Here is a 55,934-nt window from a genome sequence, read left to right as displayed (position 1 = left end):
GAAGCGGAGCCGGAGCGCCGCGCCCGCCTGCTGGACATCGCGGAGAAGATGCACAACGGCTTCCGCGCCATGGGCTTCGACACGGGTGTGTCGGTGACGCCGGTGGTGCCGGTGCACATCGGCGACCAGGTGAAGTGCTTCCGATTCTGGCGCGCGCTGCATGAGGCCGGCGTCTTCGCCAACCCGGTGATTCCGCCGGCGGTGGAGCCGGGCCACGCGCTCATCCGCACCTCGTACATGGCCACGCACACGGACGCGCAACTGGACCGCGTGCTCGACACCTTCGAGACCATTGGCCGGAAGCTGGGCGTGATTCCGGAGACGCGCCCCTCCATCTACGAGCCGGTGCAGATTGCCCGCCCGGGCACCCGCATCCTGTCCAACCGCGCGAGCGAGAAGTGGGCCGCGGGCTCGAACGGCCTGCTGGCGGACAAGGGCGGCATCACCCTGGACCAGCTGTCGCGCATGTCGTCGCGCGAGGTGGCCGGACGCCTGTTCGACGCGGTGGAGCAGCTCACGTGGCGCGCGGCCAACCTCCAGCCGGAGGACCTGCGGAAGCTGGGCAACGCGCCGATGAAGCTGTGGGAGAAGCGAGGCGAGCTGCCGGGCTTGTTGCTGGAGAAGGGCGCTCACTTCTTCATGCGCAACGGCGCCCACTCCGACCGGAACTGAACCGCCCATGGCCCTCCACGCCGAGCCGACCCGCGCGTCCTCGTCCATGCCCTCGGATGTGCAGGTGACCCCTGTCCGCGGCGAAGCGGAGCGGATGCAGTTCATCCGCCTCCCCTACGCCCTCTACAGGAGCGACCCGCACTGGGTTCCTCCGCTGGAGATGGAGCGCCGGGACTTCCTGGACCCGAAGAAGAACCCCTTCTTCGAGTACGGCGAGCTGGAGCTGTTCCTCGCCCGGCGCGGCCCGGACGTCGTGGGCCGCATCGCCGCCATCCGCAATCCGCGGCACATGGAGATTCACGGTACGAAGGAGGGCTTCTTCGGTCTCTTCGAGTGCGTGAATGACGCGGGCGTCGCCCGGACCCTGCTGGAGTCCGCCGCGACCTGGCTGCGTCTGCGGGGCATGGACGCCATGCTGGGGCCCGCCAACCTGTCCTCCAACCAGGACTGGGGCCTGCTCATCGACGGCTTCGATACGCCGCCCGCGGTGATGATGCCGCACAACCCGCCCTACTACGCGGCGCTGCTGGAGGCCTGTGGCCTGACGAAGGCCAAGGACCTGTACGCCTACGAGCTGTCATCGTCCGCGCAGCCGCCGGAGAAGGTGGTGCGAATCGCGGAGAAGATTCGCGTGCGCGACGGCGTCGTCGTGCGTCCGGTCAACATGAAGGACCTGGACGCCGAGGTGAAGCGCATCCGCGACATCTACAACTCGGCGTGGGAGAAGAACTGGGGCTTCGTGCCCTTCACCGACGCGGAGTTCGACCACCTGGCCAAGGAGCTCAAGACGGTCGTCCGACCGGAGCTCGCGCTCATGGCGGAGGTCCAGGGCGAGCCGGTGGCATTCTCCCTGACAGTGCCGGATGCCAACCAGGCCATCCGCGCGGCCAACGGGCGGCTCACCACGTTCGGCCTGCCCATCGGCCTGGTGAAGCTGGCGCTGGCCTCACGCCGCATCAACCGGCTGCGCCTCATCATCCTCGGCATCAAGGAGGGCTACCGGCGCCGCGGCCTGGACGCCATCCTGTACCTGGACACCCTGCGCACGGCGAAGCGGCTGGGCTACGTGGGCGGGGAGATCTCCTGGACGCTCGAGGACAACCACCTGGTCAACCGCGCCATCGAGTCCATGGGCGCCCAGCGCTCCAAGACGTACCGCGTCTACACGCGCGCGCTCTGACCACAGCCCGACTCCGAGGAGTCTTCCTTGCGATTCCTGCTCACTGGCGGCACCGGGTTCATTGGCCAGCGGCTCGCGCGCCGCATCGTGGAGCGTGGCGACACGCTGACCCTCATGGTGCGCGCCAGCTCGCGCCGTGGGCCCCTGGAGGAACTGGGCGCCCGCTTCGTGGTGGCGGACCTGACGACAGGCGCGGGACTGGCCGAAGCCGTGCGCGACGTGGACTGCGTGCTGCACCTTGCAGGCGTCACCAAGTCCCGCGAGCCCGAGGGCTACATCGAGGGCAACGCGAAGGGTACCCGCCGCCTGGTGGAGGCCATGGCCGCCCTGCCCCACCCTCCCCGGCTGGTGTACTGCTCGTCGCTGGCCGCCGCCGGCCCGTCCACGCCGGAGCGCCCGCGCCGCGAGGAGGACCCGCCCGCGCCCGTGTCCATCTACGGCCGCAGCAAGCTGGGCGGCGAGGAGGCGGTGCGGGCGTTCGCGGACCGGGTTCCGTCCGTCATCGTCCGGCCGCCCATCGTCTACGGGCCCGGTGACGTGGAGTTCCTCCCGTCGCTGCTGCCCATGGCGAAGCTGGGGCTGGCGCTGAAGAGCGGCTTCGGGCCCAAGCGCTACTCGCTCATCCACGTGGATGACCTCTGCACCGCCCTGCTCGCGGCCGTGGATCGCGGCCCCACGGTGTCGAAGGAAGACCCGGCGCGCGGCGTGTACGCCGTATCCGACGGCGTGGAGCACTCCTGGGAGGATGTCTGCACGGCCATGGCCGGGGCGCTCGGCAAGGGCCGGCCCGCCGTGCTGCCCGTGCCGCAGACGGTCAGCTACATGGTGGGGCTGGGCTCGGAAGCCGTGGCCCGCCTGCGCGGCACGGTGCCCATCCTCAACCGGGACAAGGTGCGGGAGATGCGGTGCCCCGCGTGGACATGCTCCACCGAGCGCGCGAGTCGGGAGCTGGGCTTCCTGCCCACCATCCCCCTGGCCCAGGGCCTGGCCGGCACCTTGGCCGCATACCGCGAGGCGGGCGGGCGCTGAAAAGACGAAGGCCGAGGCACCCTCGAGGGCACCTCGGCCTGGACACGTGACGCGGACCGCGCTGGGCGTCAGGGGACCGCGGTCTGCCCCGCGCTCTTCTCCGCCGACGCCGCGTTCTCCGTCTCCAACTGCGTCCGCTTGCTCTTCAGCGTGGACAGCAGGCCGTCGAAGCCCTTGTCGGCGAGCAGCTTGCGGAACTGCCCCTTGTACGTGTCCACCAGGGACACTTCGTCGGTGATGACGTCGTAGATGCGCCACGCCCCGGTCGCCGACGTGCGGTACAGGCGGTACTCGACGGGGATCGCGTCCTTCTTCACCGTCACCGTGGTGCCCACGGAGGCCTCGTTACCGTCGATGCCCTCCTCGCCGTACTTCACCTGGGCTTGCGCCTGCCCCAGGGCCTTCTGGGCATAGGACGCGCGCAGCAGGCCCGTCATCGTCTCGGTGAACTCCTTGCGCTGGGCGGGCTTGAGGCCGGCCCAGGTCTTGTCACCCAGCGCACGCTTCGCCAGCTCCTCGAAGTCGACGAACTTCTCCACGACGCTGGCCAGCGACTGCGCGGTGGCACCGGGCGCGTTGGCGGCCTTCTGCACGTCCGCATTCCCGGATTGGACAACCGTCAGTGGGCCGGGCGCTGCGGCAAGCAAGGTGGCGGCAAGCAGGGAAGCAATCATTCAATGGGCTCCGAGTGATGAAGGGACGGCAGGAAAGACTGTAGTGAGCGCATGGTTATTCACCCGGAGCCAGCGGCGCCCCGGTTACCCGCGCGAGGGCGGCCATACCTACCCGAACGTCGTGCCAGCTCTTGCCTTTGTCACCTGAAGCCTGGGCATAGGCCGTGAAAGCGTCCACCAGGTCACGTGTGTCACCGGTCCCCAGGTCGAACGCGGTGAAGGCGGCCGTCACCCACCGGCGGGCACTCCGCTCCGCCTCGCCAAAGGCCCGGGCGCGACTCCAGGCGGCCACCAGCTCGCCGTGCACCTTGGAGACCTCCAGGCGGATGCCCGCGCGAATCTGCTTCTCCTGCGCGCGCAGCTTGTCCAGCTCCGCACGGGCCTGCTCGAGCTGGGCGTCCTTGATGGGAATGTCGAACGTCCCCCGCATCACCAGGCCCACGCCCCCGGTGCGGTCGTTGAACGGATCAAACGCGAAGGGCGTGCGCTGCCGCGTGGTGCTGGTGGTGAAGCGCACATCATAGAAGCCGGCCAGACCCAGGTCCGGGTAGTAGCTGCGCTCGCGGATGAAGACCTCCTGCTCGCGAGCGGCGATGCCGGCGGCGACGGCCGTCAATTCCGGACGGGACTGCTCCGCGCGCACCAGGGCCTGCTCCAGGCTGGGCACCGGCACGTCCTCTTCGAGCTCCAGGTCTTCTTCCACCACCGTCACGGTGTCTTCGGGCCCTACGTTCGCCAGCAGGCCGATGGCGGCGAGCGCGAACTGACGCCCCTGCAAGGCCTCCGCCTTGCGCGCTTCGACAATCTGCCGGAAGAAGCGGACCTTGTACGAATCCACCGCGGACACCTGGGCGGAGTCCTCCTTGAGCAGCCGATCGATGCGCTGGCCAGCGTCCTCCAACCGCTTCGAGACCTCTTCAATCTGCTGAAGCCCGTTCCGCGCCAGCTGGTAGCCGAAGTACGCCTGCGCGGCCTGGAAGCCGACCTCGTTGCGCGTGCGCTCGCGGAGCGCGGCCCCCAGCACCGGCCCCTGCGCGCCCGCCTTCTCCAGCGCCGTCAGCTTGCCGAAGGTGTAGAGCGGCAGCACCGCGTTGCCGGTGGAGAACATCGTCACGCCGACGCGGCCGAAGTTCAGGTCGCCTTTATACGTGGCCTCCGTGGTGGGCGGTCCACCCAGGCCGTCGTTGCGGGCCTCGGGCGTGGGGCCTCCCGCGCCCACGGTGATTTCGAACTTGGGGAACCAGGCCCACCGCGCCTGTTGGTAGAGCGCCTGGAACTTGCGCAGCTCCGCCGTCGCCTCCTCCACCCGGGAGTCCGCTTCGCGAGCCCGCGTCACCAGCTGCGCCAGCGTCAGCGGCTCCCGCCGCGCGGGTTTCTCCTCCGAGTCCGGCGCAGCCGTCACGCCCTCCTTCACCTGCTCCGCCTCGGCGGAGGGTTCCAGGGCTGGCGCGGGTGAAATGGCCTGCCCCCGCCGGGAGGAACCCGGCGTCTCCTCAATCGAGCTGGGAGCAATGCCCGGCGGACTCGGCGGCAGCTCCCGCCCCCCGGTTCCCACGCGCGGCGTGGGCCGCGTCCCTCCTGGTTCCCCAGTGCCAGGCACCGTCGTCGGCGCGTCGGAACCCGGCGTCCCCAGGTCCGGCGTCGCCGGCGCTGGCGTAGCGCCGGGCGTGGAGGGGGCCGGCGTGCTTCCGGTGCCGGTTGAAGGGCTGCTCCCCGTCCCGACCGAACCGGGGGTGAGCTGCGCTCCGGCTACGCCCGCCGCGAGCATCAGCGCCACTGTCACGCCATGATCCAGGTGTCTGCGCATCAACCCGCCTTGTGTTGCTCCCCATAGCCGAGAACCCCACGGCGGCGCAGCATGTCCGTTCGGCAGCGGGCCGTCACCGGTGTTGTGCGTCCCATGGCACCGGCCGGAGATTGTGGGCGGCCGCGCCGAAGGGCACGGGGGATGTGCACTGTCGTGGAACCCGTGACACTCGCGCGCGAAAAGGAGTTGGTAGGACGTGGCGCATGCAGCAGATTGCGCCCTGTTCCCGAGACAGAGGATCCCCACACATGCCCCATACCGATCGCGTCAAGCAGATCCTGTCGTGGTACCCGTCCGACAACCCCGGCACGCTGACCAACCTGGCCCGGCTGCTGAACAGCGGCACGCTGGCCGGCACGGGCAAGCTCGTCATCCTCCCGGTGGATCAGGGCTTCGAGCACGGCCCGGCCCGCTCCTTCGGTCCGAACCCCGCCGGCTATGACCCGGACTACCACATCAACCTGGCCATCGAGTCGGGCTGCAACGCCTATGCAGCGCCGCTGGGCTTCCTGGAGGCGGTGGCCGGCAGGTACGCGGGTGAGATTCCCCTCATCCTCAAGGTCAACAACTCCGACACCCTGGCCAAGGTGCCCAACCCCATGTCCGCGGTGACGAGCTCCGTGAAGGACGCCGTCCGCCTGGGCTGCACCGCCGTCGGCTACACCATCTACCCGGGCTCCGGGGCGCGCAACGAGCAGTACGAGGACCTCCGCGACATCATCGCCGAGGCCAAGTCCTACGGCCTGCCCACCGTTCTCTGGGCCTACCCCCGCGGCAACCTGTCCAAGGAGGGTGAGACGGGCATCGACGTGGTGGCGTACGCGGCGCAGATCAGCGCCCAGCTCGGCGCCCACGTCATCAAGGTGAAGCCGCCGCAGGACCACATCGAGCAGGCCGAGGCGAAGAAGGCCTTCGAGAAGGCCGGCATCCCCACCAAGACGCTGGCGGACCGCGTCCGCGAGGTCGTCCGCTCCGCCTTCAACGGCAAGCGCATCGTCATCTTCTCCGGCGGCGAGGCCAAGGGCACCGACGCCCTGCTGGAGGAGATCAAGCAGATCAACGCCGGCGGCGGCTTCGGCTCCATCATGGGCCGCAACGCCTTCCAGCGTCCGCACGACGAGTCCATCAAGCTCCTCAAGGACGTGATGGCCATCTTCGCCGGCAAGGCGTAATCGGCTCGGCGGCGAACGCCGGAGTCAGCGCAAAAAGGCCCGCCAAGTTTCCCTGGCGGGCCTTTTCATTTCAGAGTGGAGCTAATCGGGATCGAACCGATGACCTCTTGAATGCCATTCAAGCGCTCTCCCAGCTGAGCTATAGCCCCGTCTTTTGCTGCAGGTGCCGCCTACCGCCTCAAAACAAAAGGCCCGCCAAGTTTCCCTGGCGGGCCTTTTCATTTCAGAGTGGAGCTAATCGGGATCGAACCGATGACCTCTTGAATGCCATTCAAGCGCTCTCCCAGCTGAGCTATAGCCCCGTCTTTTGCTGCTGAGCCGCTTTGGGGAGCGGCCCGACCGGCGAAGTGGGTGCCTTCTACCGTTTCTTCGCTCCAGGCACCAGAACTCTTTGAGGCCTCGGAGCGTTTTTTTGTTCGTTCAACCGCTGCGCCACTTCTTCCCCTTCCCGGAGGAGGTCGGTGAGCTCACGTGCGTGGGCCTCAACCGCCTGCTCCGCTGCTTCCACCGCCTTGAGCGCGACGCCGAACCCCGCCGGAAGGTCCAGCCGCCCCTTCTGGACCTGACGCCAGACGGCTTCGCCCAGTTCCTTGAGCGCCTTCTCCTTTTGATCCTTCAACACGGTGGTGCGAGCGTTCGCCCGGGCCAGGTCCGTGTTGCGCTCCACGGCCTCGCGAAGCTGGGCCAACCGGTCCTGCGCCGCCTGGAAGGCCTCGTTGATCTGCTTCACCACCTCGGACTGCTTCGAGTCGGCCGCCAAATCAGTCACACTCCTTGAGAAATCAACGATTGCGTAGCGTGCGCTCTCGGAGCCTGTCAACCCGGCCCCGCCCCTGTCCTCCGCAGCCGGGCCGCGAAGAATCCTCCTCCGGGAACCTTGGGAGGCAACGCCTTCAAATAGGGCCCCTGCGCGGCGAGCGCCGCCCGTTCCGCGCCAAGTACGTCCTCGACCGGCTCCAGCGTGAAGTCCGGATGCTTCGCGAGGAAGGCCTCCACCACCGCCTCGTCCTCCTCCGGCATCACCGAGCAGGTCGCATAGACGATGAGTGCACCCGGCTTCGCCTGGCATGACACCTCATCCAGCAACTCTGACTGCGTGGCCTGGTACTTGGCGATTTCCTGAGCGGTGAGCTTCCACTTCTGATCCGGCTCGCGCGCCAGCGAGCCCGTGCCGCTGCACGGCGCATCGATCAGAAGGACGTCCGCGTCGGACAGCGGAAGCGGATGCGGAAAGGCGACCTGCCGGAGAGAGAAGTGGCGCACGCGCTCACGCGCCTCGGCCAGCCGACGCCGCGAACGGTCCCCGGCCAGCACCTTGCCCCGGGGCCCGACGAAGTCCGCCAACGCCAGCGTCTTGCCGCCCGCGCCGGCGCACACGTCCGCCACGGTGAAGCCCTCCAGCGAGCCATCCCGGGGACGGCACATCTCGGAGATGAGCTGGCTGCCCACGTCCTGCACCTGGAGCCGGCCGGACTTCATCATCCGCGTCTCGAAGACGCGGTGGCTGGAGTCCGTCACCCGCACAGCATCCGGCGCCGCGGCCACCGGTTCGGCGTTGACGCCCTCTTCCTTCAGCGCCGCCAGCACCGCGTCCCGGGTCCCCGGGGGCCGCGCGCGGAAGTGCAGCGACGGCTCCTCATCGAGCGACGCCAGCAGCCCTTCCAACACATCCTCCGGGTACACCTGGGCTAGGCGCTGCACCAACCAGTTGGGGAACGAGTAGCGAATGGCCAGCCGCTCCAGCTGGGACTCCGGGAGCGGAGCCTCCGGCAGCGGCTGTTCCACCACGCGCTGGAGCAGGTCGTCCTTGATGGTGCGCGGACGCACGGGCCCGGGCAGCCGAACCTCGGGACCGATGCGGGCCCAACCCTCACCACAGAAGATGCGGCGCCAGAGGGCGTAGCGCACCAGCGCCTGGTCCTCCGTCAGCCCCACTTTGCCCATGGTGTGGCCCAGCAACCGGGCCGCCAGGTCCAGCAAGCGCTGGTGCCGGGACAGTTCGCGCACAGCCATGGCGGCGAAGCGCCGCTCCTGGCCGCCCAGGCCATTGGCCTCGCGCAAGGCGTTGGCGAGCGCGGCCTTCAAAGGCTCGCCGCGAAGCACCGCGATGTGAGCTTCGAGTGCCGCCGTCGCACCACGACGGGACGGACGACCCAGGCGGTCCGGGTCTACGGGCGTTGCCGGCCAGACGGAATCCACGTGCCTCAGCCCTGCCCTTTCAGTCCCACGGCCACGACCAGGCAGCCTTCCGGGCTGCGCATCCGAGGCGCCTGCCCGGCCCCCAGGAAGAAATATCCGGGCGCCGAGTACGACGCGTCATCCACTTCGAGTACACCTTCGACCACCTGAATCCCCACACCCGCGGGTGTCGGGTGGAACGTCCAGCCGAAGTCGCCGCCGGCCGCCACGGACACCCACATTGCCCTCAGCGCGTCTTCCCGCGCGATCTGAACGTGGGCGCCCCGCGGCGACCAAGCGCTCGCGAGAGGCCGCTGCCCCTGGGTGGCCAGCCGCTCCACGTCCTGACGCAGCGCAATGAAGCGCTCCACCAGGGCGTAGATGTCGTCGATCTGGAACGGCTTGAGGAGCATGGCGTCCGCCACCTGGGGCTGGACGGCCTGGATCACCTCGTCCGGCGTCGCAGCGCTGACAATGGCCACCGCCTGATGGCGCTTCCGGGCAGCCTCGACGACCGTCCGGCCGCCCAGCTCCCCTCCGGAGATGCGCAGATCACTGATGACCAGGACGAAGCGCTCGGCCTCGAGGGCCGCGACCGCTTCCTCCCCGGTGCTGACCGCGTGGACCTGCGCGAGCTCGGAGATGAGCTCGCCCATGCCTTCCCGCAGGCTCGCGTCATCCTCGACCAGCAACACCCTCATTAACGGGGGACCTCCGCCGCCCCTACCTGCTGGAGCCTGTCCTTTACCAGGACCGGGCGCTTCCAGCGGAAGACCACCTCGCCGGTCCTGCCCTTCGGATGATGGCCCTCCCCGGACTCGAACCGGGACGCGGGGTCAGCCGCAGCGGATTTTGAGTCCGCCTCGTCTACCAATTTCGACAGAGGGCCCCCTGCTGTCGCGACGAGCAGACGTATACCGCGACTTGGTACCAAGTGCATCCGAAGATTGCGGTGATCCACGCACATCGCTAAGAGGGGCCCCCCATGTACAACCTTCTCATCTCCCTCGGTGTGGGAATTGCCGTCGCGCTCCTGGTGAAGGTGGCCGGCTTCTCCATCTGGGCGGGGCTCGTCCCCGGAATCCTGGCCCTCGTCGGCACCTACATCGTGCTCGCTCGCCGGGTGGCCAGCCGCGTCCAGTCGCTGATGACGGTGGTCCAGAAGGACCTCCAGTCCCAGCCCACCAGCCAGAAGGACGCCCAGTCGCGGGTGGACCGGGCGGTGAAGACGCTGGAACAGGGGCTCGTCTACGACAAGTGGCAGTTCCTGGTCGGTCCGGAGCTTCACTCCCAGATCGGCATGCTGAAGTACATGGTGAAGGACCATGAGGGCGCCAAGGCCGCCTTCGGCAAGGGCAGCGGCCGCAACTACATGGCCAAGGCCATGGAAGGCGCCCTGCACTTCCAGCGCAAGGACTTCGACGCCATGAAGAAGGCGTTCGAGTCCGCCACGAAGAGCGGCAAGAAGGAGTCCATTGTCTGGGCGGCCTATGCCTGGTGCCTGATGCAGAACAAGGACAAGGACGGCGCGCTGCGCGTGCTCGCCCGGGGCGTAGAGCAGAACCCCAAGGACGAGAAGCTCAAGGGCAGCCTCGCCCAGCTCCAGAACGACAAGCGCCTGAAGATGAAGCCGTACGAGCCCACGTGGTGGCAGTTCGGGCTCGAGGCTCCGCCGCCGGTCATGCCCCCCATGGGCGGCCGCCGCATGCAGTTCAGCACCCGACGCTAGCGACCCGTCGCGCGGCCATCGAGCGTCCGCCCGCGCACGGGAATATCTACCGGCTTGCCCCTCAGCGCGCTGCAACGTCTTCCGACCCTGTACAACAGGGCGACGCAGAGGGTGCGCAACCGCCCGGAAACACTCTGACTGCCCTCTCCCACCACAGGGCATGGTGCTTGCTCCCGCACCGTGCTCACGGGTGACGGGGAAAGGCCTCGTCTCGCGAAGCCTGACAGGCTTGGCAGCCGGAGGTCTCGGGTGAAGGTTGTGGGCGTTGGGGTGTGCTTGCAGGACCGGGCGGCGGCGGGTGCGCGTGGGGCGCAGGGGCGTTGGGAGCACACGGAAGGGCGTGGCACCCGAGACTTTCGGCCTGCCATTTCGCAGCAGCCGAGTGAAGCGGAGTGGTGCATGGAACGGCGCGGCCGGACCTCCGAGCGGTCCCTTCTGCTCATCATCGAAGATGACGCACAGGTCCGTGAGAGCCTCGTTGACCTGCTCGCCGTACGCTTCGATGTGCTCGCCGCTCCGGATTCGGATGAGGGGCTGGAGCTGGCGCGGGAGCACCGCCCGGACCTCATCCTCCTGGACAGGTTCCTTCCCAGCGGAGACGGGCTCGCGGTCCTCGAGATGCTCCAGCGCGAGTCGCGCACGGAAGCCGTGCCCGTCATCTTCCTGACGGGCGACGCGGACGAGGCCACGCTGGAACGCTGCCTGGAGATGGGCGCAGTGGACTTCATCCACAAGCCGGCCAGCGCGCGGGAGTTGCTGGCCCGTATCGACCGGGCGCTGCGCCAGAGCGAGCAGCAGCGCCGGCTGCAGATCCTGGCGCAGACGGACGGCCTCACGGGGCTGGCCAACTTCCGGGCGCTGACCATCCGGATGGAAGAAGAGTTCCGCCGGGCCCAGCGCTACCAGTACCCGCTGAGCGTCGTCATCATCGACCTGGACCACCTCAAGGCCATCAACGACGGCATGGGCCATGACGTGGGCAACCGGGCGATTCTTGCGCTGGCCACTCAGTTGAAGCACGAGCTGCGTGAGTCGGACTTCGCGGCCCGCTTCGGTGGAGACGAGTTCGTCGCGCTGCTGCCGCACCAGACGGCGTTGGAAGCAGCCGTCTTCGCCGAGCGCATCCGCACCGGGCTGCGCGGCGTCGGCGTCCAGAAGAGCGACGGCCGCCCTGCCCCCTTCGGACTGAGTGTGAGCGTGGGCATCGCCGACCATACCTTCGAAGGGCCCCGCGAGGACACCGAGTCGCTGATGAAGGCGGCGGACGCGGCCCTCTACGAGGCAAAGCGCGAGGGGCGGGATCGGGTCGTCGTGTTCGGCCGGCCCGCGAATTCGCCTCCGGCGCAGCGACACTGAACGGGGCGCGGTGAGGCAGGCAACGGCGGGGCAGCAGCGAGGGCGCGGATGATGCTGGGGAACAGACTGGCGACGGGTTCAAGAGTGGCGGTGGTGGGAGGCGGCATTGCCGGAGCGGGGCTTGCCGCCTCACTCCTTTTCAACGGGAGGGCTCGCGGGCTGGCGCTGGACGTGCGCGTCTACTCCGGAGGAACACAGGAGCGCACCGCCCCGCCGGCGGTGCTGACGCCGGAATGCCGCTCACGCCTGGCCGCGCTGGGCTGCCGCATCCCCTCCGAATGGCGTGCCCATGAGCTGCGCGGCGTTGAAATCATCGCCGAGAGCCGGCGCGAGCTGCTGGCCTCCACGCCCGGTGGCCTCTGGGTGGTGGACGGCTGGCCCCAGGGGCTGGGCGGCCTGGAGCAGGTGCGGGATGTGCTCGCCACCGCGGCCAGCGCCCAGGGCGCCCGCTTCCTTCCCCGCCACGTCGAGCGCGTGGAGCGACAGGCCCCCGCGCCGGATGCGCCCGCCTCCGTGCGCGGCGCGGGCTCGCTGGTGGTGCGCGCCCAGGGCAGTGGCGATCGCTTTCATGCGGTGGCGCTGGCCTCGGGCGCCGGGCCGCTGATGGGTGACGCCTTCTTCAAGGGCTTCCGCCCTGCCCCCACCATCCCGGCGGTGCAGGCCCGCCTGCGCCACGCTTCGCCTCGGCTGGAGCTGGCTCCGGTGGCCCGGCTGTGGATTGCGCCCCTGCCAACGGTCGATGGCCTGTTCCTGCTGCCTGGCGCCAACTCGGTGTACGCGCTGGCCTTCGGGCCGGCGGTGACGCCCGCGGACCTGTGCCAGGTGCTGATGATGGCCGCGCGTGACGGCCTGGTGGAGGAAGGCTTCGAGCTGGCGGCCCTGGAGACCACCCGCCTGCCCTACGGACCGGGCCGGACGCTGGTGGCGCCGGGGCAGATCGCGGTAGGGCCCGCGGCCTTCGGCCACCCGCTCCAGGTGGGATTGTCGGAGACACTGGCTTCGTGCAGCCGCGCGGCGGTGGCGCTGCTCGACGGCGGGCTGGACACGGGCCCCCTGGAGCGCCGCTACGTGCGCGAAGGCCTGGGCGAAATGCTGGAGGACGCCGCCGCGGGAGCCCGGACGATGACCTGGCTGCGCCGAGCGGGGCCTCGAGCGCCGGAGGCCTTCGCCAAGGCGAAGGGGCGACGGACGCTGGGTGGCTCCTTCGGTGGCGGCGTGCTGGGCCTGAGCGGCCCCACGCCCATCGCGCTGCTGGGCGCCGCGCGCTGGGCGGGGCTCAAGGAGATGGTGGGCTCCTGGCTGCGCACCACGGTGGAGCCAGTGCCCTCGGTGGTGCCGGAGTTGGAGCCGGACCTCTACTACGTCGTGGATGACGACCCGGACGCACGCGAGGCGCTCACGGCACTGCTGGAGAGCACCGGAGCGACGGTGGTGTCCTTCGCCGACGAGCTGGCCCTCTTCTGCGCGGTGGCCCGGCGGCCACCCACGGCCATCCTCTTGGACGTGGTGCTGCACTGGGTGGATGGCCTGCGGCTAGCCGAGGGCCTGAAGCAGCATCCCCTCACCCGGAACACCCGCGTGCTGGTGATGAGTGGCCTCAACCGGCCGCATGTCCGGCAGCGGGCCCTGGACGCGGGGGCAGAGGCCTTCCTGCCCAAGCCCGTGGACCCAGACCGGCTGCTGCGCATCCTCACCGGCCGAGTCCCCGTCCTGGAGCCCGCGCCCGCGCCGCACGCCGCGGACGACACGCGCGAGGTGGCCGCGGACCGCTACGCGTCCTGACCACCGCCGGGAATGGAGACCGCGGAGACCGGGGCGTGGATGGCCTCGGCGCCCCCGGGCATCAGCGCCTTGAGGTTGCCGCGGATCGTCTCGCAGATCCGCTCCAGCGGCAGGTCGTTGTCGTCGTGGCCGAACGGGTCCTCGATCTCCACGCCAATCTCCTCGATGCCGAAGAAGACGTAGGCGACGACGAACGTGGCCGGCACCGTTATCCAGCCGAACGAATCCACCAACGCGAACGGCAGCGTGTAGCAGTAGACGATCAGCGCTCGCCGCAGGTGCATCATGTAGGCGAACGGCATGGGCGTCTTGTGGATGCGCTCGCAGCCGCCGATGTAGTCGATGAGCAGTTGGACATTCTGGTCGAGCTGCATCTGGACGTATTCGGGGTAGTAGCCCCGCAGCCGGCCCTCATCGAGCACGGCAGACATCTTCTGCGACACCGCGAGCGGGACGTGCTGGCTGCCCAGCACCGCGTCCGCTTCGTCGCGCGGCAGCTCGGAGGCGACGGGGCCCAGGTCCCGCTCCCCTCGCAGTAACGCGGCGGAGGCATAGGGGAAGCTGCTAATCCACCGCAGCAGCGTGCCGTAGAGCGCGGCGTCCCGACGCATGAAGACGCCGGATGCACGGGCCAGGTTGCGCGTCTCGTTGACGATGCCGCCCCACAGCTTCCGGCCTTCCCAGAAGCGGTCATAGGAGGCGTTGGTCCGGAAGACGAGCAACAAGCTGAGCGAGATGCCCGCCAGCGTGTGCACCGTGGCCGGGATGTCCAGGGGCCTGGTGTGATGATGGACCGCGGTGACGCCCACGGCCCACAACACACAGACGAGGACCCGGGCCACAATCTCGCGGACCATGGAACCGCGGAGGTAATGGAAGTAGCTCCACCAACGGTGCGGGTCGTAGTCGATCATATTGTCGCAGGGCGCCTACGCTGCCGCGCCTGCGCGGGGCCTGGCAAGCGCCAATCCAGGGGGACACGTGGGATGTGTCCGCCCTGGACGGGAGCCGGTGCCCTTGGCCGCCTGCCCGTCAGCGGGAGATGGAGGCAGGCGTTGTCGGACCGCCCGATCGGAGCACCTTGCGCACGGTGAGGGCGCCCGCCATCAGCGCCACGCCCCGGAAGAAGATGCCGATTCCCACCAGCGTGCCCACCAGCCAGACGGCGGAGATGGGCCACTGCCGCATCACGACGATGCCCAGGAAGATGGACACGGCGCCGTAGAAGAAGTCCCAGCCCCACCGGGGATAGCGGTCCATCACCGAGGTGACGGCGTGAAAGAGCCCGCTGGCGAAGAAGTAGCCCGCCAGCAGCAGGGTCATGGCACCCAGTCCCGCCGCCGGGTAGACGAGGATGAACAGACCCACGACGACGGAGAGGATGCCGCTGAGCAGGTACAGCCAGAACGGCCCGCCCTCCTTGCGCGTCCGGAAGGCGGAGATGACTTCCATGACGCCTGCCGCGGCCAGCATCGCGCCGAAGAGGATGGCCGACACCAGGCTGGTGAAGAAGGCGGCCCCCAGCGCGACAATCCCCAGCAGCGTCATCAAAATCCCCATGATGAAGGGGCCACCCCAGGCCGCCGAGTTCACCCTCGGCCTCGAGTCAGGGGTCAGGATTTCCGGTTTGCGTTCATCGGTGAAGGCCATGGTGACTGCTCCCGAAGCGAGTGCACTTCGGAGGCCGAGCCGCCTCGCGTCTCGCCCGCCTGTCGGCAGGCCACAAAGGAACCCGGCACATCCATCGCCGAACATGTGCCCCCGCGTTGGGGCCGACAACGCTCGCTGACGCCGCTCCGTCCCCCGCCCGCCCCTTGGGCCGTCAGGGCGAGCAACAGCCGCCGAGCGGAAGCGCCGCCTCGTACGGGGGCGCCAGGAAGACAGCCCCGGGCTCCTTCCGGAACCACGTCAACTGCCGCTTGGCGTAGCGGCGCGTCTCCTGCGCGGTGTCGCGAATGGCCTCTTCGCGAGTCATCCTCCCCTCAACGACGGCGCGCGCCTGCACATAGCCCACGCTGCGCATGGGCGCCGCATCGGCGTACCCCCGCGCCAGCAGCTCGCGGGTCTCCTCGACGAGCCCACGCTCGAACAACATCCGCGTGCGCGTGTTGATGAGCCCGTACAGCACGTCGCGCGGTGGCGACAGAACGTACAGTTGGAAGGGATAACGGTCCGGAGCGAAGGCATGGGCCTTCCGGAACGCCGAGGCGGGCACGCCGGTCTGCGCATGAATCTCCAGCGCCCGGATGACGCGGACCAGGTCCTGCGGAGGGAGCTTCGCCGCCGTCTCCGGGTCCACCTCCGCCAGCTTCCGATGCACCGCCTCGCGCCCCTCACCGGCCGCCAGCGCCTCCAGCTCCGCCCTCAACTCCGGCAAGGCCCCGGGCGCCTCGAGCACACCGTGAAGCAACACGCGCAAATACAGCCCGGTGCCGCCCACGACGAAGACAGGACGGCCGCGTGCGGCAATCTCCGCGATGATGGCGTCCGCACGGCGCTGGTACTCGACAGCGGAGAACGCCTCCATCGGGTCCACGGCGGACACCAGGTGATGAGGCACCGCGGCCAGCTCCTCCGAGGAGGGCTTCGCCGTGCCGATATCGAAGTGCCGGTACACCTGCTGCGAGTCCGCGCTGACAATCTCGCCACCCGCACGCTGAGCCAGCGCAATCGCCAGCGCCGTCTTCCCCGACGCCGTCGGCCCGGCAATCACCGTCAACAGTGGCCGCTGCGCTCCACCCTCACCCATTCGCCAACGCTCCCTGAATCACCGCCGCCGCGGACGCATCACGCGCGAACACCAACCGCACGGGCGAAACCTCCGACAGCAACCGTCCCGCCGCGCCAAGCAGCCCACCCCGCCCCACGGACGTCGCCTCGGACAGCAGGGCATTGACGAGCAGCATCCGTCCGACGTCTCCAGCGGCCTGCGGCTCCCACCGCGACACGCCGTCCCACGCCAGCGTCCCCACCGCGCTCAGCTCCGCCTCGGCGGCCTGCCCCACGTTCCACGGAGTCCCCGCCGCCCGCCAGCCCTGGCCGGGCTCCGGCCACACAGCCACCAACTCATCGGACAACACCTGCCCGCCCGCCTGCGCCCACAAGACCCCCAGCGTGCTCTTCCCCGCCCCCGAGTGCCCCGTGAAGAGCGCGGCCCGGCCCTGGTGCGCCACCGCCACGCCGTGCACCAGCAGCCCGCCACGCCGAGCCAGCGCCCGGGCAAGCATCACCTTCAGCACCGTCTCCACGGGAAACCGCCCCTGCCCCTCCACGTGGGCCTGGAGGCCATCGGCGGAAAGCGTCGCGTCGTAGTCCTCGCCGGCCAGGCGCAGCGCGCCGTCCTCCCCGCGGAGGACCCGTGGCAGCTCGCGAATGACGGGCGCAGGACGCGCAGGGGTGGGGGCCACGGCCACGAGCCGAGCCACCTCACTGCCCTGTCGCCTTGGGGACACCACGAACCGGGAGAACATGCGCCGGAGCGAGTCTCGCAGGCCCGCATCACCGACTTCCACAACTCCCGTCCAACCGGCGATCCGCAGGCAGAGGGCCGCGTCCGCCGTGGGGCCTTCCGGCGGAAGGCTCAGGGAATGCACTCCGACTCACCAGGGATGTGGCACTGGGAAATCTGCGCCAGTGCCACGAAGGGCTGCTCCCAGAGAATGGCCGGCGCCTCATAGACAGGGCCGGCGTCAGGAGGGGGCGTCGTCTGGAAGGCGTCCGAAGTCATGGGGCGTGCGAGCGAGGAAGAAGGGACGTTCTTCAAGGGAAAGGGACGGGGAACGCGCAGATGCGTCCATCTTCGGAGCCCACGTGGAGGCGGCTCACCGTGTGGTCGATGGTGGGAGTCCCGATACGCTGCGCACCACCAATCGAGACCTGACCGGAGTCGGAGCCATCCAGCAGCTCCAGTTGGTGGACCTGTCCGTCGGAGCTGCCAACGTAGATGCGCACGGCGCCATTCCGATTGAAGGAGAAGGTGCCAGAGGGAGACGCGATCGGCGTGCTCCACCGGAGCACCGGCGGCGACTGGGCGGGCCCCGAGACGTCGTACAGCGCCACCCGGCCGGCCGCGAGACTGGCCACGAAGCCCGAGCCCTGGGGCCGCACGAAGCTGGTGAAGGCAGGTGTGTTCGGCGCCGGGCGCGTGGTGACTGGCAGGCTCCACACGAGCTGCGCCGTGGCGGCATCCACGCCGTGCACGAAGCCATCGCTGTCCGTCACGAGAATCAGGTTGCTGTACGCATTGCGAACCAGGCTCAGCTCCACGTCGCCCACCGGGAGCTGGGCCAGCACCTGGCCCGTCAGCGTGTTCAGCACCCGAAGCGTGTTCGGCGAGCCCGCGTGCGCGCGCGTCGCCACGAAGAGCCGGTTGTTGGTGTAGTCCACCACCATGCCGCCCGCCACCATGCCCAGATTCCCAGGCTGGTAGCTCCAGACCAGCGCGCCGGTGGCGGCATTCAGGGCCACCACCCGGTTGCGCGAAGCGTCCGCCAGCCGCGTGGCGAAGAAGACGAGGTCGCGGTTGGGGTGCGCGGCCCGGTATGCGGCATTCGCGTAGTCGAAGAGCTGCGTGACAGGGAATGACTGGATGGTGCCAATGGGCTGGCCACCATTGTCCCATCGCCACAGCACCTGGCCGGTGGCGGCGTTGAGCGCGCTGGCCACCCCACCCTGGTCGCCCACGAGGATGTACTGCCCGGGCAGGCCATGCAGCGGCACCACCGGGAAGCGGCTGCCAATGAGGCCCGCCAGCGGGCGAGGCCGCCACCGCTCCGCGCCATCCGCCGACGGGTTGGTGACCTGCGTGAGGTTGGCGACGACGGAGTCGTTGAAGGCGCTGAAGATGCCCGTGCCCAGCTCGGTGATGGGCTGCTGCGAGGCATTCAGACCCACCGAGTAGCACCACAGTGGCGCCGCGCCCACGCGAGCCCGAGGCGTGGCCACCAGGGCCTGCGACGTCGGCTGGTTGCCCGGCGAGTACCACCGCAGGTCATCCGAGTTGAAGACGCGGTAGTAGTACGTGGTGCCGTTGGTGACGGACGTATCGGTGAACGTCGTGGTGGCGCCCACGTCGTTCGCGTACACCACCTGGGCGTTGCCCAGAGAGGCCCCCACCGCGTAGGTCAGCCCCTGCGTCGGAGAGAGGTTCGGCGGCGCGCCCTCCGCGCGAAGAATCAGCACGCCCCCGTGCACCGCCGGGTTGTCCCAGGTGAGCGTCACGCTGCCATCGCGCGCCACGCCCGTGAGGCGGTTGACGTCGGGAACGGTGCCCTGCACCAGCGTCATCGGGGTGTCGATGCGAATCTGCGGCCCGCCGTAGTCATCGATGAGGTGGAAGCGATGACGGAACGTGGTGGGCCCGGACAGCGACGCGCCCGCCCCGAAGTTGGAATACACCACCGTGAAGGAGCGCTCGCCGTTGACCGGGATGCCCGTGGCGTTCGTCGACTCCCAGGTGATGCCCGTGGTGGCGTTGTTGGACGCCATGCGCCACCCGGTGGGCGTCTGCAGCACGCCGTTGACGGTGAAGTAGTTGAGCGCGGGCCGCAGCATCCGGACCTCATGCAGCGGCATGGGGCCCCGGTTCTGGATGGTGTAGATGACGGACCGGTTCGTGGAGTTGGCGGCCATCGCGCTGATGTTCGTCCGCACGCGGTGCTGCACGATGCGCCCCTGGTTCGAGTCCACCAGGTTCGACGTCACGGAGGCGCCGTTGCGCGTGGCATCCACCTGCCCCCGGAACCGGTAGTTCGCGAACGGGGCTCCCGTGAGCTGGTACGTCCAGACGAAGTGCGCGGAGGCGCCCGGGTCCAGCCGGGGAACGCTCGCGGGCCCAGGCCCCGACACGAGCGACGCGGCCGCCGTTCCCTGGAACACGGGCGCGCGCGGCGTCACGTTCAGGAACGTGTCCGTCGAGGACGGGTTGGTCACCGTGAGCCGCACGCGCACAGTCTCATTGTTGAACGCGTCGTCGGTGTCCACGTCCATGGCCACCGGGAGCGCCCCCACGTTGACCATCCGCGCGTCCACCGCGGGCGACACGGTGTTGCCGTTCCCGCTGACGCCCCGCACCCGCGCCACCAGCGTTCCGGCCGAGCCCGTCCGCATTCTCGCGGAATAGACGCCCGCGTTCCGGCTGGCGATGTTCATGCGGAACGGCGTCGGCTCGGTGTCCACCACCTGGAAGGTGGCGGCGCCCGCGCCCGTGGAGGGTCCCTCAACCGTGGTGTTGTTGTGGTTCGTGCCCGTCCGGTTCTCCACCACCATCCGCGCGTCGATGTCGCCGCCAACCCCCATCACCCGAGGACGCACGTCCACCTGGGTGTAGAGACCGGAGCGACTCCAGCTCGCGGCCGAGGTCGTCACCGACGTCGTGAAGTCGCCCCCCGCGCACGTGTCACGGGCGAACGTCTGACTCGCGATGAAGCGTTCGTTGTTCTGGTCGTTGTTCGACGTCGGCGGAACCACGCGAAGGACGAACCGGGCCGACTCGTCCTGGCCCAGGCCGTAGTCCCCGCTGCCGTTGCAGGAGTCCTGATTGTAGAAGATGACCCACCGCTCGCTGGCGATGTAGTCCACCGTCCATCCCGGGGGCGGGATGGACGCGAGCGGGATGTAGCCGTTGGGCAACGCGAACCACACCTCGTTGATGCGCCGGAAGAGCGGCGACCCACTGAGGGTGTTGTTGCGGACATCGACCGCCAGCTCGGAGGCTTCGTCCATCACCACTCGCGCGCGGGTGTCCCCACCCTGCGGCTGCGTGGTCAAGACGGCGGTCGGGGACATCGACTGCGCCCACCCCAGCGAAGGCGCCAGGAGCGCGGCGGCGGCGACGAGGGGGGCGGAGAATGGACGCATGAAAGGAGCCCTCACGGATCCAGGGTGAAGGAAGCCGCCGTCAGCGGCGCCCCATCGAGGAAGAACCGGGCCTGCCACGTCCCGCTCATGCCGGACGTCGCCACGGCGGTGCCTGCCACGGGCAGGGAGAAGCGCACCGTGCGCGACTCGTCCACACGTGAATCCACTTCCGCCGACCGCCGCTCATACGGCAGCCCGGAAGGCGGCACGAACTCCACTGACACCGTGTGCCGGCCACGCACGCCGCTCACCGTCAGGTCCACGTCCACCTGCGCCACGGACAGCAAGCCCCGGCGCCCCTCTCCCAGGTCAATGACGGTGGCCGAGCCCCGCGGAACCACTGGCGGCGGAGGCACTTCCGACTCCTCCACCGGCGCCGGCGGCGGCCGGGCCTCCGAACCCTCGCGCGGGGGCAACACGTCCGTGGGCGCCACCGGTTCCTGCGCCGGGGGCGCATGAACAGGGGCATAGGGCGCCACGCCTTCCGTGCACGAGGCCAGCATCACCGCCGCCGCCAGGAGTGCCAAACGCGTCCGCATCACCGCGCCTCCTCCAACTCGTCAATGAGCCCCAGCCGGGTCAGCTCCGAGAAGAACTTGAGCGTGTCGGTCAGCACCTGCTCCACGTCCCATCCGTGACGCTGGGCCACCTGCTCCACCAGGGCCCGCGCCGTGCGCGTCCCGTCGCACAGTTCCCAGATTTCAATGGCCGTTCCGTTGAGCCCACGCAGGGTGTTGCCCTCGGCATCCAGGACGATGAAGTCCGAGCCGAAGCGCTGGCCGGAGACGCCCTCGCGCCAGCGCGGCGCATGGTCCGCCGCGAACTCCGTGCTCATCGCGCACCTCCCCGGCCCAGCAACGCAGCCAGACGCCACTTCACAGCCGCCCGCAGCCGCCCCAGCCACCGGGGGCCCCGGTCCCACCCCGTCTCCAGGACGACGCCACCCCGGCGGACGCGCCGCACCCGCCCCAGCACCCGTGACGGATCCAGCGGTGAATCCTCCTGGGGTGAGTTGTCGCCTCGCAGCGCCACCGCCCCGGCCTCCCACCGCCGCAGCCGGTGCAGCACCAGGGCATGGTCGAAGCGCGCCAGCAGGACGTCACCAGGTCGTGGAGCCCCCTCCAGCGGCTCCACGCCGGCATGGTCGCCCGAGCGCAGCGATGGCCACATGCTGTCCCCGCGGACGGGGACCCAGCTCAGGGCCGGAGGCACAACGGGGGTGGAAGTGTTGCGCGGCATCGCAGGGCAGTCTAACCGACCCGACCTGCGCCCGCGAGTTCCCCCCGGCCCAATAACCCAACGTTTATCAGGGGTTACGCACCTACCTCAGTTTCTCAGACTTGGCAAGAATCGCCCGGAATGCTGTTCTCGACCCCACAGAACGCTATTTCGGAACGGCCTTACGCTCCCGCACCACCCTGGCGACCTCGTCGAGCGCGACGGGGATGGGCTCGCCACCGGCCATGGGCTTCAGCTTCGCCTGGCCGCTGGTGCGCTCGGCCTCGCCCAGCACCAGGGTGAAGTCCGCGCTGCTCTTGTCCGCGCGCTTCATCTGGCTCTTGAGGCTGCCTCCGCGGGTATCGAACTCCACGCGCAGTCCCTCCCGGCGCAGGCGGCTGGCCAGCACCAGGGCGGGGTCGTGCGAGCCCGCGTCCGCCACCGCGACGAAGACGTCCGGGCGCACGGCGAACTGCTGACCGCTCTCCTTCAGCAGCAGCACCAGCCGGTCCAGGCCGCAGGCGAAGCCCACCGCGGGCGCGTCCGGCCCGCCCAGGCTCTTCACCAGCTTGTCATAGCGGCCACCAGCGCCCACGGTGCTGGCGGTGCCCAGCGCGGGGTGCGAGGCGATGAACTCGAAGACGGTGCGCGTGTAGTAGTCCAACCCACGCACCATGCGCGGATTCACGACGTGCCGGATGCCCAGCGCCGTCAGCTTCCGCTGTACGTCGTCGAAGTGCGCGCGGCAGGGCTCGCACAGGGTCTCCAGCACGTTGGGGCCGGCCGCGGCGATGGCCTGGCACTTCTCATTCTTGCAGTCCAGGACGCGCAGGGGGTTCTTCTCCATGCGCCTCTGGCAGTCCGTGCACAGCGCCTCGCGGTGGGCCTGGAGGTACTCCACCAACTTCGCGTGGTACGTGGGCCGGCAGGCCTCGTCCCCCAGCGAGTTGATGTTCAGGGTGATGTCCTTGAGCCCCAGCCGCTCCAGGAACTGCACCACCATGTCCATCATCTCGACGTCCTGGGCGCCTTCCTTCGCGCCGTAGGCCTCCGCGCCGATTTGATAGAACTGGCGGTAGCGGCCCGTCTTCATCCGCTCGTAGCGGAACATGGGCCCCGTGTAGAACCAGCGCGTGAGCGGCTCCTGATTGGCGATGGAGTGCTCGATGTACGCGCGCGCCGCGGGCGCGGTGCCTTCCGGGCGCAGGGACAGGCTGCGGTCCGCCTTGTCGTTGAAGGTGTACATCTCCTTCCCGACGATGTCGGTCTCCTCGCCCACGCTGCGCACGAACAGCGCAGTGTCCTCCACCATGGGCGTGCGGATCTCACCGTAGCCGAAGCGGCTGAACAGCTCGCGGGCTTGCGCCTCCACGTGCTGCCAGATTTCGATCTCCCCAGGGAGGAGATCGTTCATGCCCTTGACGCCCGCGACCTTCTGACTCACGTGATGACTCCGATTCGCTTGCCCAGCCGAACCACCGCTTCCTCCTGGAGGCTGTCGTCCCAGGTGACGCGCTTGGGCTCGAACAGGAGGATGACGGTGGAGCCCATCTCGAAGCGGCCCAACTCCCCACCCTTCTCCACCGGCATGGCCGCGCCGTAGCGGTGCACCTTGCCGGGCTGCCCGGTGTGCGTCGTCACCTCGTCGTAGGCCGCCTTGATGCGCGACACGCAGGTGGCGCCCACCTTCACCACCGCGCACTTGCCCGCCACGGTGTCCAGGTACGTCACCAGCCGCTCGTTGACGCAGAACAGGGACTGCTTGTTCTTCACCGACGCGGGGTTCACTGGCCAGAACTCACCAGGGATGTACGCGTACCCGGTGATGGTGCCGCCCAGCGGCGCGTGGATGCGGTGGTAGTCGCGCGGCGACAGGTAGATGGTCGTCCAGGCACCGCCGTGGAAGGGCTTGGCGGCCTCGGAATCCCCCAGCAGTTCGTCCACCGTGTACTCGATGCCCTTGGCCTGCAGGCAGCGCCCGTGATCCGAATAGCCCACCTGAGATACGCGGCCATCCACCGGGGACACCACCACCTTCTCCCCCGCGTCCACCGGACGCAGGCCGGGCTTCAGGCCCCGGGTGAAGAACTGGGCGAAGGTCGGGTAGTGGTCGAAGGAGTGCTCGGCCTCCTCCATGTCCACGTTGTAGGCCTTGGCGAAGGCGCGCATGGCGGCCTGGTGCACCGGCGCGGGCACGGGCAGTCGCGTGGCCATCCCCACCACGGTGGAGAGCGCGGACTTGGGCAAAACCTGCATCAACTTCATGAAAGTCTGGTCGTTCATATCGGCGAATCGGTTCTAGCGACCGGCGTCGGTCACGGGTGCCGGACCGCCGTCGGGAGTGACGGGGACAGTCTGCACGGCACTCTTGGGTAACAGCGTGAGGACCTTCCCCTCTTCAATCAGGAGGAATGAATCCTGATGCTGGGGGTACTCCAGGCGGCAGGCGGTGCGGTCGGCGAGCTGCCAGGTCTCCCTCATGCCCCGTCCCTGCACATCAATGGGAGTGCCCCGCTGGAAGCACCCCCGGAAGCCCGCCACCAACTCGGACGCGGCCGTGCCTGCCTGGGGGCCACCGCCAGCACCGGCATCTGGAGGCCCGGCATCCGGCGCTGCCACCGGAGCCGCGGGACGCGCCTGCTCCTCGGTGGACGGCGCGGTGTAGGAGCCCGGCGGCAGTTCCCGCGCGCTGGCCACGGCTTCGTCCCGCTCGTCGGCGGCCGCCGCCATCCGCTGCCGTCCGTCCTTGATGCGCTGGAGCAGCTCGCGGGCGCCCTCGGCATCCAGACTGTCCGCGGGGACGCGCTGGAGCTGCGCCTCGATTTCCCCCACCTGCGGATCCAGGAAGGCCTCATCCAGCTTCTGCGCATACAGCTCGCGGAAGCGGCGGGCGGCCTCTTCGTACTCGGCGGAAGGGGCAGGAGGCTCGCGGCGGCAGGCGGTGGGCGCCAGCGTGAGCAACACTGCGGAAAGGACGCCCACGAGGGGCCTGAGGGACGCTCGGAGGACCAGGGTGCGCACGGACACGGGTTTATGTCATTTCCCCGCGCCTGTCCGCCTTTTGTGCCCCGGAACGGGCCTCAGACGCCCAGGAACAGGCGCTTGCCGAAGTTCAGCGCCAGGTCCGCATCGAAGATCTTCTGCGCCGACGTCTCGATGTCGTACTCGACGCGGACGTACTCCACCGTGCGCGCGTCCGTGTCGCAGATGACGAAGCACGCCCGGTTGTCGTAGTCGCGCGGCTGGCCCACGCTGCCCACGGAGATGATGTACTTGTAGCCCCGGCGGATGCCGAACTTCTGGGCCACCACGTCGTTCACCTCGCCATTGCCAATGGCGAAGGCGCGGCACAGGTGGCTGTGGCCGATGAACGTCACCTCCGGCAGCTCCGCCACGTAGGGCGTCAGCTCCCGGGCCTGCTCCAGCGCGAAGATGTACTCGTATGCTTTCGGGTCGATGGGCGAACCATGACAGAAGCCCACGTCGCCAATCCGGTACGTGTACGGGAGGCTGCGCAGCCAGGCCATGTTCTCGTCCGTGAGGACGTTGGCGGACCAGTCCAGCGCGTGCCGGGCGGCGTCGTAGTAGTACGAGTAGTCCATCCGCCCCGCCACCGCCGCATCGTGGTTGCCCAGGAGCGTCACCTCCGCCACCGAGCGCACCAACTCACAACACGGGTTGGGCGACGCCCCGTAACCGACGATGTCCCCCAGCGAGACGAACCGGTCCACCTTCTGGTGCTCGGCGACGCGGAGCACCTCGGTGAGCGCCTCGATGTTGGAGTGGATGTCGGAAATGACGGCGATACGCATGCGGGGCCTCGGTCCGGTGGCGTGGGCTCAACCCGCCCAGCCGACCTTCACCTGGTTCTGCTGCTGCTGCGAAATCATCTGGCGAAGCCGTCCCAAGGTATCGCTGTCCAGGGACTCGAAACGCAACCCCATGCCCGCGGGAAGCGCTCGTTCCTCCGCCTCCCGAAGCCACACCACCGTGGCCTGGGCCTGGATGTCCTGGTGGCCCGCGGGAGACAGCTTCACCACCGTACGCGCCCCTCGTGCCAGGGGCGTGCTCGTGCGGAGGAACAGTCCTCCTTCGCTCAAATTCGAGATTCGCGCGTAGAGCGTGACGTTGTCACCCTCGCACCAGCACCGAAGCTGGGTGGGAATCCGCGTGGACTTTCGGTTTTCGCTCAACCCGGAACCTTCTTCCGTCACCCGAATCCGCAGCCTAGGGACGGCCTGATTCCGCAGTCAAGTTCAAGGGTGGTGGAGCGCCCCACCCTTACCCACGGCCTCATCGCTCCAGGGAGCCCAGGTCGTCGAAGTGGGTCAGCTTCCGGAACTCGGCGAAGCGGGCGTGGATCTCCGGCCGCGTCACCTCGCGCAGGCGCTCCAGGCTGAACTTCTCCACCGTGAAGGAGGCCATGACGCTGCCCATCACCATGGCGCGGCGCAGCAGCGCCTGGTCCAACACGCCACTGGAGGTGGCCAGGGCGCCCATGAAGCCGCCGGCGAAGGTATCCCCCGCGCCGGTGGGGTCGAAGACCTCGGCCAGGGGGAAGGCGGGGCACGCGAAGATGTGCTCGGCCTCGAAGAGGAGCGCGCCGTACTCACCGCGCTTGATGACCACGCGCTGCGGGCCCATGGCCATGATGGCGCGAGCGGCCTTCACCACGTTGTGCTCGCCGGCCAGCTGACGGGCCTCCGCGTCGTTGACGAACAGGAGGTTGACGCGGGAGAGCGTCTTGAGCAGCGCGGCCCGGCTGCCCTTGATCCAGAAGTTCATGGTGTCGGCGGCCACCAGCTTCGGCGCCTTCACCTGGTTCAGCACCTGCGCCTGGAGTTCCGGGTGGATGTTGCCCAGGAAGACGTAGGGCGTATCCCGGTACGACTCCGGCAGCTTCGGGGAGAAGGCCTGGAAGACGTTGAGCTGGGTGTCCAGCGTCTGCGCCTCGTTCAGCTCGTAGCTGTAGCGGCCCTTCCAGCGGAAGGTGCGGCCCGTCTCCCGGGTGAGGCCCTCCAGGTCGATTCCCCGTCCGCGAAGGAAGTTGAGGTGCCCTTCGGGGAAGTCCTCGCCCACCACCGCCACGACGCGCGCGGGGCTGAAGAACGAGGCCGACGTAGAGAAGTAGGTGGCCGAGCCCCCGAGGATGTCCTCCTTCTGGCCGAAGGGGGTTTCCACTGAGTCCAGGGCAACGGAGCCGACGACGAGCAGGGACATGCGAGCTTCCTGGGGGGAGATGCCGTGAAATCAGGCACGGCGCTCCCCTGGGCCCCGTGCCCATGCCGGGTACGTCGTTTCCTGTTTTCCGTCAAGCACCGAGCGGTGGGTTCAGGGCGTCGGAATGCCTGTCAAGGTGAGGATGGCCTTCAGGTCATCATCCGTGAAGAACAGGCCGCCGCCCACGAAGAAGTCGCGGCCCGCCACCAGGCGCCGCGTCGCCAGGTCCCGCTGCTGCGCGTTGAGCATGTCGTCCATGCCGGCGATCAAATAGAGGTGATCGAGGGGCTGGGCGCGCAGGCTGGCGCGCAGGCGGGGGTAGCGCAGCTCGTCGTCCGCGAAGTTGAAGGCGTCCACCTGGAAGCGGAGCGCGTCGTTGAAGAAGTGCAGGTCGGCGCCCACGCCGCCGGTGGACTCGATGAGGCCCACGCGCAGGGTGGTGAAGTACCAGCGCTTGGCGAACTGCGCGCTGACCTTGAGGCTCTCCTTCGTCACCTTCCGCGTCTGCACGACGGGGTCGCCCTCGGACGGCGGGTTCGTCTGCAACACCTCCGTCGTCACGCTGCCGCGAGGGTCGTCCACCAGCTCCAGCAGGTAGTACTTGTCCGGCTTGGGGATGAGCCGCACGGAGAAGACGTTCTTCGAATTTCCCTGCGCGGCCAGGTAGGTGCTCTGGATGCCAATCTCCGCCTGGAGGTCGGTCAGGCGGGAGGTGAAGCGCGACACGTCCTGCACCGTCTCGCGGATCTCCCGGCCCACGGCCTCGTCGGCCAGCAGCACGCCGGCGGCGCCCTCCCCGTCCTTCACCTTGCGGGTGATCTCCTCCAGGTTGCCCAGCGTGCCGTCCAGCTTCTTGAGCGTCTCCTTGAGGCTGGCGACGGTCTCCTTCACGTCGCCTTCACCCGTGCCCACGATGTTCTTCACGCTGCCGAGCACCTGGCGCACGTCGCGGGTGATGAACTCGATGTTGTCGATGATGCGGGTGATTTCCGCCTGGTTGCCCTGGGTGATGCCGCGCACGTCCGCGGAGATGGCCTCGACGTTGCCGACGATGGTGTCCAGGCGGTCCGCGTTGCGCCGGACCGTGGCATCCACGGAGTCCGACAGCCGCACCAGGTTCTCCACGATGCGCTGGAGCGACCCTGCACCACGCTCACCGCCGAGCACTTCCCGCAGCGCCCCCGTCACCTCCTGGATGTCGGCGGTGATCTGCGACAGCGACTCGAAGACGGCCTCCATGCCCTGGGTGTCGACGACGCGGCGGATCTGCCCACCCGTCTCCAGGCTGGGAGCGCCCTCCGTGCCGGGGTTCAGGTCCAGCAGGTAGTCACCCAGCAGCGATTCCGAGCGCTTGGTGACGACGGCGTCCTCGCGCAGGTCCACGTCGTTGCGGATCTTCAACCAGACCTTCGCCCGGGTCCCCTCGAGCGAGATGCCGTCGATTTCGCCCACCGGGATACCGGCAATCTGCACGCGCCCACGCACGGCGAGGCCGGACGCATCCCGGAAATAGGCCCACACCCTCGTGGATTCGCTGTCGCTCAAACCACCTTTGCGAGCGAACAGGACGAAGGTGACGAAAAAAGCCCCCGCCGCGATGACCAGCAGGCCCACACGGAAGGGCGTGACGAGCTTCTTCACCTGATGTGACTCCGAGCGCGACCGGCCGGCGCGACTCTAACGTTTTGCATCCCGAGTGCCACATTTTCCTGGGGCCACCCGCCCTACCGCCGCTCTCAGCCCCGGTCAGTTCTTCCCGAACCAGGTCTCCAGGAACACCTTCACCGCGGGGTGATCCGCCTCGCGGAGTTGCTCCGGCGAACCGCTGGCCACGATGACGCCCTTGGAGAGGAAGGCAATCTGGTCCGCCACGTTGAAGGCGGAGGAGATGTCATGGCTGATGACCACGCTGGTGACGCCCAGTTCCTTCTGGGCGGCCAGGATCATCTCGTCCACGTAGTCCGTGGTGATGGGGTCCAGGCCGGTGGTCGGTTCGTCATAGAGCACCACCTTCGGGTCCATGACGATGGCCCGCGCCAGGCCCACCCGCTTGCGCATGCCGCCGGACAGGTCCGCGGGGAACCGGTCCTCGACGTCCCTCTTCAGACCCATCAGGTCCAACCGCGCGCGGACCTTCTGGCGGATGACGTCCTCCGGATCCTTCGTGTGCTCCCGCAGCGGGAAGGCCACGTTCTCGAAGACGGTCATCGAGTCGAACAGCGCGGCGGCCTGGAACACCATGCCGAACTTGTTGCGCACCTTCTGGAGCGACTCGACGCCCATGGGGACGATGTCCTCCCCGTCGATGATGACCTGGCCGCGGTCCGGCTTGAGCAGGCCAATCATGTGCTTCATCAGCACCGTCTTGCCGGAGCCTGAGCCGCCCAGGATGACGCAGGTGCTGCCGGCCGGCACGGTGAGGTTGATGCCGGTGAGCACCTTGTGGTCGCCGAACGTCTTGTGCAGGTCGACCACCTGGATCATCGGCGTGCCGGACGCCGGAGCGTTGGAGGCCGGGGGCGACATCAGAAGAAGAGGATGCCCAGGATGAAATCGAGGATGAAGATGGACAGGGCGCTGGCCACCATCGCCTCCGTGGTGGCCTGCCCCACGCCCTTGGCGCCGCCCGAGGCGTTGAAGCCCTTGAAGCAGCAGATGAGGGACACCGACAGGCCGAACACGGCGCCCTTGAGCAGGCCCTGGAAGATGTCCTCGGGCGCCAGCCACTGCTGCGTCCGGGAGAGGAAGGTTCCGGGGGAGATGCCCAGGCCCCCGACGGCTACCACGTAGGCCCCGCCCATGCCCATGGTGTTGAAGAGCATGGTGAGCGCCGGCACCATGAAGAGGCCGGCCAGCACCCGGGGAACCAGCAGGTACTGCACCGGGTTGACGGCCATGGTCTCCAGCGCGTCCACCTGCTCGGTGACGCGCATGGTGCCCAGCTCGGTGCACATGGCGGAACCCGCGCGCATGGTCACCATTAGCGCGGAGAACACGGCCGCCAGCTCGCGGGTCAGCGTCAGCGCCACCGTGGGGCCCACCAGGCTCTCCGCATCGAAGAGCTGAAAGGCGGTGGACGTCTGCAGCGCGAAGACCATGCCGGTGAACGTGCCAGTGAGCGACACGATGAAGATGGACCCGACGCCCACGAAATCCAGCTGGGCGAAGAGGTTGACCAGCCGGAAGGGGCGCCGCACGCTCCAGCGGAACACGTCCAGCCCCATGGTGATGATGCCGCCCAGGGTGCTGACGATGTCGATGAGGCCCTGGCCAAAGCGCGTGACGGCCTGGGTGAAGGGCCCGGGCTCGCGTGCCGGCTTGCTGGGGGTCTGCGTGGTCATGCGTTCGGGGCTACTCTTTATGGCGGCACGGTGGCCGGCACAAGGCCCGGGGAGGCAAGCGACGAAGACACTTCCTCCCTTGGAAGCGATGCCGTTATGTTCCGCGCCCCTTTACTCCCATGCCCGGCGGCGTCCCCTGCCGGGCAGAGAAACAGACGAACGAACATGGCAACTCATAAGGTCGGCGGCGAGGTGGATGCGCTTTGTACCCGCTGCAAGCTCACTCTCGCGCACACCATCCTGGCGATGGTGGGAACGAAGATTGCTCGGGTGCGCTGCAACACGTGTGGCGGAGACCACGCCTATCGCGCGGCGCCTGGTGCGACGGATCGTCCCTCGTCCAGCACCACCCGCACCACGCGCACCACGCGCTCGTCCTCCAGCAGCAGCGCGTCCGCGAAGGCGGAGAAGGTCATCATCTCCTTCGAGGAGCAGCTCGCTGGAAAGGATGTCGCCAACGCGCCCCGCTACAGCCCGAAGGACACGTACAAGGTGGATCAGGTCATCCAGCATCCCACCTTTGGCACGGGTTACGTGTCGGCCGTTCGCGGCGACAAGGTGGACATCACCTTCCGCACCGACACCAAGACGCTGGTGCACGGCCGTGGTGGCGGCCCGGTGGAGAAGCCGGTCTTCAACCCGCCCAGCCGGCAGGTGACCGGCCCCGCGGACAAGCCCCAGCCCGTCGGTGACAGCGCCGAGCCGGCGCCCGCTGACGGCGCCGAGCCGCCCCCCGCGTCGGAGGATTGACCGGGGCCGCACATCCATCAGGAGGGGCACGGACGATGACACTGCGCGCGCTGCCCCTCCTGATGGTCCTCGCCATGCCGGTGGCGGGGTTGGCGGCCGAGCCTGACGTCACCGTGTCCTGGTCGCCCGAGCGCATCGTGCTCGGCACCGATGCCCCGGTGACGTTGAAGGTCCAGGTCCCCGCCGGCACGGGAACCCTCCACGCCGCGGCATCCACGGGCACCTTCGCCTCGAACCGCGTGGAGCGTGGTGCTGTCCGCCTCTTCCAGTGGCGGCCTCCTTCCGTGCGTTATCCACAGGTGGCCGTGCTCCTCTTCTGGACGGACGCTCCCACTGCGGACGCGCCGCCCCCGGTGACGGTGGTGCGGCTGCCGCTGGTGGGACTCACGGAGCTCGATGTCACCACGGCGGCGGGCGCGCGCGTCGAGGTGGAGGTCGCGAATCGTCGCTTCGGCCCTGTTCGGGCGAACGCCCGGGGACAGGCTCGCGTGCCTGTCGAAGTCCCTCCTGGCGTCCGGCAGGCGCGAGTGCTGGCCACGCGAGGGACGCTTCGCACCGATGCAGCCGTTCCACTGGACCCGCCACCGGACTCGCCGCTGGCCGCGGCACTCGCGCCGCCTGCCCTGCCCGTGGTGGAGGGAGGCTGGCTACTGATGGCGGGTGAAGCGCCCCTGCGCGCCAGTGACGTCGACATGGTGGCGGAAGGCGCGGTGGTCGCTCCTCCCGATGAGGACATGCCGACGTCAGCGGTGGTGGCCCCGACCTCTGAGGACCCGCGGACGACGGGGCCTCTGTCAGATGCGGCAACGCGGACGGCCCCCGCGAGAAGCGGCTCCGCTCCGCCAGCACAGACGTTTCCGACGGAAGATGCTCCCCACTCGGCCGACGTCGGAGCCAATGCCCAGGATGTGCTGCGTGTTCGCGTCGTTCCAGCTTCCGGAGCCAAGCGGGTGAAGGTGCGCGTCCGCCGCCGGGACCAGACGCACGCATCACACACCGAGGCCGACGTCACCGTGCTGTCCACGTCCGTCACCCCGCGCGCATCCGAGGCGGTCGACACCTGGCGGAGTTCGTTCTTCCTGCTCGCGGGAGGTGTGATCGCGAGTGGCGCCAACACCGGTCCATCAGGCGGTGTGGGCGTCTCGGTCCTCACGCCTTGGTGGAGGCACCGCATCGCGGCGGAGCTGGAAGTCGGAGCCCGCACCGCCATGTACGGTGGCCCGGTAGAGGCGCTCGGAGCGGTCCGCTCGCAGGTGCTGGCCTTGCCCCTGCTCCTCTCCGTTCGCGCGGAGTTCTTCCGCCGTGGCGCGTTCTCCCTCCACGGGCGGGCAGGCGCCGGTCCCGTCCCCTTCCACCACTACCTCTCCAGCGAATTCCAGGGCGAAGTGAAAGAGAGCAGAGTCTCCGGCATGGGCTTCGTCTCCCTCCAAGCGGCCCACCGCTTCGGCCGCTGGAGCGCGTTGGCGGAGGCGCGAGGCGCCTGGGCGCCGGTGCACACGCCCTGGCTGGACAGTCAGCTCGGCGGGCTCGCGATGTACCTGGGCATGCGGTTCGAACCGTGAACCGGCCCTGGGCTTCAAAGTGAAGTGACGGACGCCCGCAGCAACTCGCGGGCACGGGCCATGTCCTCAGGCACGGGCGCCTCCACGGCGCGTGCCTCGACACCTGCCAGGGCAGGCCACTCCACACGCGCGGCATGAAGCGGCGTGCGTGACAGCACCACCGAGTCCCCTTCCCCGCCCAGGTCCTTCTCCGTCAGCGGCGCCTCGCGGCCGTACTGATGGTCCACCAGCAGCGGGTGCCCCAGGGACAGCAGGTGCACGCGAATCTGGTGCGTCCGCCCCGTGAGAGGCTCGGCCTCCACCAGGGACGCACGCTCGAAGGTCTCCACGGGCCGCACGCGGGTGCGCGAGGCCTTGGCTTCCGTATCCCCAGGCCGAGCCACGCGCATGCGCCCCTTCCTGCCGGCCACCAGGGGCGCATCCACCATTTGCGGCGCTTCGACCCGGCCCTCCACCAGCGCCACGTAGCGCTTGCGCACCTTCCCCGTCTCGAAGGCTCCCGACAGGGCCCGGTGCACCGCGGCGTCCAGTGCGAACACCAGGGCCCCCGAGGTGTCCCGATCCAACCGGTGCACCACGAAGACCTTCTGGCGCCGCTGCGTCTCCAGCAACTCCCGCAGCGAGGGGCCGCCTTCGCGCCCGGGAATGACGAGCATCCCGGGCGGCTTGTCCACCACGAGCACGCCACCGCCCTCGAAGAGGATGCGGACGTCCGTCACTCGTACTCCGACGCCGGCACCACGGTGATGGGGCCCAGGCCCTTGAGCAGCTTCTTCACCGCGGCCGCCTTGCCCAGCACCACCACGGCGGGCGCCTGCGCGAAGCAGTACTTCTTCGCGGCGGCCACGACTTCCTTCGGCGTCACCGCGCGCAGCCGGTCCCGGAACCGCTCCACCCAGTCATCCCCCAGCCCGTGCAGGCGGGCCTCGGCGATGCTTCCGGCAATGGACTCGTTCGTCTCCGTCCGCAGCGGGTACAGGCCGGCGAGGTAGGCCTGGGCATCCGCCAGCTCGCGGGGCTTGAGCCCCTTCTCCCGGACGCCGCCAATCTCCGCCAGGGCCACGTCGATGATTTCGCGCGTGGACTCCGTCTTCGTGAACGTGGACAGCGCGAAGACGCCGGCCGCGTTCATCGAGTCGAACCACGAGCTGACGCCATAGGTGAGGCCGCGGTTGACGCGAATCTCGTTCATCAGGCGCGAAGTGAATCCGCCGCCCAGGGCGATGTTCATCGCCGTGGCCGGGAAATAGTCCTCATGGCCCATGCGCATGCCGGGGCCGCCCAGCCGCACCTGCGACTGCGTCTGGTCCGGCTTGTCCACGATGATGACCCGGCCACCCAGGGCAATGCGCTCCGGCGCGGGAATGGCCACAGGCGCATCCGGCCCTCCCGTCCAATCAGCGAAGGCGTCTTCCGCCGCGGCAGCCACACTTTGAGGCTCCACCGCGCCTACCACGATGAGCATGGACACCTTGGGGCCCATGCGCTCCTGGTGGAAGCGCACCACGTCATCGCGCGTGAAGGTCTTCACGGTCTTCGACGAACCGCCCACGTCGTGGCCGTAGGGGTGGTTGCCCCAGAGCGCGCGGACCATGGCGCGGTCGGCGATGATGGACGGGTCGTCCAGGTCATTGGCGAACTGCGCCAGCTCGCGCTCGCGCGCGTCGTCCACTTCGGACTGCGGGAACGTGGGCTCGCGCACCAACTGGCCCAGGATGCCGAGCATCTGCACGAAGTGCTCGGACGGCGTGGTGAGGGCCACCGACAGCGTGTCCTCACCCACACCCACGCCCAGGCTGGCACCGACGAACTCCACCGCTTCGTCGATAGCCTGCGCGTTCAAACGGCGGGTGCCCCGGCGCAGCAGCCGGGCGGTGAAGTCCGCCAGGCCGTGCTTGCCATCCGGGTCGGTGGCGCTGCCCGCGCGAATCACCAGCCGCACGGACACCATGGGCAGGGGCCCGCGCTCGGCGGCGATGACCTTCAGGCCACTGGACGTGGTGCTTTCGTGCAGCGTGGGAAGCGTGAGGGCGCTCGTCGTGGCGCGGGGCGCGCCGCGCTTCGGCGAAGCCTTGCGAGCGACGGGGGCCTTGCCGCCGGCGCGCTTCGCCGGACGTGCGGGGGACTTTCGGGAGGGGCTCTTACGAGAAGCCATATCGGGAGGTTTCCTTGTACGGACCAGGCTCAGGCTTCGGTGGGCGCGGGAACCAGCGTCACCACGGAGCGGTGCTCGGGCGCGAAGTACTTCGCGGCCACGGCCTTGACCTGGTCGTTGGTGATGGAGGCGTAGGTGGAGGGCAGCGTCAGCAACCGGCGCCAGTCGCCGAGCAGCGCCTCGTAGTGGCCCAGGGCATGCGCCCGGCCGCTGTTCGTGGCCAGCTCGCGCAGGTGGTCCGAGCGCAGGTTGTTCTGCGCCTTCTGCAGCTCGCGCTCGGTGATGCCCTCTCGCGCGACCTTCTCCAGTTCGGCGTACAGCGCGGCCTCCACCTTCTTCGGGTCGGAGTCCGGCTTCAGGGCCAGGTAGAAGAGGATGGTGCCCGGGTCGATGCGCCAGCTCCAGTCGAGCATCAGCGACACGGCCAGCTTCTGCTCGTACACCAGCGAGCGGATCAGCCGGCTCCCCTCCCCCTTCGTCAGCACGTACTGGATGACGTCCAGCACGAAGGTGTCGTCATTGTGCGCGGCCGGGCCCCGGAAGCCCAGCATCAGCGCGGGGGACTGCGCGGGGTGGCGGACCTCGGCGCGGCGCTCGCCCTTCTGCTCGGGCTCGGAGTTGAGCACCGCCGCGGGCGCGGGGCCCTTGGGGATGTTCCCATAGTACTTGCGCACCAGCGCCAGCGTCTTCTTCGGGTCGATGGCCCCGACGATGTAGAGCACCGCGTTGTTGGGCGCGTAGTAGGTGCGGAAGTAGTCCTGGCAGTCCTCGCGGCGGATGGCCTCGATGTCCGCCATCCATCCAATGACAGGCCAGCGGTAGGGATGCGCCTTGTAGACGAGCGTGCCCAGCTCCTCGTCCATGATGCCGAAGATGTCGTTGTCCACGCGGACGCGGCGCTCTTCCTTCACCACCTCGCGCTCGCTGGTGAGCGTCTCCTGGGAGATGCGCAGCGAGCGCATCCGGTCCGACTCCAGGTCCAACACCGTCTCCAGTGCGTCAGCGGAGAAGTCGTCGTAGTACACCGTCAGGTCGGTGGACGTGTACGCGTTCGAGCGGCCGCCGTTGGACTCCAGCGTCTTGTCGAACATCTTGGGGCCGTACTTCTTCGCCCCGTTGAACATCATGTGCTCGAACAGGTGGCTGATGCCGGTGATGCCGGGCCGCTCGTTGCGGCTGCCGACCTGGAACACGGTGTAGAGGCTGACAACAGGAGCCTGGTGGTTGGCGAGCAACCGCACCTGGAGGCCGTTGGGAAGCGTGGCCTCGTGGACGTCGAACAGGGACTCGAGTGCGGGATCCGCCACGCGAGTGGGTACTTTGCTCGGGGAAGCCTTGGGCATAGGTCCCCGAACCTAACCAGAGCGTGGCTATAGATCCACGACACCCGCACGCAAGGCCATCACCACGGCCTCCACGTGAGAGTTGACGCCCATCTTCCGGTAGATATGCGACAGGTGCGTGCGCACCGTCCGCCGCTCCAGCGTCATCACGTGCCCCACCTCGGCGTTGGACAGGCCCTTGGCTACGTAGCGCAGCACCTCGAACTCCAGCGGCGTGAGCGCCCAGGGGTTCTCCGGCTTCTTCTCCGCCTGGGTGGACTTCGCCTGAACGGACTGGAAGTAGTTCCAGAAGCGCTTGGCGATGATGGGCTCCAGGACCGTCCCGCCCTCCATCACCTCCTGGATGCCGGAGCGGATCTTCTCCGGGCCCACCCGCTTCACCAGGTAGCCGGAGGCCCCGGCCTGGATGGCCTCGTAGACCTTCGTCTCGTCGTCGAAGGACGTGAGGATGAGGATCTCCACCTCCGGGGCGCGGCGCTTCACCCGCTGGGTCACCTGGATGCCGTTGATGCCGGGCAGCTCCAGGTCCAGGAGGACGAGCTGGGGGCGGAGCTGGACGATGTCCTCCACCGCGGCCTCCCCTTCCTGGGAGGTGCCTACCACCTCCAGTTCGGGAAAGGTGGCCAGCACCTTCACCAGGTTCTTGAGGAGCTGGGGTTGATCCTCGACGACGAAGATGCGGGTCGGGTCCATGGTCACCGCCTCGGAGACGTGAACGAGTCCACCAGGACCTTGAGGTGCTGCCCCCGCTTGATGCGCAGGTCCAGCTCCTTGGGCTCACCGGTGGCGACGGACACCAGCTTGATGCGCCGGGTGCCCATCTTGACGGGGTATCGGTTGAGGGGCGTACGACGGCTCAGCCGCGCGCCGTCGACGTAGACGGTCGCCGGCACATTGGTGGTGATGGTGACATACGCGCGCTGAGACTTCGGGGGAGGCTTCGGCTCGGGGTCTTCGTCCTCCTCGCCCCCTCGCGACGCGGCTTCTGGAGCGGGCGGCGGCGGACGCGCCGGCACCGGCGGCGGCGGCGCGATGGGCATGGCAGGCGGTGGGCCCTCGGGGGCGGCCTCGGCCTTCGCCTCCCGCGGGGCCTCCTCCGGCGCGGGTGCGGTATCACCACCGAGCTGCCACGCGGCCACCAGGAAGGTGATCAACCCCACCCCGGCGATGGCCGCCGCGATGCCCAACCGACGTCCATACCGGTGCTGGGCCACGGACAACCGCTGCTCCGCGCTCATCAGGCGCCGGTGCACGTCGGACGTCGAAGGCAACGCCGGATCGGACGGCGGCATCGCGATGTCGTCACGTGCTCGCGCCGAGGCCGGCTGCACCGCGGGCAACACGTCCGGAATCGTCTTGGGCCCCTTGGCCTCCGCGGGGGCGCGGCGGATCCGGGCACCGCGGCGACCTGGCGCGGAGACAGAGACCGAGCCCTCGTCATCCGCGGGCGGCTCGGGCGCGGAGAAGTCCTCCACGACCTTGAGGCGCGGATTTCGCCCGATGCGGGTGTGGCCGCTCCCTCCCCCCACCGACGACTGCTGGCGGCGAGGCTTCGGCGGAGCGGCGCCCGGCGGCGCTTCCCACCCCTGCTCCAGCGGTCCGGCGGGAGCGGGCCCGGTGTCCTCCTCCCCCGGCGCGGAGGTGGGGTCGGAGGCGGACACGCGCGAGGGTGCTCGCACCCGCGTGGCCACGTCCGCCACGTCCCGCTCGTACAGCTCCGGGCGGTACTCCTCGAACGCGGGCTCGGAGGCCTGCTGCGTCTCCGCGTTGGCCTCGTCCTCGGTCAGCGCGCGGCTGTATGGGGCTCGCTGAACCACGGACTTCTCGAGCTCCTCCGCGCGCAGGTCGTCCATCTCCGCGCCGGAGATGGGCTCCAGCGTGAAGGGCTCCTTGAACGGCGGGGGCCCCGAGCTGACGAGGCTCATCTCGTTGGGGAACAGCTCCCGCACGAAGCGGCGAACGTCGTCCACCGAGGGCATGCCGCCGCTGGCCGCGAGCTGATTGCGAAGCGACGTGGCGAACTCGCCACAGGAGCGGAAGCGGCGCTGGGGCGTGGGATCCAGTGCGCGGAGGATGAGCGGATCCAGCCGTGAATTGATGCGCCGGTCCACGCGGCTGGGCGGCGGCAACGCCTCGCTGCGCCGCGTGGACACCCCGCCGCTGCCGGGCACCACGGGCTCACGTTGGGTGAGCAGCTCGTAGGCGATGGCACCGAGCGAATAGATGTCCGACTGCGCGGAGTGCGGATCGCCCCGCGTGACTTCCGGCGCGCGGTACGTGCCGCGGCCCCGGTGGCCAAACGACTTGCGCAGCTGGGGCACGGCCATGAGGGCGCGCAGCGCGCCGAAGTCGCACACCGCGGGCAGACCGTCATGCGACAACACCACGTTGCCCGGGGTGATGGCGCCGTGCACCACGCCCGCCTCGTGCGCCTGATGCAGGGCCTCCAGGAGCTGGATGATGATGTGGAGCGCCACGGTGGGCGGCAGCACCACGTCCTTGGAGTGCAGGCGCTGAAGCGCGGTGCCCAGGGTGAAGCCGTCCACGTCCTCGCGGACCACGGCCAGGCGCTGGCGGATGACGCCCAGGTCCACGACGTGGAGGATGCCCGGGTGCCGCACGGGCTGGAGCAGCCGCGTCGTCTCCGCCAGGTCATGGGCGTAGGCCGGATCAGACGTCCTGGGGTGGAAGAGCTTCACCACCACGGGGATGCCGGGAAGCTCGATGCCCTGATACAGCTCGGCCAGCTCCCCGCCTTCCACCTTGCCCGTCAGCCGGTACGTGGCGGTCATCGCTTCTTTCGCGCCGGACGTCGCCGCGTGACGGCGGAAAAGACGAAACCACACCACACGCACGACTCACCGCGGCGGCCACGCGGCAGCTCCAGCGTGCACCCCGGGCAGCGGGGACGGGCCCGGGCCGGGCGCTCGGCCACACGCTGGGAGGTTCTTCGCGCGGCGGGCTCGGCGGCGGCGACTTTCAGACGCAACCGGGCCTCCAGGCGGCGAACCCGATCTTCGAGCGCGGCGATCCGGGCGGACAGGCGAGCTTGAACCGCCTCGGGGGCCTCCGAGGGCTGTCGTCGGGTGGGCGAGCGCATCGCAGATCCCGAAGCGTGCCATGCCGGCTCCAAACCCCGCAAGGTAAGAGCCGAGCCACCCACACGCGTGTTATGTGTCTGAGTCCCTTGGCACCATCACTTTCCCCGTTCCGTCCCATCCCGGGTGGGCCCGCGCCGGACCCGCTTCACGGGAGCTTCCGTTCTCCCCTCAATCGAGCCCGCGCCGAGGACGCCGCACAGCGCGCCGATGGACTGCTCGCCGACGAGGAGCTCACGCAGCTGCTCACGTCGCCCCGCGAGCGCCGGGTGGTGGTGCAACGGGCGCGGGACATCTTCGTCAACCGCAACCTGCGCATGGCCAGTGTCGAACTGTTCGGCTTCGACATGGATTACACGTTGGCCATCTATCACATGCGTCGACTGGAGCAGCTGTCGTTCGACATGACGCTGGCGAAGCTGGTGAGTGAGTACGGCTATCCGCCGGTGGTGGGCGGGCTGCTGTACGACCATCACTTCGTGATGCGCGGCCTGGCGGTGGACCGCGTCAACGGCAACATCCTGAAGATGGACCGTTTCGGCCACGTGGGCCGCGCGTACCACGGGCTGCGCCCGCTGAAGCGCGAGGTCTCGCGTGAGCTGTACCGGAACAGGCGTGTGCGGCTGCGCAACCCGCAGTTCGCGTGGAACGACACGTTGTTCGCGTTGCCGGAGACGTGCCTGTTCGCGGGCATCATCGAGCTGCTGGAGTCGCTAGGGCACACGGTCCAGTACGGCAAGCTGTACGACGACATCCGGGAGGCCATCGACACGGTGCACCGGGACAACTCGCTCAAGCGCGAGGTGCGCAAGGACCTGGCGCGCTACGTGTTCCTGGACCCGGAGCTGGGGCCGGCATTGCACAAGCTGCGCTCGGGTGGGAAGCGACTGTTCCTGCTGACGAACTCCGCGTGGGACTACACGGACGCGGTGATGAAGTACCTCCTGGATGGGCAGCTCGCGGAGTACCCGAGCTGGAGGAACTACTTCGACGTGGTGGTGACGTCGGCGGGCAAGCCGGGCTTCTTCACCGACTCGCACCCCTTCCTGGAGCTGGATGCCTCCACGGAGGAAGGCCGCGTGGTGGGCGAGGCCACGTCGCTGGAGCGCGGCAAGGTGTACTCGGGTGGCAACCTGGCGCGATTCGAGGAGCTGACGGGCTACCGGGGCGAGAACATCCTGTACGTGGGAGACCACATCTACGGCGACATCCTGAAGTCGAAGAAGTCGTCGCTGTGGCGCACGTGCATGGTGGTCCAGGAGATTGAGGACGAAATCACGTACACGGCGACGCGGCAGGAGGAGATTGGAACGCTGTCGCAGGTGGAGGTGCTCCGTGAGCGCCTGGACGACGAGGTGAACCACCACAAGACGCTGCTCAACATCCTGGATCGGCGGTTGGAGCGAGAACAGCTGGCACCGGACGAGCGGCTGGGCGTGGAGGAGCTCCGCAAGCAGACGAAGGTGGAGCTGGACCGGATGCGGCGGGCCTTGAAGGAGGCCAACGAGATCGCGGACACGCTCGAGCAGGACGTGGAGGAAGGCTTCAACCCGTACTGGGGACTGCTCTTCAAGGAAGGCAACGAGAACAGCCGCTTTGGCTACCAGGTGGAGCAGTACGCCTGTCTGTACACGAGCCGGGTGTCGAACTTCCTGCACCATTCGCCCATGCAGTACTACCGCTCACCGCGGGACAAGATGGCCCACGAGCAGGCCGGAGCCCTGTCCGCCCGGCTGTCCCCGATGGGCAGCGAAGGCCCCCCGAAGGGCGCCGGGAACGAGTAGGCCCCAGGCGACGTGTCAGACCCTCCCGTAGGATGGGAACCTGTCAGGTAGTCACCCCTGGAGGTCGGGTGCTACCTTGAGGACTTCACAGGTTCCATTCACGGCGAGGCGTGGGCATGAGCAGGGGCAAGAATCGGAAACCAGCGACCTACGAGGACATCGAGCAGCTTCCGGTCGGCTGGGTCGGAGAAATCGTCGATGACTCGCTGTACGCCTCCCCCAGGCCCGCCTATGGCCACCTGCGCGCTGCTGCCCGGCTGACGAGCCTCCTCGCGCATCCCTTCGAACTCTCACGTGAGGGTCCTGGTAGCTGGTGGTTCCTGGTTGAACCCGAACTCCATTTCGCTCGCGATGTGGTGGTGCCCGACGTGGCCGGGTGGCGCCGCGAGAGGCTGCCAGAGCCCCCAGACCCCGAGCTGCCCTGGATAAGCACTGCGCCAGACTGGCTGTGCGAAGTCCTGTCCCCCTCCACGCGAAGCCTGGACCGGGTCCGAAAGATGCCGCTGTACTTCCGCGAAGGCGTGGCGAACCTGTGGATCATCGACCCCGTTCGCCAGTCCCTGGAGGTCTACCGGCGTGGGGCCACGAACTGGGTCCGGAGCCAGTTGTTCACGGGGAACGTCACCGTGAACGCGGAGCCGTTCGAGGTCCTCCCCTTGGACCTGGGCCTGTTGTGGACGCCGCGAATGGGAGGCACCGTGCAGCCGTGACAACTGCCCTCACGATTCGGCGGAGGGCCCCACGCGGCCCCAGATGACATCGGTGAAGCGCGAGCCGGGCTCGTCCTCCAGGCCCAGCTTGTGAAGGTCGTCCGTGTACTTCGCGCCCTTCACCACCACCCACCGCCGCGCCACGCGCCGGGCTTCCTCCAGCGTCTCCTGCGTCAACGGCGCGTGTTCCGCGAAGCGGCGCAACATGTCGAACGCCGGCTGTGACTTGCGCGGCTTCGCGAACATCGGATCGAAGAAGACAACGTCGAACACGCGCGACGGCAACGTCTTCAGGTACTCGCGCGCATCCGCGTGCACCACTTCAATGGGCCCTGAGTCCTCGCCCAGCGCATAGCGCCGCAGCCCCTCCCCTGCCACCGCCCCCAGCGCCAGGCTCCGCTCCAGCCCCACCACGCGCCCCGAGGGCCCCACCGCCAGTGACGCCACCATCGCGTCCTGCGCCAGCCCCAACGTGCAGTCCAGCACCGAGTCCCCGGCGCGAAGCTCCGCCACTCGAACGAAGGCATCCGGCTCCCCCGCCCGCAGCCGCATCCGCCGCAGGTGCGCCATGCCCGCGTGGAACCCGAACGAGCCCTCCGCGTCCCACAGCGTCACGCCGTCACCGCCCACCACCAGGAGCGCCGCCGCCTTCGTCCCCAGCCACGGCGCCACGCTCTCCTTCGCGCGCCGAGGCAGGAAGGGAACGCCCCATCGCGCCGCCACGGCCCGCGCCTCGCGCACCAGCGCCGCGTCCACCTTCGTGCTCGTCGTCACCGCCAGCGGTACCAGGGCCACCCTCCTGCCTTACATCCACATCAAACTCAGGACGCGTTCGCCGCCTGGAGCTTCCGGCCGCCCTGCATGATGGCCACGGTGACGGACTGGTTCCGGCCGTTGCGCTTCGAGTGGTAGAGGCACTGGTCGGCCAGGTCGATGAGCTGCTGCTTCTCCATGGCGCTGTCGGGGAAGGTGGCGATGCCCAGCGACATGGTGATCTTCAGCGGCCCCATCTCCGTCTGGAACGTCTCCGCCTGCACGGCCTCGCGGATGCGCTCGGAGATGGTGAAGGCGCCCTTGGCGTCCGTCTCCGGCATGACGATGACGAACTCCTCGCCGCCGTACCGCGCGACGATGTCCGTGTCGCGCGCCATCGTCTTGATGATGCGGGCCACGCCCTTGAGCACCTGGTCTCCCGTCGGGTGGCCGTAGGTGTCGTTGACGCTCTTGAAGTGGTCCACGTCGGTGAGAATGATGGAGCACTTGCGCTGGTAGCGCCGCGCCTGGGCCAGGATTTCGTCCGCCTTCGTCTGGAAGGTGCGGTGGTTGAACAGGCCGGTGAGGCCGTCCGTGGTGGCCATGCGCTCCATCTGCTCGAACAGCTGCGCACGCAGCACCGCCTGCGCGGCCTGGATGGCGATGACCTCAATCATCCGCAGCACGTCCTGCTCGAACGCGGCCTTCTTGCGCGAGCCGGCCACCAGCGTGCCCAGGATGCGGTCCCCCGCCACCAGCGGGAAGATCTTCAGCGCACCCAGGCCGCGAATCTGCGTCTCGTCGTCGAAGATGATCTGCCGGTCCATGGCCTTGATGTCGCGGCCCGGCAGCGGCGCCCCGTAGCGGACCACGTTGGCCACCAGCCCGTTGTTGTCCTCGAAGCTCTGGCCGGACAGCGCCTGGCCCTGCGCCGTCACGCCGGACATGCGCACCACGCGGTGCATGCGCTTTCCGTCGACCTCGGACACCAGCGTCACCGCGCAGAAGTCCAGGCCCGCCAGCTGCCGGGTGCTCTCCAGCACCGCCACGAACACCTGGTCCGGGCTGCCCGCGCGGTTGAGCTCCTCGATGGCGCGGAAGAACCGGTCCTTCTCGTCGCGCGTCTTGCGGATGTAGCTCATCACCCGCTCCACCTCGATGGAGCGCAGCACCTCGCCGGCAATGATGGAGAGCAGCTTTTCGTCCTGGTCGCTGAAGGGCTCGTTCGCCAGTCGGTCCGCCACCAGCACGCCGCGCACCAGTCCGCTGGCCTCCAGGATGGGCACCGCGAGCAGCGCCTGCACCGCGGGGCCGCTGCCCTCGTAGTGCGTCACGCCCTTGAGCCCGTTCGGCGAGTTCATCCGCACCGGGGCGCGGCGCTTGAGCACGCCACCGATGATGCCCTCACCCGCGTTGAAGCGCTCGCGCTGCACGCGCTCGGAGCCGGAGCGGCAGTCGTACAGCTTGAGGCTCCGGTCATCCGACGTGAGCAGGAACGCGGCGCAGGTGTACGTGCGCAGCCCCGTCTCCGCGATTTCGAGCGCGGCCTGCACGGCGCCTTCGATCTCCTTCACCGAGGCCACCAGCCACTTCTCGTCCGAGCTCATCCCGCTGAAGCTGTCCTGCGTGCCGGACGACACCAGCCGGAAGGTGCGCGCCCGCTCCTCCACCTCGCGGATGCGCTTTTGCACCGCGTCGCTCTCCGCCCGGCGCGCGGCGGCGATGCGTGCCGCCAGCACCAGGTGGTAGAGGCCGGAGAACAGGGCCAGGAAGGCCGCGTGCGTCAGGTAGCCCGTGGCGTTGGGCACCGGACCGCCCAGGGTCACCAGCGCGTCGTACACCAGCGCCACACCCAGCAGCGTGAGTCCCGCGTTGCGCGGCAGGAAGGCCACCAGGAACGCCATCAGCAAATAGACGATGGGGAACAAGTCCCCGCCGCCAATGGCCACCACGACGAAGGCCGCGGAGATGAGCGTGCCGCCCAGGTCCAGGTCATCACGCAGGTCGACGACGGCGCCCACCGCGCCACGCATGGCCCGGCGCCAGGCGGCCACGGCGATGCCCACCAGGAGGCAGCCCACCAGGGCCGCCTCGGTCCACCCCAGCGTGCTCAGCCCCCGGAAGCCGCCGCGCGCCAGGTGGATGAACGTGGCGAGCGCGGCCGCGGCGGGAATGGACCGGACCGCGAGACGCAGCAACCTTCCGGGAGACGGAAACTCGGGAAGCGACGTCATGGGGACTCCAGGTGGAAGACAAGCTCGCCCGGCTTCACGAAGCCGAGCTCCTCACGCACGGCGCGCTCCAGCGCGGCCGGGTCCTTGCGCAGTGCGGCAATCTCATTGCGCAGGGCCTCATTCTGGGTGGACAGGGAGCGGTTGCGGGCCTGCACCGACTCCACGTCCTGCCGGAGCGAGAGGTAGCGGCGGAAACCCTTCGCGTCCACGACGGACACGAGGCTCAGGGCCGCAGCCACCCCTACCGCTACCACCAGGAACTTTCGCCTCGCCGTCATGAGCGCGGAGGACCGTACCAGTGGCCCCCTGCCCCGCAAGATTTCCGCTCCAGGCCTGTAGCAATGCCGGGGAGCTACTCGGGCTGGGCCAGGAGCTTCTCCACGGCCTTCGCCATATCGGCGTGGGATTCCACGCCATGCCAGCCGGCCACGGCCCGGCCCCGGCGGTCCAACAGCACGGTGGTGGGCAGGCCCTGGATGGCCCCGAAGGCGCTGTGGCCTTCAATCATCGCCTGGTTCGCGACCAGCACCGGGTAGCGCAGCGCATAGTGGTCCGCGAAGGGGGCCAGGACCTTCTCCCCTTCCAGGTCCATGCCCACCGCCACCACTTGGAGGCCTCGGGGGCCGTAGTCCTTCTGGAGCGCCTCCAGCGTGGGCATCTCCGCCAGACACGGGAAGCACCACGTCGCGAAGAACGAGACGAGCACCACCTTCCCGTCCAGCGCGCGCACGTCGTGCGGCGTGGGCCCTACCGACGGCAGCGCCAGCGCGTTGAGGAAGGCGTACCCCGCGTCCACCGGCCGGGTGCCTCGGCAGCCGGCCAGCGCCACCAGCGCCACGACGGCGCCCCGTAGCAGCACGCGGGACATGGCGATCAGGCCTCCGAGGCGGCCGACCCGGCCCGCTGACAGTCACGACACAGGCCGTACAGTTCCATCTTGTGCGACGTCACCTTGAAGCCGTGCTTGCGGGCCACGGCGTCCTGGAGCGCCTCGATGCGCTCGTTCTCGAACTCGATGATGGTGCCGCAGCGCGTACAGACCAGGTGGTCATGGTGGTCGCGCCCCGCGGCCGCCTCGTAGCGCGTCTGCCCGTCCCCGAAGTTGCGCGCGTGGGCCAGGCCACACTCGCTGAGCAGCTTCATGGTCCGGTACACGGTGGCGACGGACACCTTTGTGTCCTGTTCACGCACCTTGTTCCACAGCTCCTCCACCGACAGGTGGCCTCCCACCGCGAAGAACGTGTCGATGATGAGGCTGCGCTGCCGCGTGCTCTTCAGGCCGTGCTGGGCCATGTAGCGGGCAAGCACCTCGTCCTTGTCCTGGTCGTCGTGGTGATGGCTGTGACTGTTGCTCATGTAAAATCCTTCAAAGTCGCCGCGGGTCCGCGCCATGCCTCGGGCGCACTTGGGTGGAGGCCCGCGCTGCCTCGCCCTCCGCTCTTGTTGTAACCAATTCGGCCAACTCTCGCGACCCGGCCATTTCCCAACAAAGGCGCCCCGCCGGAGAAGAAAACGTCACCGGCAGGTGTTGGTCTCCGGACGCGGCGGGCCTGATACTCCCGTCCCATCCTCCCCGCAACGCCTGGCGTGCGGCCCCAGGGAACGCCTCCCCTCCCGTCCGCTCGTCCCCGCGACTTGCACTCGCCGTAGGCTGTTTAGATTGGAATCGGACTGGCTCATTGACACTTGTCCGTGGGCGAAGATAGAGGCATCGGCCCTCGTAAACGAGCATTTTTCCGCGACATTCATGAACAGTCCCTGGCAGAGAAGACGACAGCCCGACGACGTCCCCACCCCCGTGGCGGTTGCCGTCTCGGACTTCTGCCGGCGCGCGAAGGCACCCGCCCCGGCACCCGAGGTCCGCGAGGCGCTGGCCCTCCTGGCCGAGGCTGATGATTTCCGCGTCCGCGCACTGACGGACGGCGAACCCGAGGCATCCCCCCTGGGGCCCTTCGCCGTCGTCGACATCCTCAACGGCACCCAGGCCTCCGTGGCCGCGCAGCGTCAGGCGTGCGGCTTCTACGAGGTCGCCCGCGAGCTGGCCCACGTGCGCGAGCAGAAGACGCCGCCGCCCGCGCCGGCTCCCGCCGAGCCCACCCTCACCTTCGCCCCGCCGCCCGCCGCGGACGCGTCCGCCGGGAAGAAGGGTGGCAAGGCCGCGAAGGAGGATCTGGAGGCCACCGTCAAGGAGCGCATCGCCCCGCGAAAGCGCGCCCCCACGGAGGACGCCCTGGGCTCGCCCGCCGACTTCGCCGAGGAGCCCGCCCTCTCGCGCAGGGACCTGCCGCGCCCCCGGGGCCGCTTCACCCGCGTGGAGGCGCCGCGCGCGTCCTTCATGGAGCTGACGCGCCTGACCGGCAAGCCCATCGTGGAGGCCGCCATGGAGGCCGCCGACCACCGCTTCGCGCTGCTGCGGGCCCTGTCCCAGCGCTTCAATGGCGCGCGGGGCGAGCTGACGCAGATGGATCTGGAGAACGTGCTCCGGGACCACGCGCTGATGGACGCGATGGTGGAGAAGGAGCGCCGCCAGGTGCTGGACGGCTTCACCACCCAGCGGGGCGCCGCCGGCCGCGTGGCCTGGGCCCTGGGCCTGAGCCCGTCGGAGCTGCAGCGGCTGGTCTCCGTGCTGTCGCTGACGGAGGACGTGGAGGCCCTGCGCGAGCGCTTCCGCCGCGAGGCCCTGGCCGCGCCCCACCTGACGCACCGGCTGGACCTGCTCGGGCGCGAGAAGTACCTGACCGACCTGGGCATCCAGAAGAAGTTCGCCGACACACTCCGCAAGGAACTGGAGCGGCTCGTCGGCGACGTCCTGCACGATGCCGGAGACCTGCACGAACTGGCGGATGCCGTCGGCCGCAAGCACGGCGCCCCGTCCGAGCTCGTCCTCCGCGCCTTCGAGCGATTGGGACTGGCGGACGGACTGCGCAAGCAGTTGCTGGCCGGCTCCCGCTGACTCAACACCCTGACGAGGCACTGAGAACCATGCCCATCTACGAGTACTCCTGCCAGAGCTGTGGAAAGATGATCGACGTGCTGCAGAAGATCTCCGACCCCGCCCCTGCCACGTGCAGCGCGTGCGGCGCCGAGGGGTCGATGACCAAGGTCGTCAGCCGCTCGAGCTTCGTCCTCAAGGGCGGGGGTTGGTACTCCGACCTGTACAGCTCCACCAAGAAGGACGGCGGCAGCTCCTCGTCGAGCAGCAGCTCCTCCTCGTCGTCGAGCGCGTCCTCGCCGGCCAGCAGCGCGCCCAGCACGCCCGCTCCGGCCCCCGCGCCGGCGGCCTCGGGCGATAAGAAATAGCCCCCCGGCCCGCGCCCACCCGGGCCGGGCCCGCCGAAAATTCGCTCCGGGCATGGGAGCGGCGCACACTCACGCCCCGTGCCCTTCCCCCCCTCCAAGCGTCCTCCCCGTCACTGCGCTCTGTGTGGCCATCCAGAGCTGACGGACACCCGCGGGCTCGGCCGTTTCCTGCTCGTCGCGGATCCGCATGGCCGCGGCCCCATCTGCCCACCCCAGCGCGGATGCCGCGGCGGCAAGCGCGAGGCGATGGAGCCATCCCCGCTGACGCAGCCAGCCCGGTGAGCTAATCAGGACACCTGCCGCGCCCTGTCCCCGCGGAGGTGCCATGCCGCTCGCCCCATTCCGAATCCTGTCCCTGTCCCTGCTGACCGTGCTTGGCGCGGGCTGTGCGTCCCAGACGCGCATGCCGCCCGAGGCGCGGACCTCCCTCAACCAGACGCTCTCCGGCCCGGAGACGGAGCAGTACCTCCGCGTCTCCAGCAACGTCACGCCGCTCTTCGGTGACGCCTCCAAGCGCCTGCTGACGCCCTACGCCCCCGAGGACGTCCGGCTCCTCGACGACTCGAAGGGCGCCCCCATCAACCCGGGCGCCGTGGAGCGCGTGCTCCCCGCCGGGACGAAGCTGCGCATCACCCGCGTGGAGTTCCCCACCTCCTGGGTCATCACCGAGCGCGTCCTCTACAGCCCGCGCGCCTGGCCCTGGGTGTACCTCACGGAAGCCGGCGCACCCGCCAACGCGCCGCCGCTCATCCTGGTGATGCCGCCCAACCTGGACCGTCCGGAGGACTTCCGCACGGAGTTGGAGAAGTACCTGTCCGCGAGGGACTTGAAGCCCACGCTGGACGCGTTGCCGCCCGCGGTGCAGGACGCCGTGCGTGAGAAGCGACTGGTGGCCAACATGTCCACGGACGCGGCACGCATGGCCTGGGGCCCGCCGGAGACGGTGCGGCGCTCCCTGGAAGGCACGGCCAGGCACGAAGAGTGGACCTACCCCGGGGGCCGCCGCCGCGCCTTCTTCACGGACGGACGCCTCTCGCGCGCCGAGGAAGGCGGCAACCAGGTCGCCCCCTGAGTGGGCTTCGGTGAGCGCCGGCTAACGACGGCGGCGCTTGCCACCACCACCACGGCCGCCACCACCGGACTTGCGCGCCGCCTGGGCTTCTCCCGGGCGCGTAAGCCGGGGAAGGTCGCCGGCCATCACCGGCCAGAAATCCCCCTTCTGCAGCTCGGCCACCAGTTCGGCCTGCGTCTGCACCGGCCGCTTGAAGAGCGTGGCGCCCCGGCCGACCTCGTCGAGCGAACCCCGGGCGTCACTGCCTCCCACACAGGGGAGCTTCAGCGCCGCGGCGGCCTCCACGGCCAGGTCATTGGACGTCTGCTTCACCCGGGCGTTGTAGCCCTCCACGGCGCTCAGCACGCCGAGGGAGCGGATGAAGTCCATGGCCGGATTCTGCGAGTCCCGGTCATAGGGCCGCGCGGCGACGATGGCGGCGCCCAGGGCCTTCACCTTGGGGAGACACTCGGCGGCGCTCCACGGCTTCTCGCGGTTGCTGCCCCACATCTGCACCGGCTCCGGGGCCAGCTCCGGCTTCGGGAAGAAGCACAGGTACTGTCCACGATCCGTCACCAGCTCCAGCCCGACGAAGACCTTGAGCTTCGACTTCGCGCCGATCTCGAAGAGCTCGTCGCAGCCGTCCTGGGTGTTCGTCTCGGTGAAGGCCACACCATCCAGGCCGAACAAGGCGGCCCGCTCCAGCACGGCGCGAGGGTCCAGCTCGCAACCCTTGGACAGGTGGGAATGGGCGTGCATGTCGATGAGCATGGGCGCTGCTCCCTAACAGGCTCCCCCGAGCCCTGTCGAGCCTGCAACGCCCTGCCCGCGACTCAGGCGAACGCGTAGGACTGGAAGGTGCCCTGGGTGGCCTGGGTGTTCTTCTCCTCGTAGGTGCGGATGAGGTACCCCATCAGCATCAGCGAGGACGTGTTCTCCAGCACCCGGGACGGGTCCTTGGAGATGAGATTCGCACTGTAATTGAGGAAGAACTGGGCCAGCTCTTCACCTGCCTCCTTGACGATGAGCGCATTCAGCGCGGAGGGCTCCATCGTCCGGATGGTGTTGATGAAGTCTACGGCCAGGTCCTTCTTGGTCTTCATGTCCATGGGCCTTCCCCCTTCCCCACTCCGCCACCACTCGAGGCCCCCTGCCACGAGCGCCCCACGCAATCAGGTGCGACTCGAGCAACATAGGCACGGGCGGGAGACTGCAAACCCCCAGGCATGGACGATCAACATCCCCACGGCAGGGAAGCCGGGTTTTTGACACCCCTGAACGACGCGTGCGATAACTTCCTATTGTCCTGAATCAGCACCGCACAAGGAGTGGCAGGCGATGTTCACGGGCGTGAAGGTCTTCTCCGCCACCAAGGCGAAGGAGCGCGAGGAGCTGGGTGAGAACGTCACCCGCTGGCTGAAGAGCAACTCCGACCTGGAGATTGTGGACCGGGTCGTGTGTCAGTCATCCGACAACGAATTCCACTGCTACACTCTCGTGCTTTTCTACAAGCACGGCAAGAGCGAGCAGGCGGCCCCTCAGTCCTGAGTGGGATGCGCCGGCGGAAGGGGGACGGCCCACCCCTCCACCGGAACATCCCCACCCTGTTACTCCTGGTGGGGCACGTAGACAGCGACGCCGCGCGGCGGGACGACGAGCACCGTCTCCGTGCCGGCGAGCTGCAGCGTCTGCCCGGAGAAGATGTCCACGTAGGTGGCGCTGCTCGCGGCCAGGCTCCCCATCAACTCCAACACCAGTGAGCGCTCCACGGCGCTACGGTTGATGGCCACCAGAGCACCCTTCCCGTCCGGCAGGTCGCGCTGGAACACGTAGAGGTCGTTCTCCACGCGCAGGGTCCGCCGCGCGCCCGTCTGCAGCGCCTCGTGCGCCAGGCGTGCCTGTCCCAGCGTCCGCACGAAGTCGAGCAACTCCCGCTCCAGCGGCGCAAGCGCGCTGCCGAACCGCATGAAGCGGCGGTTGTCCGGATCATCCGCGCCCGGCAGGCCGACCTCGTCGCCGTAATACACCAGCGGCACGCCCGGCTGCGTCAGCACGAAGGCGAAGCCGTACTTCATCTTCTCGAAGGCGGCCGGATCCGTCACCACCGTGGACGGGCGGTTGGGACCAAAGGGATCACTCCCTCCCCCGCGCAGTTGCCCCGCGGCCTGGGAGATGAAGCGCGCCTCGTCGTGGTTGCCGAGGAAGGGTGAGTTGAGCGTTCCCGGCGCATAGGCCTCCTCGTTGGCGCGCACGGCGTCGTCCACACGCTGCAAGCCCTCGCCGTCCGCGAAGGCCTCGCGCACGGGCCAGTACAGGGGGAAGTCGAACTGACCGTCCAGCTCGCGCGGGCTGATGTAACGGGCAATCTGCGGGCGCCCATCCGTGAAAACGTACGTCTCGCCCACCAGGTAGAACTCGGTGCCCGTCATCGCGGTGATCTCCTTCAGCTTCCCGCGGATGGTGCGCCCGGCCACCTGCTCCATGTGCTTCACCGCGTCCATGCGGAAGCCGTCGAAGTCCGCCTGCTCCAGCCACCAGAGCGTGTCCGCGGCGAACTGGTCCACGAAGTCCGACGAGCGCCAGTTGAAATCCGGCAGGTAGTCCGTGAACTTGCAGGTGAGGCGCTGGGCTTCCCAGTCGCAGTCCTGCGTGCCACACACGCAACTGGCGGCGGTGTTGAACCAGCCGTCCCGCGCATGGTTCGCCCAATACGGGTGCTCCTCGTGCACATGGTTGAGCACCAGGTCGGCGATGACGCGGATGCCCCGCTTGTGCGCGGCCGCCGTGAGCGCGCGCAGCTCCTCCAGCGAGCCGAAGCGGTGCTGCGTCTCGCGGGGCTTCGACGGCCAGTAGCCGTGATAGCCGGTGTAGTACTTGCCGCCGGTGCCAATGAAGCGCCCCTCGGGGTTCTGATCCACGGGGGAGATCCACAGCGTGCGGATGCCCAGCGCGTCGAAGTACCCCTCCTCCAGCTTCTGGGTGATGCCCGCGAAGTCCCCGCCAAGATAGTTGGCGATGGGGTCCACGTCCGCCACCGGCGCGTCGTTCTCCAGCCGGCCATTGTGGAAGCGGTCCGTGAAGGCGAAGTACATCAGCCCCGAGTCCCAGCGGAAGCGCTCCGGCTCCACCCAGAACGGCAGGTAGAGCGACTCCGCCTCGCGGCCCTGGCTGTCCTTGGCCACCACCTTCACGTGGTGCTTGCCCTGCTCCAGGCCCTGCACGTTCAGGCTGAAGCGGCCGGAGGCGGCGTCATAGGCGTCCGGCCGGGGCGTGCCGTCCAGCGACAGCACCATGCTTTCACCCGCCGGGCCAGCCTTGTCCGTCCCATCGAGGTAGGAGACAGCCACGTCCAGCGAGCCCTCGGGCGTCACCGCGAAGCGGTTCAGCTCCAGCACGGGCTGGCGGCAGTCCGGGACTGTGAGGCGCGAATACTCCTCCGCGCGAACCCAGCGCGAGTACGGGTTCTCCGGGTCCATCTCCTGCTTGTTGCCCACCACGAAGCGGTAGCCGTAGTCGCGCGGCTCCAGCCCTTCCAGGCGGAGCGTGAACACGCCGTCACCCCGGTCGGTCATGGGCTGAGGCAGGGAGGCGAAGTTGTTCCATTCCCCGATGACCTGAACAGTGCCCGCCATGGACTGCTGCGGTGCGTAGGTCAACGTCACGTCGCAGGTCCGGACAGGGATGGAGTCAGCCCCACCACATGCGGCTGCCATCAGCAGCGCAGGGAGCGTCAGGCGTCGAGGGAGGCGGAAACGCGTCATGCGAGCCCCCTTGTACGGGAGGCTCGCTCGCTTTTCCAAGTCCCCGGCGGGGCACCGAATGATTCTATGCGTCGAATGGTGGACGCCCGACCTAGCGGGCTTCGTATTCCTGCAGGATGCGCAGGACAGTGCTCGCGAGCGGATGGTCCGACGGGGCCAGCTCCAGGAAGCGGTGGTAGTTGCGAGCCCCCTCCTCGATTCGCCCCAGCTTCACCTCCACGGCCCCCAACAGCAGGTAGCACTCGGCGTTGCCGGGCTCGAGCTGGGCGCACTCACGGGCGGAGTCCCGCGCGGCGGTGTACTTCCCCTCACGCTGGAGGGCGCGCCCGGCGGTGAGCACCCTGTGCACGGGCCCCACCGTCACCGGCGACACCGCCAGGGCGTTGCCCGCCTCGCCCAGCAGCGCCGCCTGAGCATGCCGCGTCTGTCCTCGAGCGCCCGTGCCAGCCGCGGGAACGACCTTGCCGCTCCGCGTCCCGGAGACCGGACGCACAACGCCGGAGCGCCCGGCCGTGGACTCGGCTGCGCCATCCGGCGTGTCGGCGCTTCCCGACACCTCGTCGTCATCCGCGTTCTCGACCATGGCCTCGGAGGCTCGCGAAGGCGCCTCCTCCGCGGCCGGGGGCTTCGAGGGCACGGCCACGGGTGCGGCGGGAGGCAACGCGGGCGGCATGATCCGCTGCGCCACGGGCGGCCCGGGCGCGCGCGCCTCTTCCTTGGCGGCGGCCAGCAAGTCGGAGCCCACCCTCGTCACCGCCACCACGGCGAGCACCGCGGCCACCACCAGGCCGACACCGGCCACCCACTGGGAGCTGCGACTGCCTTCGGCGAACAGGCCCACCCGCGTCGCACGCGGCGCGGGAGCCTCCTTCTCCGCGTCGTCCACCTCGACGGGCCCGCTCTCCTCAGTGCGGTAGTCCGGCTCCAAGTCCAGCGCTGGCACACCGTGCTGCGTGGGCGCTGGCAGCGGGGGCACCTCGCGCCAGATGGACATCTCCTCCGCGAAGGAGGCCGGCACCTGGGCATTCATCCCGAGCGCCTCCAGGTCCGGGCGGTACAGCTCGCGCAGCAGGTACGCCACGGACATGGGCGAAAAGCGCGGGGTGGACGTGTAGAGGAACCCGGCCAGGGCATCTCCGAGCGCATGGGCGGACTCAAAACGGGAATCCTTCTGGAGCGCGAGCGCCTGCTGGATGATGGAGTCCAGCGACACCGGGATGTCGGACCGTACCTGTCGCGGCGAGGGCAGCGGCTGGCCGCTGTTCAATCGCCGCAACACCGTGTGGAGCTGGCCCTCCAGCGGCAGCCGGCCGCAGAGCATCTGGAACAACACCACGCCGGTGGCCCAGACGTCCGTGCGGGCATCCACCGCTTCCCCCCGTGCCTGCTCCGGCGAGAAGAACAGGTACTTCCCCCTCACCACGCCAGGCTCGGTGTTGAAGCTGCGCAGGGAGCGCGCCTTCGCGATGCCGAAATCGACGATCTTGACCTGCCCCTCGTAGCCGATGAGGACGTTGTCGGGGGAGATGTCGCGATGGACGATGCCCAGCGGCTCGCCTTTCTCGCCACTGCGAGTATGGGCGTAGTGCAGGCCGCGGCACATCTCCATGGCGATGAAGACCGCGATGGGCACCGGCAGGGAGTGGTAGCCGGAACGCAGCGCCCGCTTCAGGATGCGGTTCAGCGGCTGGCCTTCCACCAGCTCCATGGCCAGGAAGTACTGCCCGTCCACCTTCCCGAAGTCGAAAACCTGGGCAATGGCCCCATGCGACAGCGTGGCGGAGATGCGCGCCTCGCTGATGAACATGGACACGAAGGCTTCGTCGTTGGCGTACTCCGGGAGCACCTTCTTGATGAGCACGGATTTGGTGACGCCCGCCGCGCCCCGGAGCCGGGCGCGCCACGTCTCCGCCATGCCGCCCTGGCCTACCCGCTCTTGAAGTTCATACCGGCCGAATCGTTCTCGCGGTGCACTTGCCATCGCAGGCGACACCCCCTTTCAAACTTTACCGCATAACCCGGGAATGCGGAGGCCAACCCCCGCAAAGCGGCTGTGATATCGTCCGCGCCGTGGCGAGTCTGGGAGATGAGGACGGGGACGACGAGTTGGTCCGCACCGATGCGTTGCCGGCCATTCGTGTCCAACGGGTGCGTACCCGGCTGGTGGTGTTATCGGGTCCGGACGCTGGCCGCGACTGGCCGCTGATGCCGGGACGCTATCGCGTGGGGTCGGGCCGGGACGCGGACATCCTCCTGTCGGACCGGGCGGTGTCGCGCCAGCACCTCATCCTCGAGGTGAACGAGAGTGGCGTGCGCGCGGTGGACCCGGGCTCGCGCAATGGCTCCTATTGCGAAGGCATGCGCTTCCAGGAACTGGAGGTGCGCACGGGCGCGGTCCTCAAGCTGGGCACCACCGAGCTGAAGCTGATGCCGGAGAGCGAGCGGCCCCGGGCGCGCCCCTTGTCCGCGCGCAGCGCCTTCGGCTCACTCGTGGGAAACAGCCGCCGCATGCGGGAGCTCTTCACGCTGCTGGAGCGGCTGTCCGCGGGTGAGTCGGACGTGCTCATCCAGGGTGAGACGGGCACGGGCAAGGAGCTGTGCGCGGAGGCCATCCACACGCACAGCCCTCGGGCCCGGGGGCCTTTCGTCATCGCCGACCTGGCGGGCATCGCCCCCTCGCTGCTGGAGAGCGAGCTCTTCGGACACGTGAAAGGCGCCTTCACGGGTGCGCACTCCGACCGCGCGGGCGCCTTCGAGCGCGCCCACGGCGGCACGCTCTTCCTGGACGAAGTCGGCGAACTGCCGCTGGAAGTCCAACCCCGCCTGCTGCGCGCGCTGGAGCGCCGGCAGGTGAAGCGCGTGGGCTCCAACGACTACCGCACCTTCGATGTGCGCGTCGTCGCGGCCACGCATCAGGACCTGGAGGGCTCGGTGCAGGCCGGGCGCTTCCGTGGTGACCTCTTCCACCGGCTCGCGGTGCTCCGCGTTGGCCTTCCGCCGCTGCGGGATCGACTGGAAGACGTGCCGCTGCTCGTCGATACGGTGTTGCAGCGGATGGGGCGTCCTCCCAGCGCGCTGTCGGACCAGACGCGCGCCCTGCTCGCGCAGTACCCGTGGCCGGGCAACGTGCGCGAGCTGCGCAACGTGGTGGACCGGGTGGTGAACCTGGGCGACGAGGCCCTGCCGGACATCCCGGACCTGCCTTCCCCCCCCGAGG

General features: G+C 69.0%; 53 protein-coding genes and 3 tRNA genes (1 of these 56 running past the window's edge). 16 read left to right on the top strand and 40 right to left on the bottom strand.

Annotated elements, in window-relative coordinates; genetic code table 11:
- The 3 genes in view from F8M74_RS06465 to F8M74_RS06455 are tightly spaced (at most 27 nt apart) and all read left to right on the top strand, a layout consistent with a single transcriptional unit that may run on beyond the window.
- Window positions 1-672 carry the final stretch of an aminotransferase class I/II-fold pyridoxal phosphate-dependent enzyme gene (locus F8M74_RS06465; protein WP_141256999.1) on the top strand. 867 nt of this gene lie to the left of the window's left edge, so 672 of the gene's 1,539 nt are visible here — the last part of the coding sequence; its start codon lies off the left edge, out of view; it ends in the stop codon at window positions 670-672.
- Window positions 673-679: 7 nt separating this feature from the next.
- On the top strand, window positions 680-1,852 hold the full coding sequence (locus tag F8M74_RS06460; RefSeq protein ID WP_141256998.1) for an N-acetyltransferase: 1,173 nt from the start codon (window positions 680-682) through the stop codon (window positions 1,850-1,852).
- Window positions 1,853-1,879: 27 nt separating this feature from the next.
- Window positions 1,880-2,881: an NAD(P)-dependent oxidoreductase gene (locus tag F8M74_RS06455; protein WP_141256997.1), complete on the top strand. Its 1,002-nt coding sequence runs from the start codon at window positions 1,880-1,882 to the stop codon at window positions 2,879-2,881.
- Between the two features lie 68 nt (window positions 2,882-2,949).
- Here F8M74_RS06455 and F8M74_RS06450 read toward each other — a convergent pair whose 3' ends face one another.
- Window positions 2,950-3,555: a phospholipid-binding protein MlaC gene (locus F8M74_RS06450; RefSeq protein ID WP_141256996.1), complete on the bottom strand. Its 606-nt coding sequence runs from the start codon at window positions 3,553-3,555 to the stop codon at window positions 2,950-2,952.
- A gap of 55 nt (window positions 3,556-3,610) precedes the next feature.
- The gene (locus F8M74_RS06445) at window positions 3,611-5,362 is read right to left on the bottom strand and encodes a TolC family protein (protein ID WP_171410147.1); all 1,752 of its coding nucleotides are present in this window, start codon (window positions 5,360-5,362) and stop codon (window positions 3,611-3,613) included.
- A 248-nt stretch (window positions 5,363-5,610) separates the two neighbouring features.
- On the opposite strand from F8M74_RS06445, the gene F8M74_RS06440 reads away from it, so the two are divergent.
- Entirely contained in the window at window positions 5,611-6,534 is a 924-nt protein-coding gene (locus F8M74_RS06440) for a class I fructose-bisphosphate aldolase (protein WP_141256994.1), read from the top strand.
- 76 nt (window positions 6,535-6,610) lie between these two features.
- On the opposite strand, the gene F8M74_RS06435 is transcribed toward F8M74_RS06440, so the two are convergent.
- The 6 genes from F8M74_RS06435 to F8M74_RS06410 form a co-directional block, all read right to left on the bottom strand.
- Window positions 6,611-6,683 (bottom strand) — tRNA-Ala (locus F8M74_RS06435).
- 80 nt (window positions 6,684-6,763) lie between these two features.
- Window positions 6,764-6,836 (bottom strand) — tRNA-Ala (locus F8M74_RS06430).
- Between the two features lie 56 nt (window positions 6,837-6,892).
- Complete coding sequence (locus tag F8M74_RS06425; protein WP_026114128.1) at window positions 6,893-7,294, bottom strand: hypothetical protein; 402 nt, start codon at window positions 7,292-7,294, stop codon at window positions 6,893-6,895.
- A gap of 56 nt (window positions 7,295-7,350) precedes the next feature.
- Window positions 7,351-8,637, bottom strand: a complete 1,287-nt coding sequence (locus tag F8M74_RS06420) for an RsmB/NOP family class I SAM-dependent RNA methyltransferase (RefSeq protein WP_141257012.1) — start codon at window positions 8,635-8,637, stop codon at window positions 7,351-7,353.
- 101 nt (window positions 8,638-8,738) lie between these two features.
- Complete coding sequence (locus F8M74_RS06415) at window positions 8,739-9,413, bottom strand: response regulator (RefSeq protein WP_141256993.1); 675 nt, start codon at window positions 9,411-9,413, stop codon at window positions 8,739-8,741.
- Between the two features lie 102 nt (window positions 9,414-9,515).
- A tRNA-Leu gene (locus F8M74_RS06410) sits at window positions 9,516-9,601 on the bottom strand.
- Between the two features lie 96 nt (window positions 9,602-9,697).
- Between F8M74_RS06410 and F8M74_RS06405 the strand changes: the two genes are divergently transcribed.
- The 3 genes from F8M74_RS06405 (at window position 9,698) to F8M74_RS06395 (ending at window position 13,579) form a co-directional block, all read left to right on the top strand.
- Window positions 9,698-10,441, top strand: a complete 744-nt coding sequence (locus F8M74_RS06405) for a M48 family metallopeptidase (protein WP_141256992.1) — start codon at window positions 9,698-9,700, stop codon at window positions 10,439-10,441.
- Between the two features lie 399 nt (window positions 10,442-10,840).
- Entirely contained in the window at window positions 10,841-11,797 is a 957-nt protein-coding gene (locus F8M74_RS06400) for a diguanylate cyclase (protein WP_141256991.1), read from the top strand.
- A 48-nt stretch (window positions 11,798-11,845) separates the two neighbouring features.
- Window positions 11,846-13,579: a response regulator gene (locus F8M74_RS06395; protein WP_141256990.1), complete on the top strand. Its 1,734-nt coding sequence runs from the start codon at window positions 11,846-11,848 to the stop codon at window positions 13,577-13,579.
- Here F8M74_RS06395 and F8M74_RS06390 read toward each other — a convergent pair.
- The 18 genes from F8M74_RS06390 to F8M74_RS06305 form a co-directional block, all read right to left on the bottom strand.
- Window positions 13,567-14,493: a bestrophin family protein gene (locus F8M74_RS06390; RefSeq protein ID WP_141256989.1), complete on the bottom strand. Its 927-nt coding sequence runs from the start codon at window positions 14,491-14,493 to the stop codon at window positions 13,567-13,569. The two genes, F8M74_RS06395 and F8M74_RS06390, sit on opposite strands and share 13 nt — an antisense overlap.
- Window positions 14,494-14,611: 118 nt before the next feature.
- The gene (locus tag F8M74_RS06385; protein ID WP_228559670.1) at window positions 14,612-15,229 is read right to left on the bottom strand and encodes an HdeD family acid-resistance protein; all 618 of its coding nucleotides are present in this window, start codon (window positions 15,227-15,229) and stop codon (window positions 14,612-14,614) included.
- Window positions 15,230-15,401: 172 nt separating this feature from the next.
- Window positions 15,402-16,328 carry a tRNA (adenosine(37)-N6)-dimethylallyltransferase MiaA gene (gene miaA / locus F8M74_RS06380; RefSeq protein WP_141256987.1) on the bottom strand — a complete coding sequence of 309 codons (927 nt, stop codon included), beginning with the start codon at window positions 16,326-16,328 and terminating at the stop codon, window positions 15,402-15,404.
- Window positions 16,321-17,172 (bottom strand): hypothetical protein, encoded by an 852-nt coding sequence (locus tag F8M74_RS06375; RefSeq protein ID WP_163884344.1) that lies wholly within the window; start codon window positions 17,170-17,172, stop codon window positions 16,321-16,323. The genes miaA and F8M74_RS06375 overlap by 8 nt, the downstream gene beginning before the upstream one ends.
- Window positions 17,160-17,306 (bottom strand): hypothetical protein, encoded by a 147-nt coding sequence (locus F8M74_RS06370; protein ID WP_163884343.1) that lies wholly within the window; start codon window positions 17,304-17,306, stop codon window positions 17,160-17,162. The genes F8M74_RS06375 and F8M74_RS06370 overlap by 13 nt, the downstream gene beginning before the upstream one ends.
- A 32-nt stretch (window positions 17,307-17,338) precedes the next feature.
- Window positions 17,339-20,437: a PQQ-binding-like beta-propeller repeat protein gene (locus F8M74_RS06365; protein WP_141259079.1), complete on the bottom strand. Its 3,099-nt coding sequence runs from the start codon at window positions 20,435-20,437 to the stop codon at window positions 17,339-17,341.
- Window positions 20,438-20,448: 11 nt separating this feature from the next.
- Complete coding sequence (locus F8M74_RS06360) at window positions 20,449-20,976, bottom strand: hypothetical protein (RefSeq protein WP_171410443.1); 528 nt, start codon at window positions 20,974-20,976, stop codon at window positions 20,449-20,451.
- Window positions 20,976-21,272, bottom strand: a complete 297-nt coding sequence (locus F8M74_RS06355) for a PqqD family protein (RefSeq protein WP_140862849.1) — start codon at window positions 21,270-21,272, stop codon at window positions 20,976-20,978. The genes F8M74_RS06360 and F8M74_RS06355 overlap by 1 nt, the downstream gene beginning before the upstream one ends.
- Window positions 21,269-21,676 (bottom strand): S24/S26 family peptidase, encoded by a 408-nt coding sequence (locus F8M74_RS06350; protein WP_141341744.1) that lies wholly within the window; start codon window positions 21,674-21,676, stop codon window positions 21,269-21,271. The genes F8M74_RS06355 and F8M74_RS06350 overlap by 4 nt, the downstream gene beginning before the upstream one ends.
- Window positions 21,677-21,821: 145 nt before the next feature.
- Window positions 21,822-23,069: a histidine--tRNA ligase gene (gene hisS / locus F8M74_RS06345; RefSeq protein ID WP_216620572.1), complete on the bottom strand. Its 1,248-nt coding sequence runs from the start codon at window positions 23,067-23,069 to the stop codon at window positions 21,822-21,824.
- 26 nt (window positions 23,070-23,095) lie between these two features.
- Window positions 23,096-23,938: an archaetidylserine decarboxylase gene (asd, locus tag F8M74_RS06340; protein ID WP_141257994.1), complete on the bottom strand. Its 843-nt coding sequence runs from the start codon at window positions 23,936-23,938 to the stop codon at window positions 23,096-23,098.
- A 15-nt stretch (window positions 23,939-23,953) separates the two neighbouring features.
- The gene (locus tag F8M74_RS06335) at window positions 23,954-24,682 is read right to left on the bottom strand and encodes a hypothetical protein (protein WP_141257995.1); all 729 of its coding nucleotides are present in this window, start codon (window positions 24,680-24,682) and stop codon (window positions 23,954-23,956) included.
- Between the two features lie 53 nt (window positions 24,683-24,735).
- Window positions 24,736-25,467 carry a metallophosphoesterase gene (locus F8M74_RS06330; RefSeq protein WP_090492537.1) on the bottom strand — a complete coding sequence of 244 codons (732 nt, stop codon included), beginning with the start codon at window positions 25,465-25,467 and terminating at the stop codon, window positions 24,736-24,738.
- A 27-nt stretch (window positions 25,468-25,494) separates the two neighbouring features.
- Window positions 25,495-25,848 (bottom strand): TIGR02266 family protein, encoded by a 354-nt coding sequence (locus F8M74_RS06325; RefSeq protein WP_216609442.1) that lies wholly within the window; start codon window positions 25,846-25,848, stop codon window positions 25,495-25,497.
- 100 nt (window positions 25,849-25,948) lie between these two features.
- Window positions 25,949-26,875: a PfkB family carbohydrate kinase gene (locus tag F8M74_RS06320; RefSeq protein ID WP_141257996.1), complete on the bottom strand. Its 927-nt coding sequence runs from the start codon at window positions 26,873-26,875 to the stop codon at window positions 25,949-25,951.
- Window positions 26,876-26,986: 111 nt separating this feature from the next.
- Window positions 26,987-28,516, bottom strand: a complete 1,530-nt coding sequence (locus F8M74_RS06315) for an MlaD family protein (RefSeq protein WP_141257997.1) — start codon at window positions 28,514-28,516, stop codon at window positions 26,987-26,989.
- A 105-nt stretch (window positions 28,517-28,621) separates the two neighbouring features.
- Window positions 28,622-29,359 (bottom strand): ABC transporter ATP-binding protein, encoded by a 738-nt coding sequence (locus F8M74_RS06310; RefSeq protein ID WP_141258008.1) that lies wholly within the window; start codon window positions 29,357-29,359, stop codon window positions 28,622-28,624.
- Between the two features lie 41 nt (window positions 29,360-29,400).
- Window positions 29,401-30,216: an ABC transporter permease gene (locus F8M74_RS06305; protein ID WP_011553734.1), complete on the bottom strand. Its 816-nt coding sequence runs from the start codon at window positions 30,214-30,216 to the stop codon at window positions 29,401-29,403.
- Between the two features lie 30 nt (window positions 30,217-30,246).
- On the opposite strand from F8M74_RS06305, the gene F8M74_RS06300 reads away from it, so the two are divergent.
- Together F8M74_RS06300 and F8M74_RS06295 are read left to right on the top strand one after the other, a co-directional pair.
- Window positions 30,247-30,966: a hypothetical protein gene (locus F8M74_RS06300; RefSeq protein ID WP_141257998.1), complete on the top strand. Its 720-nt coding sequence runs from the start codon at window positions 30,247-30,249 to the stop codon at window positions 30,964-30,966.
- Window positions 30,967-31,001: 35 nt separating this feature from the next.
- On the top strand, window positions 31,002-32,528 hold the full coding sequence (locus F8M74_RS06295) for a hypothetical protein (RefSeq protein WP_163884341.1): 1,527 nt from the start codon (window positions 31,002-31,004) through the stop codon (window positions 32,526-32,528).
- Window positions 32,529-32,542: 14 nt separating this feature from the next.
- Here the strand turns inward: F8M74_RS06295 and F8M74_RS06290 are convergent, their stop codons facing one another.
- Genes F8M74_RS06290 through F8M74_RS06270 form a run of 5 tightly spaced genes read right to left on the bottom strand, consistent with a single transcriptional unit; the run spans window position 32,543 to window position 38,818 of the window.
- Window positions 32,543-33,247 carry an RluA family pseudouridine synthase gene (locus F8M74_RS06290; RefSeq protein WP_141258000.1) on the bottom strand — a complete coding sequence of 235 codons (705 nt, stop codon included), beginning with the start codon at window positions 33,245-33,247 and terminating at the stop codon, window positions 32,543-32,545.
- On the bottom strand, window positions 33,244-34,683 hold the full coding sequence (locus F8M74_RS06285; RefSeq protein WP_141258001.1) for a pitrilysin family protein: 1,440 nt from the start codon (window positions 34,681-34,683) through the stop codon (window positions 33,244-33,246). Before F8M74_RS06285 ends, F8M74_RS06290 begins: the two co-directional genes overlap by 4 nt.
- Before the next feature lie 29 nt (window positions 34,684-34,712).
- Entirely contained in the window at window positions 34,713-36,026 is a 1,314-nt protein-coding gene (locus F8M74_RS06280) for a pitrilysin family protein (RefSeq protein ID WP_141258002.1), read from the bottom strand.
- A 27-nt stretch (window positions 36,027-36,053) separates the two neighbouring features.
- Window positions 36,054-36,719: a response regulator transcription factor gene (locus F8M74_RS06275; RefSeq protein WP_171410444.1), complete on the bottom strand. Its 666-nt coding sequence runs from the start codon at window positions 36,717-36,719 to the stop codon at window positions 36,054-36,056.
- A 2-nt stretch (window positions 36,720-36,721) separates the two neighbouring features.
- Complete coding sequence (locus F8M74_RS06270) at window positions 36,722-38,818, bottom strand: serine/threonine-protein kinase (RefSeq protein ID WP_216620571.1); 2,097 nt, start codon at window positions 38,816-38,818, stop codon at window positions 36,722-36,724.
- Window positions 38,819-39,198: 380 nt separating this feature from the next.
- Here F8M74_RS06270 and F8M74_RS06265 point away from each other — a divergent pair, with 380 nt between their 5' ends.
- Window positions 39,199-40,908 (top strand): HAD-IG family 5'-nucleotidase, encoded by a 1,710-nt coding sequence (locus F8M74_RS06265; RefSeq protein ID WP_141258006.1) that lies wholly within the window; start codon window positions 39,199-39,201, stop codon window positions 40,906-40,908.
- Window positions 40,909-41,024: 116 nt separating this feature from the next.
- The gene (locus F8M74_RS06260; protein ID WP_171410445.1) at window positions 41,025-41,618 is read left to right on the top strand and encodes a Uma2 family endonuclease; all 594 of its coding nucleotides are present in this window, start codon (window positions 41,025-41,027) and stop codon (window positions 41,616-41,618) included.
- Between the two features lie 9 nt (window positions 41,619-41,627).
- Here F8M74_RS06260 and F8M74_RS06255 read toward each other — a convergent pair whose 3' ends face one another.
- From F8M74_RS06255 to F8M74_RS06235, 5 genes are all read right to left on the bottom strand, one after another.
- A complete protein-coding gene (locus tag F8M74_RS06255) occupies window positions 41,628-42,413 on the bottom strand; it encodes a class I SAM-dependent methyltransferase (RefSeq protein WP_163884340.1) in 786 nt (261 codons plus the stop codon).
- Window positions 42,414-42,439: 26 nt separating this feature from the next.
- Window positions 42,440-44,605, bottom strand: coding sequence for a diguanylate cyclase (locus tag F8M74_RS06250; protein ID WP_141259011.1), 2,166 nt, complete (start codon window positions 44,603-44,605; stop codon window positions 42,440-42,442).
- Window positions 44,602-44,883, bottom strand: coding sequence for a septum formation initiator family protein (locus F8M74_RS06245; RefSeq protein ID WP_141259010.1), 282 nt, complete (start codon window positions 44,881-44,883; stop codon window positions 44,602-44,604). The genes F8M74_RS06250 and F8M74_RS06245 overlap by 4 nt, the downstream gene beginning before the upstream one ends.
- Window positions 44,884-44,957: 74 nt before the next feature.
- Window positions 44,958-45,473 carry a TlpA disulfide reductase family protein gene (locus F8M74_RS06240; protein WP_141259009.1) on the bottom strand — a complete coding sequence of 172 codons (516 nt, stop codon included), beginning with the start codon at window positions 45,471-45,473 and terminating at the stop codon, window positions 44,958-44,960.
- A 5-nt stretch (window positions 45,474-45,478) separates the two neighbouring features.
- Window positions 45,479-45,961, bottom strand: coding sequence for a Fur family transcriptional regulator (locus tag F8M74_RS06235; protein WP_171410446.1), 483 nt, complete (start codon window positions 45,959-45,961; stop codon window positions 45,479-45,481).
- Between the two features lie 442 nt (window positions 45,962-46,403).
- Here F8M74_RS06235 and F8M74_RS06230 point away from each other — a divergent pair, with 442 nt between their 5' ends.
- The 3 genes from F8M74_RS06230 to F8M74_RS06220 all read left to right on the top strand — a co-directional run bounded on the left by F8M74_RS06230 (window position 46,404) and on the right by F8M74_RS06220 (window position 48,977).
- Complete coding sequence (locus tag F8M74_RS06230; protein ID WP_141259012.1) at window positions 46,404-47,558, top strand: hypothetical protein; 1,155 nt, start codon at window positions 46,404-46,406, stop codon at window positions 47,556-47,558.
- A gap of 29 nt (window positions 47,559-47,587) precedes the next feature.
- Window positions 47,588-47,905 carry an FmdB family zinc ribbon protein gene (locus F8M74_RS06225; protein WP_141259008.1) on the top strand — a complete coding sequence of 106 codons (318 nt, stop codon included), beginning with the start codon at window positions 47,588-47,590 and terminating at the stop codon, window positions 47,903-47,905.
- Window positions 47,906-48,230: 325 nt separating this feature from the next.
- Window positions 48,231-48,977: a hypothetical protein gene (locus F8M74_RS06220; protein WP_141258932.1), complete on the top strand. Its 747-nt coding sequence runs from the start codon at window positions 48,231-48,233 to the stop codon at window positions 48,975-48,977.
- 21 nt (window positions 48,978-48,998) lie between these two features.
- Here the strand turns inward: F8M74_RS06220 and F8M74_RS06215 are convergent, their stop codons facing one another.
- Both F8M74_RS06215 and F8M74_RS06210 read right to left on the bottom strand, forming a co-directional pair.
- On the bottom strand, window positions 48,999-49,727 hold the full coding sequence (locus F8M74_RS06215) for a PHP domain-containing protein (RefSeq protein ID WP_011553715.1): 729 nt from the start codon (window positions 49,725-49,727) through the stop codon (window positions 48,999-49,001).
- A 62-nt stretch (window positions 49,728-49,789) separates the two neighbouring features.
- Entirely contained in the window at window positions 49,790-50,065 is a 276-nt protein-coding gene (locus F8M74_RS06210) for a hypothetical protein (RefSeq protein ID WP_090492493.1), read from the bottom strand.
- Window positions 50,066-50,294: 229 nt separating this feature from the next.
- On the opposite strand from F8M74_RS06210, the gene F8M74_RS06205 reads away from it, so the two are divergent.
- Window positions 50,295-50,504, top strand: a complete 210-nt coding sequence (locus F8M74_RS06205; protein ID WP_011553713.1) for a hypothetical protein — start codon at window positions 50,295-50,297, stop codon at window positions 50,502-50,504.
- Between the two features lie 59 nt (window positions 50,505-50,563).
- Here F8M74_RS06205 and F8M74_RS06200 read toward each other — a convergent pair whose 3' ends face one another.
- The gene (locus tag F8M74_RS06200) at window positions 50,564-52,717 is read right to left on the bottom strand and encodes an alpha-amylase family glycosyl hydrolase (RefSeq protein WP_171410563.1); all 2,154 of its coding nucleotides are present in this window, start codon (window positions 52,715-52,717) and stop codon (window positions 50,564-50,566) included.
- 91 nt (window positions 52,718-52,808) lie between these two features.
- Entirely contained in the window at window positions 52,809-54,698 is a 1,890-nt protein-coding gene (locus tag F8M74_RS06195; RefSeq protein ID WP_216620797.1) for a serine/threonine-protein kinase, read from the bottom strand.
- Window positions 54,699-54,787: 89 nt separating this feature from the next.
- Here F8M74_RS06195 and F8M74_RS06190 point away from each other — a divergent pair.
- Window positions 54,788-55,934, top strand: a 1,147-nt coding sequence (locus F8M74_RS06190) for a sigma 54-interacting transcriptional regulator (RefSeq protein WP_163884338.1), incomplete at its 3' end; no start/stop codon positions are given.

This window comes from Myxococcus sp. CA023 (assembly GCF_010998615.1).
Classification (GTDB): Bacteria; Myxococcota; Myxococcia; order Myxococcales; family Myxococcaceae; genus Myxococcus.
This window is presented reverse-complemented; position numbering and strand designations above follow the sequence as displayed.

Bases quoted from the DNA above. Each gene is read 5' to 3' on its own strand.
- F8M74_RS06195 (WP_216620797.1), bottom strand. From the start codon at position 54,698: ATGGCAAGTGCACCGCGAGAACGATTCGGCCGGTATGAACTTCAAGAG.
- F8M74_RS06265 (WP_141258006.1), top strand. From the start codon at position 39,199: ATGTGTCTGAGTCCCTTGGCACCATCACTTTCCCCGTTCCGTCCCATC.
- F8M74_RS06220 (WP_141258932.1), top strand. From the start codon at position 48,231: ATGCCGCTCGCCCCATTCCGAATCCTGTCCCTGTCCCTGCTGACCGTG.
- F8M74_RS06400 (WP_141256991.1), top strand. From the start codon at position 10,841: ATGGAACGGCGCGGCCGGACCTCCGAGCGGTCCCTTCTGCTCATCATC.
- F8M74_RS06215 (WP_011553715.1), bottom strand. From the start codon at position 49,727: ATGCTCATCGACATGCACGCCCATTCCCACCTGTCCAAGGGTTGCGAG.
- F8M74_RS06210 (WP_090492493.1), bottom strand. From the start codon at position 50,065: ATGGACATGAAGACCAAGAAGGACCTGGCCGTAGACTTCATCAACACC.
- F8M74_RS06205 (WP_011553713.1), top strand. From the start codon at position 50,295: ATGTTCACGGGCGTGAAGGTCTTCTCCGCCACCAAGGCGAAGGAGCGC.
- F8M74_RS06200 (WP_171410563.1), bottom strand. From the start codon at position 52,717: ATGACGCGTTTCCGCCTCCCTCGACGCCTGACGCTCCCTGCGCTGCTG.
- F8M74_RS06450 (WP_141256996.1), bottom strand. From the start codon at position 3,555: ATGATTGCTTCCCTGCTTGCCGCCACCTTGCTTGCCGCAGCGCCCGGC.
- F8M74_RS06225 (WP_141259008.1), top strand. From the start codon at position 47,588: ATGCCCATCTACGAGTACTCCTGCCAGAGCTGTGGAAAGATGATCGAC.
- F8M74_RS06460 (WP_141256998.1), top strand. From the start codon at position 680: ATGGCCCTCCACGCCGAGCCGACCCGCGCGTCCTCGTCCATGCCCTCG.
- F8M74_RS06250 (WP_141259011.1), bottom strand. From the start codon at position 44,605: ATGACGTCGCTTCCCGAGTTTCCGTCTCCCGGAAGGTTGCTGCGTCTC.
- miaA (WP_141256987.1), bottom strand. From the start codon at position 16,328: ATGGGTGAGGGTGGAGCGCAGCGGCCACTGTTGACGGTGATTGCCGGG.
- F8M74_RS06355 (WP_140862849.1), bottom strand. From the start codon at position 21,272: ATGAGCACGGAGTTCGCGGCGGACCATGCGCCGCGCTGGCGCGAGGGC.
- F8M74_RS06235 (WP_171410446.1), bottom strand. From the start codon at position 45,961: ATGAGCAACAGTCACAGCCATCACCACGACGACCAGGACAAGGACGAG.
- F8M74_RS06440 (WP_141256994.1), top strand. From the start codon at position 5,611: ATGCCCCATACCGATCGCGTCAAGCAGATCCTGTCGTGGTACCCGTCC.
- F8M74_RS06275 (WP_171410444.1), bottom strand. From the start codon at position 36,719: ATGGACCCGACCCGCATCTTCGTCGTCGAGGATCAACCCCAGCTCCTC.
- asd (WP_141257994.1), bottom strand. From the start codon at position 23,938: ATGAACGACCAGACTTTCATGAAGTTGATGCAGGTTTTGCCCAAGTCC.
- F8M74_RS06365 (WP_141259079.1), bottom strand. From the start codon at position 20,437: ATGCGTCCATTCTCCGCCCCCCTCGTCGCCGCCGCCGCGCTCCTGGCG.
- F8M74_RS06240 (WP_141259009.1), bottom strand. From the start codon at position 45,473: ATGTCCCGCGTGCTGCTACGGGGCGCCGTCGTGGCGCTGGTGGCGCTG.
- F8M74_RS06390 (WP_141256989.1), bottom strand. From the start codon at position 14,493: ATGATCGACTACGACCCGCACCGTTGGTGGAGCTACTTCCATTACCTC.
- hisS (WP_216620572.1), bottom strand. From the start codon at position 23,069: ATGAACGATCTCCTCCCTGGGGAGATCGAAATCTGGCAGCACGTGGAG.
- F8M74_RS06415 (WP_141256993.1), bottom strand. From the start codon at position 9,413: ATGAGGGTGTTGCTGGTCGAGGATGACGCGAGCCTGCGGGAAGGCATG.
- F8M74_RS06385 (WP_228559670.1), bottom strand. From the start codon at position 15,229: ATGGCCTTCACCGATGAACGCAAACCGGAAATCCTGACCCCTGACTCG.
- F8M74_RS06305 (WP_011553734.1), bottom strand. From the start codon at position 30,216: ATGACCACGCAGACCCCCAGCAAGCCGGCACGCGAGCCCGGGCCCTTC.
- F8M74_RS06370 (WP_163884343.1), bottom strand. From the start codon at position 17,306: ATGACTTCGGACGCCTTCCAGACGACGCCCCCTCCTGACGCCGGCCCT.
- F8M74_RS06310 (WP_141258008.1), bottom strand. From the start codon at position 29,359: ATGATCCAGGTGGTCGACCTGCACAAGACGTTCGGCGACCACAAGGTG.
- F8M74_RS06245 (WP_141259010.1), bottom strand. From the start codon at position 44,883: ATGACGGCGAGGCGAAAGTTCCTGGTGGTAGCGGTAGGGGTGGCTGCG.
- F8M74_RS06285 (WP_141258001.1), bottom strand. From the start codon at position 34,683: ATGGCTTCTCGTAAGAGCCCCTCCCGAAAGTCCCCCGCACGTCCGGCG.
- F8M74_RS06320 (WP_141257996.1), bottom strand. From the start codon at position 26,875: ATGTCCCTGCTCGTCGTCGGCTCCGTTGCCCTGGACTCAGTGGAAACC.
- F8M74_RS06405 (WP_141256992.1), top strand. From the start codon at position 9,698: ATGTACAACCTTCTCATCTCCCTCGGTGTGGGAATTGCCGTCGCGCTC.
- F8M74_RS06260 (WP_171410445.1), top strand. From the start codon at position 41,025: ATGAGCAGGGGCAAGAATCGGAAACCAGCGACCTACGAGGACATCGAG.
- F8M74_RS06295 (WP_163884341.1), top strand. From the start codon at position 31,002: ATGACACTGCGCGCGCTGCCCCTCCTGATGGTCCTCGCCATGCCGGTG.
- F8M74_RS06270 (WP_216620571.1), bottom strand. From the start codon at position 38,818: ATGACCGCCACGTACCGGCTGACGGGCAAGGTGGAAGGCGGGGAGCTG.
- F8M74_RS06395 (WP_141256990.1), top strand. From the start codon at position 11,846: ATGATGCTGGGGAACAGACTGGCGACGGGTTCAAGAGTGGCGGTGGTG.
- F8M74_RS06445 (WP_171410147.1), bottom strand. From the start codon at position 5,362: ATGCGCAGACACCTGGATCATGGCGTGACAGTGGCGCTGATGCTCGCG.
- F8M74_RS06350 (WP_141341744.1), bottom strand. From the start codon at position 21,676: ATGCCGCGCAACACTTCCACCCCCGTTGTGCCTCCGGCCCTGAGCTGG.
- F8M74_RS06280 (WP_141258002.1), bottom strand. From the start codon at position 36,026: ATGCCCAAGGCTTCCCCGAGCAAAGTACCCACTCGCGTGGCGGATCCC.
- F8M74_RS06330 (WP_090492537.1), bottom strand. From the start codon at position 25,467: ATGCGTATCGCCGTCATTTCCGACATCCACTCCAACATCGAGGCGCTC.
- F8M74_RS06360 (WP_171410443.1), bottom strand. From the start codon at position 20,976: ATGCGGACGCGTTTGGCACTCCTGGCGGCGGCGGTGATGCTGGCCTCG.